Annotated in this window: 52 protein-coding genes and 2 tRNA genes (2 of these 54 cut by a window edge); 27 read left to right on the plus strand and 27 right to left on the minus strand. The window is 50.7% G+C overall.

Going from position 1 to position 57,671, the window contains the following annotated elements:
• Together A0W33_RS18800 and A0W33_RS18805 are read left to right on the plus strand one after the other, a co-directional pair.
• Positions 1-156, plus strand: the 3' portion of a protein-coding gene (locus A0W33_RS18800; protein ID WP_068839626.1) for a TIGR00341 family protein. It extends 1,248 nt beyond the left edge of the window; the window shows 156 of its 1,404 coding nt (coding positions 1,249-1,404); its start codon lies off the left edge, out of view; it ends in the stop codon at positions 154-156.
• A 102-nt stretch (positions 157-258) separates the two neighbouring features.
• Entirely contained in the window at positions 259-1,077 is an 819-nt protein-coding gene (locus A0W33_RS18805) for an ion transporter (protein WP_068839627.1), read from the plus strand.
• A 32-nt stretch (positions 1,078-1,109) separates the two neighbouring features.
• Here A0W33_RS18805 and A0W33_RS18810 read toward each other — a convergent pair whose 3' ends face one another.
• The 4 genes from A0W33_RS18810 to hemF are packed head-to-tail and all read right to left on the minus strand — an operon-like array spanning position 1,110 to position 5,951.
• The gene (locus A0W33_RS18810) at positions 1,110-2,045 is read right to left on the minus strand and encodes a DUF4249 family protein (RefSeq protein WP_068839628.1); all 936 of its coding nucleotides are present in this window, start codon (positions 2,043-2,045) and stop codon (positions 1,110-1,112) included.
• A gap of 3 nt (positions 2,046-2,048) precedes the next feature.
• Positions 2,049-4,424, minus strand: coding sequence for a TonB-dependent receptor (locus tag A0W33_RS18815; RefSeq protein ID WP_082815303.1), 2,376 nt, complete (start codon positions 4,422-4,424; stop codon positions 2,049-2,051).
• Positions 4,425-4,473: 49 nt separating this feature from the next.
• On the minus strand, positions 4,474-5,049 hold the full coding sequence (locus tag A0W33_RS18820; protein ID WP_068839629.1) for a phosphatase PAP2 family protein: 576 nt from the start codon (positions 5,047-5,049) through the stop codon (positions 4,474-4,476).
• Entirely contained in the window at positions 5,049-5,951 is a 903-nt protein-coding gene (gene hemF, locus A0W33_RS18825) for an oxygen-dependent coproporphyrinogen oxidase (RefSeq protein ID WP_068839630.1), read from the minus strand. Before hemF ends, A0W33_RS18820 begins: the two co-directional genes overlap by 1 nt.
• 230 nt (positions 5,952-6,181) lie before the next feature.
• Between hemF and A0W33_RS18830 the strand changes: the two genes are divergently transcribed.
• The gene (locus tag A0W33_RS18830; protein WP_068839631.1) at positions 6,182-8,260 is read left to right on the plus strand and encodes an alpha-ketoacid dehydrogenase subunit alpha/beta; all 2,079 of its coding nucleotides are present in this window, start codon (positions 6,182-6,184) and stop codon (positions 8,258-8,260) included.
• A gap of 157 nt (positions 8,261-8,417) precedes the next feature.
• Here the strand turns inward: A0W33_RS18830 and tamL are convergent, their stop codons facing one another.
• Complete coding sequence (tamL, locus tag A0W33_RS18835) at positions 8,418-10,859, minus strand: translocation and assembly module lipoprotein TamL (RefSeq protein ID WP_068839632.1); 2,442 nt, start codon at positions 10,857-10,859, stop codon at positions 8,418-8,420.
• Between the two features lie 15 nt (positions 10,860-10,874).
• On the opposite strand from tamL, the gene A0W33_RS18840 reads away from it, so the two are divergent.
• Positions 10,875-11,624 carry a TrmH family RNA methyltransferase gene (locus tag A0W33_RS18840; protein WP_068839633.1) on the plus strand — a complete coding sequence of 250 codons (750 nt, stop codon included), beginning with the start codon at positions 10,875-10,877 and terminating at the stop codon, positions 11,622-11,624.
• A 47-nt stretch (positions 11,625-11,671) separates the two neighbouring features.
• Here the strand turns inward: A0W33_RS18840 and A0W33_RS18845 are convergent, their stop codons facing one another.
• From A0W33_RS18845 to A0W33_RS18865, 5 genes are all read right to left on the minus strand, one after another.
• Complete coding sequence (locus A0W33_RS18845; RefSeq protein WP_139237084.1) at positions 11,672-12,322, minus strand: hypothetical protein; 651 nt, start codon at positions 12,320-12,322, stop codon at positions 11,672-11,674.
• Positions 12,323-12,399: 77 nt separating this feature from the next.
• Positions 12,400-13,515: an outer membrane beta-barrel protein gene (locus A0W33_RS18850; RefSeq protein WP_068839635.1), complete on the minus strand. Its 1,116-nt coding sequence runs from the start codon at positions 13,513-13,515 to the stop codon at positions 12,400-12,402.
• 11 nt (positions 13,516-13,526) lie between these two features.
• Positions 13,527-14,474, minus strand: a complete 948-nt coding sequence (locus tag A0W33_RS18855) for a hypothetical protein (protein WP_068839636.1) — start codon at positions 14,472-14,474, stop codon at positions 13,527-13,529.
• 16 nt (positions 14,475-14,490) lie between these two features.
• Positions 14,491-15,024 (minus strand): RNA polymerase sigma factor, encoded by a 534-nt coding sequence (locus A0W33_RS18860; RefSeq protein WP_068839637.1) that lies wholly within the window; start codon positions 15,022-15,024, stop codon positions 14,491-14,493.
• Between the two features lie 502 nt (positions 15,025-15,526).
• Positions 15,527-16,240 (minus strand): arylesterase, encoded by a 714-nt coding sequence (locus A0W33_RS18865; RefSeq protein WP_068839638.1) that lies wholly within the window; start codon positions 16,238-16,240, stop codon positions 15,527-15,529.
• Positions 16,241-16,391: 151 nt separating this feature from the next.
• Between A0W33_RS18865 and A0W33_RS18870 the strand changes: the two genes are divergently transcribed.
• The 3 genes from A0W33_RS18870 (at position 16,392) to A0W33_RS18880 (ending at position 20,822) form a co-directional block, all read left to right on the plus strand.
• Positions 16,392-17,102, plus strand: a complete 711-nt coding sequence (locus tag A0W33_RS18870) for an ABC transporter ATP-binding protein (protein ID WP_068839639.1) — start codon at positions 16,392-16,394, stop codon at positions 17,100-17,102.
• Positions 17,103-17,224: 122 nt separating this feature from the next.
• Complete coding sequence (locus tag A0W33_RS18875) at positions 17,225-19,807, plus strand: ABC transporter permease (RefSeq protein ID WP_068839640.1); 2,583 nt, start codon at positions 17,225-17,227, stop codon at positions 19,805-19,807.
• Positions 19,808-20,000: 193 nt separating this feature from the next.
• The gene (locus A0W33_RS18880) at positions 20,001-20,822 is read left to right on the plus strand and encodes an SDR family NAD(P)-dependent oxidoreductase (protein ID WP_216637166.1); all 822 of its coding nucleotides are present in this window, start codon (positions 20,001-20,003) and stop codon (positions 20,820-20,822) included.
• 210 nt (positions 20,823-21,032) lie between these two features.
• On the opposite strand, the gene A0W33_RS18885 is transcribed toward A0W33_RS18880, so the two are convergent.
• From A0W33_RS18885 to A0W33_RS18895, 3 genes are all read right to left on the minus strand, one after another.
• Positions 21,033-21,395 (minus strand): CoA-binding protein, encoded by a 363-nt coding sequence (locus tag A0W33_RS18885; RefSeq protein ID WP_068839642.1) that lies wholly within the window; start codon positions 21,393-21,395, stop codon positions 21,033-21,035.
• Between the two features lie 169 nt (positions 21,396-21,564).
• Positions 21,565-23,145 carry an NAD(P)/FAD-dependent oxidoreductase gene (locus A0W33_RS18890; protein WP_068839643.1) on the minus strand — a complete coding sequence of 527 codons (1,581 nt, stop codon included), beginning with the start codon at positions 23,143-23,145 and terminating at the stop codon, positions 21,565-21,567.
• Positions 23,146-23,395: 250 nt separating this feature from the next.
• Positions 23,396-24,361 carry a tryptophan 2,3-dioxygenase family protein gene (locus A0W33_RS18895; RefSeq protein WP_068839644.1) on the minus strand — a complete coding sequence of 322 codons (966 nt, stop codon included), beginning with the start codon at positions 24,359-24,361 and terminating at the stop codon, positions 23,396-23,398.
• 280 nt (positions 24,362-24,641) lie between these two features.
• On the opposite strand from A0W33_RS18895, the gene sdaAB reads away from it, so the two are divergent.
• The 4 genes from sdaAB to A0W33_RS18915 are packed head-to-tail and all read left to right on the plus strand — an operon-like array spanning position 24,642 to position 29,196.
• Complete coding sequence (gene sdaAB, locus A0W33_RS18900; protein ID WP_068839645.1) at positions 24,642-25,319, plus strand: L-serine ammonia-lyase, iron-sulfur-dependent subunit beta; 678 nt, start codon at positions 24,642-24,644, stop codon at positions 25,317-25,319.
• Between the two features lie 12 nt (positions 25,320-25,331).
• Positions 25,332-26,795: a TolC family protein gene (locus A0W33_RS18905; protein ID WP_068839646.1), complete on the plus strand. Its 1,464-nt coding sequence runs from the start codon at positions 25,332-25,334 to the stop codon at positions 26,793-26,795.
• Between the two features lie 6 nt (positions 26,796-26,801).
• The gene (locus tag A0W33_RS18910) at positions 26,802-28,202 is read left to right on the plus strand and encodes an efflux RND transporter periplasmic adaptor subunit (protein ID WP_068839647.1); all 1,401 of its coding nucleotides are present in this window, start codon (positions 26,802-26,804) and stop codon (positions 28,200-28,202) included.
• 4 nt (positions 28,203-28,206) lie between these two features.
• Positions 28,207-29,196, plus strand: coding sequence for an NAD(P)H-dependent glycerol-3-phosphate dehydrogenase (locus tag A0W33_RS18915; protein WP_172798139.1), 990 nt, complete (start codon positions 28,207-28,209; stop codon positions 29,194-29,196).
• A gap of 53 nt (positions 29,197-29,249) precedes the next feature.
• Here the strand turns inward: A0W33_RS18915 and A0W33_RS18920 are convergent, their stop codons facing one another.
• A complete protein-coding gene (locus A0W33_RS18920; RefSeq protein ID WP_068839649.1) occupies positions 29,250-29,756 on the minus strand; it encodes a hypothetical protein in 507 nt (168 codons plus the stop codon).
• A gap of 168 nt (positions 29,757-29,924) precedes the next feature.
• Between A0W33_RS18920 and A0W33_RS18925 the strand changes: the two genes are divergently transcribed.
• Genes A0W33_RS18925 through A0W33_RS18935 form a run of 3 tightly spaced genes read left to right on the plus strand, consistent with a single transcriptional unit; the run spans position 29,925 to position 32,811 of the window.
• The gene (locus A0W33_RS18925; protein WP_068839650.1) at positions 29,925-30,941 is read left to right on the plus strand and encodes an acyltransferase family protein; all 1,017 of its coding nucleotides are present in this window, start codon (positions 29,925-29,927) and stop codon (positions 30,939-30,941) included.
• A 36-nt stretch (positions 30,942-30,977) separates the two neighbouring features.
• Positions 30,978-31,373, plus strand: a complete 396-nt coding sequence (locus tag A0W33_RS18930) for a (deoxy)nucleoside triphosphate pyrophosphohydrolase (protein WP_068839651.1) — start codon at positions 30,978-30,980, stop codon at positions 31,371-31,373.
• A 43-nt stretch (positions 31,374-31,416) separates the two neighbouring features.
• Positions 31,417-32,811 (plus strand): methyltransferase RsmF C-terminal domain-like protein, encoded by a 1,395-nt coding sequence (locus A0W33_RS18935; protein ID WP_068839652.1) that lies wholly within the window; start codon positions 31,417-31,419, stop codon positions 32,809-32,811.
• A gap of 180 nt (positions 32,812-32,991) precedes the next feature.
• On the opposite strand, the gene A0W33_RS18940 is transcribed toward A0W33_RS18935, so the two are convergent.
• The 4 genes from A0W33_RS18940 to pdxH all read right to left on the minus strand — a co-directional run bounded on the left by A0W33_RS18940 (position 32,992) and on the right by pdxH (position 36,836).
• Positions 32,992-34,176: a class I SAM-dependent rRNA methyltransferase gene (locus A0W33_RS18940; protein ID WP_068839653.1), complete on the minus strand. Its 1,185-nt coding sequence runs from the start codon at positions 34,174-34,176 to the stop codon at positions 32,992-32,994.
• A gap of 124 nt (positions 34,177-34,300) precedes the next feature.
• Positions 34,301-34,879 carry a Maf family nucleotide pyrophosphatase gene (locus A0W33_RS18945; RefSeq protein WP_082815304.1) on the minus strand — a complete coding sequence of 193 codons (579 nt, stop codon included), beginning with the start codon at positions 34,877-34,879 and terminating at the stop codon, positions 34,301-34,303.
• Positions 34,845-36,137, minus strand: a complete 1,293-nt coding sequence (locus tag A0W33_RS18950; protein WP_068839655.1) for a DUF1015 domain-containing protein — start codon at positions 36,135-36,137, stop codon at positions 34,845-34,847. Before A0W33_RS18950 ends, A0W33_RS18945 begins: the two co-directional genes overlap by 35 nt.
• 48 nt (positions 36,138-36,185) lie before the next feature.
• On the minus strand, positions 36,186-36,836 hold the full coding sequence (gene pdxH / locus A0W33_RS18955) for a pyridoxamine 5'-phosphate oxidase (protein ID WP_068839656.1): 651 nt from the start codon (positions 36,834-36,836) through the stop codon (positions 36,186-36,188).
• A 227-nt stretch (positions 36,837-37,063) separates the two neighbouring features.
• On the opposite strand from pdxH, the gene A0W33_RS18960 reads away from it, so the two are divergent.
• The 5 genes from A0W33_RS18960 (at position 37,064) to A0W33_RS18980 (ending at position 41,603) form a co-directional block, all read left to right on the plus strand.
• Positions 37,064-37,630: a YqgE/AlgH family protein gene (locus A0W33_RS18960; RefSeq protein WP_068839657.1), complete on the plus strand. Its 567-nt coding sequence runs from the start codon at positions 37,064-37,066 to the stop codon at positions 37,628-37,630.
• A gap of 26 nt (positions 37,631-37,656) precedes the next feature.
• On the plus strand, positions 37,657-39,822 hold the full coding sequence (locus A0W33_RS18965; protein ID WP_068839658.1) for a DUF349 domain-containing protein: 2,166 nt from the start codon (positions 37,657-37,659) through the stop codon (positions 39,820-39,822).
• A gap of 128 nt (positions 39,823-39,950) precedes the next feature.
• Positions 39,951-40,026 (plus strand) — tRNA-Thr (locus A0W33_RS18970).
• Between the two features lie 53 nt (positions 40,027-40,079).
• Positions 40,080-40,152 (plus strand) — tRNA-Thr (locus A0W33_RS18975).
• Positions 40,153-40,436: 284 nt separating this feature from the next.
• On the plus strand, positions 40,437-41,603 hold the full coding sequence (locus A0W33_RS18980; protein ID WP_068839659.1) for a hypothetical protein: 1,167 nt from the start codon (positions 40,437-40,439) through the stop codon (positions 41,601-41,603).
• On the opposite strand, the gene A0W33_RS18985 is transcribed toward A0W33_RS18980, so the two are convergent.
• Positions 41,600-42,637 (minus strand): potassium channel family protein, encoded by a 1,038-nt coding sequence (locus A0W33_RS18985; protein WP_068839660.1) that lies wholly within the window; start codon positions 42,635-42,637, stop codon positions 41,600-41,602. The two genes, A0W33_RS18980 and A0W33_RS18985, sit on opposite strands and share 4 nt — an antisense overlap.
• Positions 42,638-42,743: 106 nt before the next feature.
• Between A0W33_RS18985 and A0W33_RS18990 the strand changes: the two genes are divergently transcribed.
• Positions 42,744-43,763, plus strand: coding sequence for a metal-dependent hydrolase (locus A0W33_RS18990; RefSeq protein ID WP_068839661.1), 1,020 nt, complete (start codon positions 42,744-42,746; stop codon positions 43,761-43,763).
• A gap of 44 nt (positions 43,764-43,807) precedes the next feature.
• Here A0W33_RS18990 and A0W33_RS18995 read toward each other — a convergent pair whose 3' ends face one another.
• Entirely contained in the window at positions 43,808-44,548 is a 741-nt protein-coding gene (locus A0W33_RS18995) for a hypothetical protein (protein ID WP_068839662.1), read from the minus strand.
• A gap of 219 nt (positions 44,549-44,767) precedes the next feature.
• On the opposite strand from A0W33_RS18995, the gene A0W33_RS19000 reads away from it, so the two are divergent.
• The 5 genes from A0W33_RS19000 to A0W33_RS19020 all read left to right on the plus strand — a co-directional run bounded on the left by A0W33_RS19000 (position 44,768) and on the right by A0W33_RS19020 (position 50,329).
• Entirely contained in the window at positions 44,768-45,538 is a 771-nt protein-coding gene (locus tag A0W33_RS19000) for an SDR family oxidoreductase (RefSeq protein ID WP_068839663.1), read from the plus strand.
• 131 nt (positions 45,539-45,669) lie between these two features.
• Complete coding sequence (locus tag A0W33_RS19005; protein ID WP_068839664.1) at positions 45,670-45,912, plus strand: hypothetical protein; 243 nt, start codon at positions 45,670-45,672, stop codon at positions 45,910-45,912.
• 80 nt (positions 45,913-45,992) lie between these two features.
• Positions 45,993-48,560 carry a DNA gyrase subunit A gene (gyrA, locus tag A0W33_RS19010; RefSeq protein ID WP_068839665.1) on the plus strand — a complete coding sequence of 856 codons (2,568 nt, stop codon included), beginning with the start codon at positions 45,993-45,995 and terminating at the stop codon, positions 48,558-48,560.
• Positions 48,561-48,627: 67 nt separating this feature from the next.
• Positions 48,628-49,761 carry a tetratricopeptide repeat protein gene (locus A0W33_RS19015; RefSeq protein WP_068839666.1) on the plus strand — a complete coding sequence of 378 codons (1,134 nt, stop codon included), beginning with the start codon at positions 48,628-48,630 and terminating at the stop codon, positions 49,759-49,761.
• A 295-nt stretch (positions 49,762-50,056) separates the two neighbouring features.
• Positions 50,057-50,329 carry a TFIIB-type zinc ribbon-containing protein gene (locus A0W33_RS19020; protein ID WP_068839667.1) on the plus strand — a complete coding sequence of 91 codons (273 nt, stop codon included), beginning with the start codon at positions 50,057-50,059 and terminating at the stop codon, positions 50,327-50,329.
• Between the two features lie 117 nt (positions 50,330-50,446).
• On the opposite strand, the gene A0W33_RS19025 is transcribed toward A0W33_RS19020, so the two are convergent.
• The 3 genes from A0W33_RS19025 to msrA all read right to left on the minus strand — a co-directional run bounded on the left by A0W33_RS19025 (position 50,447) and on the right by msrA (position 52,211).
• On the minus strand, positions 50,447-50,878 hold the full coding sequence (locus A0W33_RS19025) for a BLUF domain-containing protein (protein WP_068839668.1): 432 nt from the start codon (positions 50,876-50,878) through the stop codon (positions 50,447-50,449).
• Between the two features lie 178 nt (positions 50,879-51,056).
• Positions 51,057-51,458, minus strand: a complete 402-nt coding sequence (locus A0W33_RS19030; RefSeq protein WP_068839669.1) for a phage holin family protein — start codon at positions 51,456-51,458, stop codon at positions 51,057-51,059.
• A gap of 78 nt (positions 51,459-51,536) precedes the next feature.
• Entirely contained in the window at positions 51,537-52,211 is a 675-nt protein-coding gene (gene msrA, locus A0W33_RS19035) for a peptide-methionine (S)-S-oxide reductase MsrA (protein WP_068839670.1), read from the minus strand.
• Positions 52,212-52,269: 58 nt separating this feature from the next.
• Here msrA and A0W33_RS19040 point away from each other — a divergent pair, with 58 nt between their 5' ends.
• Positions 52,270-53,148, plus strand: coding sequence for an aminotransferase class IV (locus tag A0W33_RS19040; protein WP_172798140.1), 879 nt, complete (start codon positions 52,270-52,272; stop codon positions 53,146-53,148).
• Here the strand turns inward: A0W33_RS19040 and A0W33_RS19045 are convergent, their stop codons facing one another.
• Positions 53,149-53,673, minus strand: a complete 525-nt coding sequence (locus tag A0W33_RS19045; RefSeq protein ID WP_068840243.1) for a 2'-5' RNA ligase family protein — start codon at positions 53,671-53,673, stop codon at positions 53,149-53,151. It lies immediately after the preceding gene.
• Positions 53,674-53,932: 259 nt separating this feature from the next.
• Here A0W33_RS19045 and A0W33_RS19050 point away from each other — a divergent pair, with 259 nt between their 5' ends.
• Positions 53,933-54,649: a 3-ketoacyl-ACP reductase gene (locus A0W33_RS19050; RefSeq protein WP_068839672.1), complete on the plus strand. Its 717-nt coding sequence runs from the start codon at positions 53,933-53,935 to the stop codon at positions 54,647-54,649.
• A gap of 80 nt (positions 54,650-54,729) precedes the next feature.
• Here the strand turns inward: A0W33_RS19050 and A0W33_RS19055 are convergent, their stop codons facing one another.
• The 3 genes from A0W33_RS19055 to A0W33_RS19065 form a co-directional block, all read right to left on the minus strand.
• Complete coding sequence (locus A0W33_RS19055) at positions 54,730-55,494, minus strand: MBL fold metallo-hydrolase (RefSeq protein WP_068839673.1); 765 nt, start codon at positions 55,492-55,494, stop codon at positions 54,730-54,732.
• 62 nt (positions 55,495-55,556) lie between these two features.
• Positions 55,557-56,993, minus strand: a complete 1,437-nt coding sequence (locus tag A0W33_RS19060; RefSeq protein WP_068839674.1) for an amidohydrolase family protein — start codon at positions 56,991-56,993, stop codon at positions 55,557-55,559.
• A gap of 36 nt (positions 56,994-57,029) precedes the next feature.
• Positions 57,030-57,671, minus strand: the 3' portion of a protein-coding gene (locus A0W33_RS19065) for a thymidylate synthase (protein WP_068839675.1). Its footprint extends 153 nt past the window's final position; only the last 642 of its 795 coding nucleotides appear in the window; its start codon lies off the right edge, out of view; its stop codon occupies positions 57,030-57,032.

Here is a 57,671-nt window from a genome sequence, read left to right on the forward strand (position 1 = left end):
GAAGCACCGGAGGCGACAGCAAAGATGAGCGCCAGAAACAGAGAGACGGCACAAAAACTTCGCGAAGCACAAATAAAGGCTTATGAGCGACGTATAGGCAGCTATTTAAGTGCAAAGCTCAGGCGCGATTCTGTTCAGGTTGTTTCAACTTATTAAAGTTGTAGGCAACGGTACTGTAAACCGGTTGTTTAGGTAGTCGCATTAGATTTAAAGTTTCTGCTTGCGTAAGCCAGTGAAACTAAAGCAATTTTATTCCGAATGACTCCATCCAGCCCGCTTAAACGAAGACTGTACAAAGTGATTTTTGAGGCCCATACGCCATTGGGCAAAGCCTTTGATATCCTGTTGCTGCTTCTGATTATTTCCAGTGTGCTGGTGGTTTCACTGGAGAGCGTAAAGGAACTGAGGCGGCAGTACCTGCAGCAGTTCATTACTTTGGAGTGGATATTCACAATACTGTTTACCATTGAGTACCTCCTCCGGATTTACAGCACACCCAAGCCACTGAAGTATATTTTCTCCTTCTTTGGCATTGTCGATCTGATTTCCATTATCCCAACCTATCTCAGTCTAGTGATTATGGGCTCACAGTACCTGCTGGTAATACGAGTGCTGCGCCTGCTGCGTATTGCCCGCATCTTTAAACTGACGCACTTCATCAACGAAGGGAAGCAGTTATCAAACGCGCTACGAGCCAGTTTTACAAAAATAGCCGTGTTTATAGGCACAGTGCTACTCCTGGTAGTTATCATTGGGTCCATCATGTACATCGTAGAGGGGGAGGCAAGCGGCTTTACCAGTATACCAAAGAGCATTTATTGGGCAATAGTTACCCTCACCACCGTTGGCTACGGAGATATTGCCCCTGCCACCCCACTTGGCCAGATACTGGCAAGCTTTGTCATGATCATGGGCTACGGTATTATCGCCGTGCCGACAGGAATTGTAACAGTGGAGATGTCGCGCACAGCACGGAAAACGGCAGAAACCCGTTTATGCCCCAATTGCCACCAGGAGGGGCACCCGGTAAGCGCTAAATATTGCTTTAACTGCGGCTACCATTTCGCCGCTATGTAGCAATTACCCGCCCAAAGGCGCTACATAAAAATCTATTTGATGATGATCGTGTGATAGGTAACACCATAGCCGCCCCAGATGCCCAGCCCGCCTTTAATGTTGGACCGTGTGATGTTGGGTGAGCCAATGGGACTGCCGTTGCTGTTCTGTTCGTTTTCCAAAGTATACCAGAAGCGGTAATGCGGCAGATCGATGGCTGCCCAGCGCACCGTCACGGTATCGCCTACACCAAAGTAACTGTACAGGTCCTCGTTTATCGCTGCCTGACCCTTGGGTTCTCCCCGGTCCAGGGGGTAATCGATCGTGGACCCGTTGATGAATTCGTCGTTGAAAACGGACGTGAAAAGGCCGGCATAGAAAGGCTCGCTGTTGCGCCTGGTGAAATAGCGCACGCTGTTGCCCAACGTATCCGGGTCATTGTAACGGTAGTATAATATGCGCAGGCTGTCCTGCTCAGGCAGCGGATGCGGTCCTGCCCAGAGCGAGTCGATAGGGTTCAGATGCGGGATGGTTGTAGTCGCACTTAGTCTCGCTTCCTCGTGCGTAATTTCTAGTTGGTAGGACTTCCCGGTTTCCCCTTTCAGCTCATCCGAGGTATAAATGTAAAAAGTGAATCCCCCGCCCAGGGACAGAAGCTCCGGCCGCACACCAAACTGCACCGACAGGGCCTGCTTCAGCTCATTGGAGAACTCTGTGGAGGGCACTTCATCCAACTTATACGATTGACCGCCGGAACTCACCGTCACCTGCGCGTCGTGCACAAAGCTATCCTGCAGGTTCTGTAATGACACCTCGGCAAAAACCGGTGCGGTACGGGTAAGAATGATGATCGGCGGTGCGTCCTGCTCAATGTGCCCTTCCACCACCAGTTCCGGCTTTCCTTCGGGCAAGTCGATGGTGATGTTTTCCTCACAGCTAAAGAGAACGCTGCTGCAAAGAAAGGCAAGTATAACGGTCAGCTTTCCCATAGTTTATTTCCAGCTAAAGTTAAGTGTAACAGAGGGCAGCGGGAACGGCACAATCGATACTTTTTTCGCCTGCAGCTTCACGCTGGAGTCAAAGGCGTCGCCCTCGTTATCAATGTAATAGAGGTAAGGATTTTTGCGCCCGTACACGTTGTAAACGGAGAAGGTCCAGCTGTTCTCAATGTTTTTCCATTTCTTTCCCTCCAACGTCGCCGACAGGTCGAGCCGGTGCGTGGGCTCCATCCGGAAACTGTTGCGGTCGCCGTACCGGTAATTTACCGTGCCCTCCAGGAAATAGCGCCGCTCAGGCATAGTTGTCGCCTCGCCGGTGCCATAGACAAAGCTTCCGCCAAAAGTCCAGCGGTCGTTATACTTGTAGCTGCCCACCAGCGAGAGATCGTGCCGCCTGTCGTAGCGGGCAGGGAAGGTGTTGCCCTCGTTCAGCTGGGGGAAGTTGCGGGTGGTGCGGGAAAGGGTGTAGCCCATCCAACCCTGCAGGCTTCCGTAGTTCTTGCGCAGAAAAAGCTCCACACCATAAGACTTTCCCTTGCCGGATACAAACTCATACTCCAGGTCGCGGTTGCTGGGGCCTGGAGAAAACCCCTCTCGGTACTCCAGCTGGTTCTCCAGGTCTTTGTAATACACCTCCACTGAGCCTTCGTACTGGTTGTCTTTCATACTTCGGAAATACCCTATGGCATACTGGGTGGAAAATTGCGGCTCCACCAGGGCAGAACTTGGCACCCACACATCCAGCGGCAGGGTGGTATAGGCGTTGGAGACCAGGTGCAGGTATTGGGCCGATTTTGTAAAAGCGGCTTTAAGGGCAGCGTTATTGCTCAGCTCATAATTAAGCGACACACGTGGCTCCCATGAACGGTAAGAAGCTACGCTCTCGCCGGAGCCATAGTTGGTGGAGCCGGTTACAACCTGGTTCTCATTAAACTGATACAGCGTGAAGGGACCCGTTTGGCCAAAATAGCTGTGCCGGAGCCCCAGACTTAGCAGCAGTTTGTCTGTCACGTAAAAATCATCCGAAAGGTAGATGGCTGCTTCGTGCCCATACTTGTTTCGGATGCGGTCGGTGCCAAAGGTTTCTCCCGCATCGCCCGCTGCTTCGCCGGTGCGGGGGCGCAGAATGTGGTACGTGTACTGCATCCCATACTGCAGGTGGTGCCTTACGTTCGGCTTGTAGTTGAAATTTACCTGCGTGCTGTAATCGCTTATTCCTGTTTTCAAAATCGTGCTGAAGCCGGCGAAGTTTCCAGTGAACTGGAAATCATAGTTGCTCATAATTGCCGAAACATCCATCTCCAGCTTATCTGAAAAGGCATGGTCCCAGCGGGCAGTGGCGCTGTTGTTTCCCCAAAAAAACTCCGAGGTGAAGCGGCCGTCGGATAGGGTAAACGCTCCTACATCACGCCCGTAGTAGCCGCTCAGCGACAACTTGTCTTTATCTGAAGCCCGGAAGCTAAGTTTGCCGTTCACATCATAGAAGTGGTAGGGGACTCCGCCTTGTTCTGTATTTTGGAGAAAGGGATTCAGCAGCACATCCACGTATGTGCGCCGGCCGGAAAGTATAAACGAGGCTTTGTCTTCCACAATCGGCCCTTGCAGGGAAAGCCGTGACGCAATGAGCCCAATGCCGCCATCAGCCCTGAAATTAGAGTAATCACCTTCCTTCATGCCAATATCCAGTACCGAGGAGAGGCGGCCACCGTAGCGGGCGGGCATGTTGCCTTTAATGAGGGTAGTGTTGCCGATGGCATCGCTGTTAAAGACTGAGAAGAAATTGAAGAGGTGGCCGGGGTTATACACCGTAGCCTGGTCGAGCAGCACCAGGTTTTGGTCTGCCCCGCCACCGCGAACATAAAAACCCGTACTGCCTTCTCCCGCCGATTTTACACCGGGCAGTAGTTGCACCGTCCGCATGATGTCTACTTCCCCAAAAAGAACTGGCAGCGTCTTAATAGTCTCCAGCGGTAATTCCAGTTGCCCCATCACTGCCGTTTCCTTCATCGGGGGCTGGCGCTCAGCTGTAATCTGCACTTCCTGCACGTCGTAAGCTGTAGGGCTCAGGGTGATGTCGAGAAACGTATTTTTTGTCAGCTGCAGCGGCTGCTCCTTTGCATCGTAGCCAATGGAGCGGGAGACAAGGGTGTACCTTCCAGTCGGGGCCACAAAGCTATACCTGCCGGCTGCATCCGTTACCGCACCGGCGCTGGGGCTTTCCTTAAGAGAGACAGCGGCACCCGCCAGCGTTTCGCCGGAGTTGGCATCCAGCACGCGCCCCGAGAGGGTGTGGAGTTGCTGCGCCACCGCAGGAGGCACCACAAAGAGCAGCCCCAGAAGAAGTATAAAAAAGTAATTAGATTTAGGCAAACCTGTGTGCTGTTGAGTTGTGATTGAAACAACAGTTTCGTGTAAAGGTTTAACGCCGGAAGTAAGGGTATTTGTTCACCAGAACCGGGTAGGCCAGCGCGCAGATATAAGCCATGCAAGAACCCAATAGCGCCCCCAGCAGCACATCGCCCGGAAAATGCACCCCTAGGTAAATACGGCTATAGGTCACAACAACAGCCCATACTATAAGTATAACCTTGAAGATAAAATACCGGTCGGAGAGGATAAGGTTGAAGAAAACAGCCAGTGCAAACGTATTGGCAGCATGCGAGGAAATAAACCCGAAACGGCCGCCGCATCCCTCTACAATATTTATAAATTCTGAAAGGGAGGCATCGTGGCAGGGGCGAAGCCGCATGAAGTAGGGCTTCATAATACCAGATGCTATAAAGTCAGACAAGCCAATGGCAATAACCACCAGTAGGAGCATCGGGATACTTTGCCGGCGGTAGCGCCAGACTAAATAACCGATCAAGGCCAGGTAAAAAGGAATCCACACCAGCTTTTCAGACATGAAAATCATCACCGTGTCCCAGAAGGGGCTGTGCATGTCGTTCAGGTACAGGAATGCTTCCCTATCGAGCTGCTCCAGTTTCTCCAGCATTACTTTCCAGCGTTAAGCCAGTCAATCTCTTTTTTAAGGTGCAGCTGAGTTTGCTCCTCCAGGCTGCCTGCCTCCGGCGTAAAGTTATAAAGCCAGGAGGCGTGCGTTGGCAAACTCATCAGAATGGATTCAATGCGCCCTTTCGTCAGCAACCCGAACTTGGTGCCGCGGTCATATACCAGGTTAAACTCCACGTAGCGACCCCGGCGCATGAGCTGCCACTGCTTCTCGCGCTCTCCGTAAGACAGGTCACGGTTCTGGTTCATGATGCGTGTGTAAAATGGTGCAAAGGCATAGGCCACATCATGCACGAAGGCCAAACGGTCCTCCATAGTAATCTCATCCGTTGCCGAGAGTCTGTCGAAGAAAATACCGCCTACGCCGCGCGTTTCTTCACGGTGCTCGTTGTAAAAGTACTCATCCGCCCATTTCTTAAACTCAGGATAGTAGCTGGGGTGGTGCTTGTCGCACACGGCCTTCATCTGCTCATGAAATTCGCGCGCCTGCTTTACATCCAGGTAAATAGGTGTAAGGTCGATGCCACCACCAAACCAGGCTTGTCCGTTTCCTGCCTCAAAGTAGCGCACGTTCATGTGGGTGATGGGTACCATTGGGCTGTGCGGGTGCATCACCACCGATACGCCCGTCGCGAAGTAGGCCGGGTCCGGCATCTGCAGCATCTTTAGAAAAGCCGGGGAAAGCTCGCCCTGCACCGCCGAAAAGTTTACGCCGCCCTTTTCCAGCACATTACCGCCCTGTATCACACGGGAGTTGCCGCCGCCGCCTGTTTCGTGCTGCCACACATCTGTGCTGAAGGTAGCGCCGCCGTCGCAGGTTTCAAGGGCATGGCAAAGGTCAGCCTGGAACTGGCGCATAAACGCCTCCACTTTTTCTCTAAACATTTGTTATAAACGTTAGCTTTTAAACGATAGACACAAGACGGACTTCTACCCGAAACAGTAGCACAACAGTACAGAAGAGGTAAGCTTGCAGAAATTTTTATTGTGTCTGAAATTATTGATTTCTGAACATTGCATCAAAATTACCAATTATACCTCGCTTTGCCGAACCCATTCTGTATTTTACTTAAAAGCTGAAAATTCGTAAATTCGGCCAAACCTTAGAAAATCATATGCCACAAGATATGCTGGAAGCCGTGAAGCTGGATCTGGACCTGCTTAAAAAGGCTTACCGACTAATGATTACGGCCAAAACCATGGCCGACACCTACGAAGAAAACAAAGCCATCTGCAGCAAGTATGTGCACAGTACCTCCCGGGGCCATGAAGCCATACAACTCGCTGCCGCCCTACAACTAAAGCCATACGATTTCGCCTCGCTCTACTACCGTGACGACTCCATGCTGCTGGGCATGGGCTTGCAGCCGTACGAACTGATGCTGCAGCTGATGGCTAAAGCCGATGATCCGTTCAGCGGCGGCCGCACGTACTATGGGCACCCGTCCCTGAAGCGCGAGGGCTTTCCCACCATCCCGCACCAAAGTTCTGCCACCGGCATGCAAGCAATCCCGGCCACAGGCATGGCCCACGGATTGGCTTACCTGGAAGGGCAGGGACTCTTGGAGGGCGATGAGAAACCAATTGTCATTTGCTCGCTGGGAGACGGCTCTGTAACCGAAGGAGAGGTGTCGGAGGCGTTCCAAATGGCGGTGCTGAAAGGCCTGCCAATCATCTACCTGATTCAGGATAACGACTGGGGTATTTCGGCGACAGGCAAAGAAATGCGGGCCATGGATGCCTTCGAGTTTGCTGCCGGCTTTAAGGGAATGGAGCGCCTGCGCGTAAACGGTTCTGACTTTGAAGAATCGTACGAGGGGGTGCGCGTGGCTATTGACTATGTGCGTAAAGTGCGCCGCCCTATTCTGGTGCACGCGAAGGTGCCACTGCTGGGTCACCATACCTCCGGTGTACGCCGTGAGTGGTACCGGGGGGATAACCTGCAGCAGCACAGCGTGGACGACCCAATTCCAAAATTGCGCGAAGTTCTGCAAGAGGCGGGGCTTTCAGTTGAAGAAGTGAAGCTGTTGGAGCAGGAGGCGATGAATACCGTTGCCGCCGATTACGAGCGAGCCCTTAACGCCCCAAACCCGGACCCGGCTACCTTTGACCAGCATGAGTTTGCACCGACACCCGTAACAGCGGAAAAAGGCGAACGCAGCCCGGCTGGCGCAGAAAAAACAACCATGGTTGATTCTGCCCTGCATGCCGTTGACGAAATTTTGAAAAGTTACCCAGAGGCACTCTTTTACGGACAGGACGTTGGGGGCGAGTTGGGCGGTGTTTTTCGCGAAGCAGCGCTATTGGCTAAGAAGTATGGCGATGCCCGTGTTTTCAACACACCGATTCAGGAAGCCTACATTGTGGGATCAACAGCCGGTATGTCGGCGGTAGGAACCAAGGCCATCGTGGAGATACAATTTGCCGATTACATCTGGCCGGGCATCAACCAACTGGTGGAGGAGCTTTCCAAAAGTTGCTATTTGTCGAAGGGACAGTTCCCGATACAGTCGGTTATCCGTGTACCCATTGGCGCCTACGGCGGCGGCGGGCCCTACCATTCCGGAAGTATTGAATCGACGCTGCTGAACATCCGGGGCATCAAAGTGGTGTTCCCAAGCAATGGAGCTGACATGAAAGGATTGATGAAAGCCGCTTTTCTGGACCCGAACCCGGTGGTGATGCTGGAGCACAAAGGCATTTACTGGTCTAAAGTAGCGGGCACCGAAGACGCTAAAACGGTGGAGCCGGATGAAGAATATATCCTGCCACTGGGAAAGGCGAACATTGTGCAGCAGGCCAGCGAGGAGGAAATCCGCATGGGTAACAGCATGACGGTGATCACCTACGGCATGGGCGTGTATTGGTCCAAAACGGCATCGAAACAGTTCCCGGGCAGCGTTGAAATTGTGGACCTGCGTACGCTGAACCCGCTTGATTATGAAACGGTGAGAGCATCAGTGGAGCGCCACGGCAAAGCGCTGGTACTGACAGAGGAACCACTGATGAATTCTTTTGCCGAGTCTCTGGCAGGACGTTTGTCGAAAGACTGCTTCCAGAAGCTAGATGCACCGATCTATACGTTGGGGGCAGCCAACCTGCCTGCCATTCCGCTGAATGTGGAGCTTGAAAAAATGATGCTGCCGAACGCTGATAAAGTAGCGGCAAGTATGGAGGAACTGCTGAACTACTAAAGCAAAGTAGCTGCAAGTATAAATTCAGAAATTCATAAATAAAGGCCCTGCTGATTTACCGGTAGGGCCTTTTTATTTTAGCTGGTTTAGTTCTGGTTGGCTGTAATTGTCTACATATTGATATAAATCAGTAGTTTTTCCTGGTCTGAAAGATTGTTTAGAAAGGATAGCCAATGCCGATCTGAAGTGTGCTTTGGTTGTTGCGGTTAAGGAAATCGGCAAGTTTGAAATTAGGCAGCACAAATTTATCCTCTTTGTAATTGGCCGGGTCGTACACCTTGGTGGCAAAGTCGAACCGAAGTATGAGTACAGCCAGGTCAAAGCGAATACCGAAGCCGGTTCCCACGGCTAATTCCCTGTAAAACCGGTCAAATTCAAAATTTGCGCCTGGTTTCGTTACATCCGGGCGCAGCAGCCACACATTGCCCGCATCCACAAACACAGCCCCGTTAATAAAGCTGAACATGTTAAAGCGGTACTCGACGTTTGCCTCCACCAGCACTTCGCCCGGCTGCTCCACACTGTAATCGCGCACGATCACCTGGTTTCCCTCCGCATCCAGTTCCACACCCAGCGGGGCATAAGAGCCCAGGCCTAAGCGACGCGATTGCCAGGCCCGAACACTGGAGGCGCCGCCGCCGAAGAAGAATTTCTCATAGGGAATGATGTTGCCGCCCAGGATAGGAGAGACGACACCCGTATTCACGCGGTACACAAAGTAGCGCTGCCCCCCCAATGGAATGTAGCGGCGGTAGTCGGGGTTGAAGCGGGCATACTGGTAGGTGCGGAGGTCGTTGACATTCAGCTCCAGCCCCAGTTCCTTTGTCAATCCCCCGAGCTCCACCAGCGCCCGAAAATAACGGGCATTGCGTGTCTGGGTAAAATCGTTGGTGTTGTAGATAAAGTTAAAGCCAACAAAGGAGATGATACCATCGTCAAAACTTTCGAGTAACGAGCGGCTTCCCGTACTGTTGTTCTCCAGCGCATTTCTGAAATCATCATCCAAAATGTCGCCCTGCACAATGTTTAGGTTTACCGGAGAAAAAATGAACTGCATCACCGGCGGCTGCAACGGATTACGCGCACGCTGCCAGATATAATCCAGACCCGACTCGTAGATGGAGCGCGTGTACTCCTGGCGGTTTTCGCTTGTGTAACCAGCGTAAATGCGGGTGCGGGGGCTGTTTTCGGCCAGCAGGTTTTTGTTGGTAAAGGGCAGCAGGATCACCGGAAAGGAGAGAGCTGCATTGGCGCCAAACTCTTTTATCAGCACCGTCTCGTTTTGATCTGCCAGGCTTACCTGGTATTCAAGGCCACCCCGTATTCCCAGATCCAGGTTCTCGGCACCTCCAAACACGTTCCGAATCCGGAGGCTTAGGCTGGAGAATGGTCCTGGTTTCCGCTCGGTGAAGTTGATGCCCAACTCCGCCGTTTCCTGAAATTTCTTGGCGGGCAAAGCGTTTATAAAAGCGTTCAGCTCATAGGTGGAGTCGTTGGGTGTGTCTAGCTTTGTGTACAGCACGTTGTTGAACTGGAATACATCCAGGTCCGCCAGTTTGCGCTGAGTGGTGGAGGTGCGGCGCTGGCTATAACGCTGACCCGGGTAAATGTCTATTTTCTTATCCAGAATAGCGATGGCATACTTGTGGTCGTAGGCCACATATTCCACGCCGTTATAAAGCAGCGTATCCCGCGGAATGCCAAATCGGTCCGGGTCTGTTTTAAAGTACACGTTGTTGATAGTGTATACTTTGTGCGCCGAGTCCTGCTCCGGACTCTGTATGATTGTAGTGATGCGCGCCGTGTTTTCAGCAAAGCTGGTGTCTACCTCAAACTCAATGTAGGCGCGCGCAAAATCATAATAGCCCCGGTTCTTAAGCAGTTGGTAGAGCCTGTCGCGCTCCTTGGTGAGTTCCTCCTCATCATACTTCTCGCCTAGCTGCAACTCAGAGCGTTCACGGGTGCTCTCCACGATGCGGCGGATGCGCTCATCCTCAATGTTGAGGTTTAATTCGGAATAAAGGTATGGCGCCTTCTCCTCAATGTTGATGTCGATGTAGACGAGCTTGTCGTTTTTAACTGTTTTGTTGTAGCTGGTTCGGTGATTAAAGTAGCCTTTGGAATTCAGGAAAATATCGATCTGGTCCATCGTCCGCTCCATCTGGGTAGAGTCGTAGATGGCAGGCGGCTCCCCGAGCTGCATCACAAAGTTGCCGTTCTTCTTTTTCTCCCTTAGGCTTTCGATGCGATTGTTGTAGCGTTCGCGCAGGCGCTGTATTTTAAGGGAGTCGGCACCTGCCTCAGCAATTCTGCGTTTTGCCTTTGCCTGCTGCTTTTCGATTTTCGCCTGAATTTTGAGGGGGTCGTAAAACTTCTTTCCAAAGTTATAGAGGGCCAGGTACGGCGTGGAACCGAACACCATCCGGTTGGGCTCCTGCTGGTAAAGTGCCTCAATGGCAGCCGGTTCAATGGTTTCCAGCCCCTGGGGTTCAATACTCACCAGCAGCTTCTCGTCCTGAGCCAGGTACCGGGTAGGCACGCAGGCGTTCGAACCCAACATTGCAATAATCAGGGCAGATATGTATAATCGTGATCTCAAACGTGAAATACAGCTATGTTGTCGAAAGCAGTCGTAAAGTATATTAAATCCCTGCAAGTAAAAAAATACCGCAGCCAACACCAAGCCTTTGTGGTGGAGGGCGGCAAAAGTGTGCTGGAGCTGCTGCAATCTAACAGCTTTGAATTGGAATACCTGTATGTCACCCAGTCTTTTAAAGAGGCGCACACCCCCTTACTTGCCAAAGCATCCCTCTGCGAGGTGGTAAAGGAAGAGGACCTGGTGCGGGCCGGTTCCTTTGCCAGTAACAACGCCGCGCTTGCGGTGGCACGCATGCGCCCGCTGCCAGCTCTGCAATTACTCCCAGCGGATTTTGTAATTGCCCTCGATGATATACGCGACCCCGGCAATCTGGGTACCATCATCCGCATCGCCGACTGGTACGGCATTGATAAAATAATATGCTCCGAAGCCTGTGCCGATTTTTACAACCCCAAAGTGATTGCAGCCACTATGGGCTCTTTCACGCGCACAAAGGTTTACTACCTCGACCTGCCGCAGTGGCTGCAGCAGCACACAGACAATTATAAAATTTACGGCGCAGCCCTCAACGGCGAAAACCTGCACCAACTGCAGCTGGTGCCCGAAGGCATTGTGGTACTGGGAAACGAGGCGAATGGCATTCGCTCTGAAGTAGCGGCACAGGTTAATCAGCTTATCAAGATACCAGCTTTTGGGCAGGCCGAGTCGCTGAATGTGGCTACGGCAACCGCCATCATCATCGATAACTTTAAGCGGAACGCATAGAAAGGGTAGCTTTTGAAGCCCTTTCTATGGTAGCATTATCAACTCTATTATTCATTTATACTTACACTAAACTTGTCCTGCGTGGCATACCGCTGAGGTTTGCCCAAAGACACCATCCACCGGTCGTACGAAGCTTTGGCTAACCATTGTGCTTGGTAATGATCCTTCAGTACATCCGCTGCAGCTGCCGAGCTGGCTAAATCAGCCGCTATTTCATACAAATCACTTTGCCTGTCGGGGTTGTGGTGAAGTATGAATGCCGCGTGGAATTTATCAATCGGACTAATTATCTGGTTGCTCCGGTATAGCCGCTTTACCAGCTCAAGCCTGCTGTTGTCCCGCCTCCTTACCTCGTTGTTAAAGCCCACGTATGTTTTCAGCCTCATCCGGTCGTCCTGATCTGTTTTATAAGCATGCGCTAACATTTCGCTTACTTCGGTTGAACTGCTTAAAGCTGGTTCATACGGGCGTGTCATGCCTGTTATGATTCCTATGACACAGACCGCACTGATGATGGAAGGGAGCATTATTCGTTTGTTGTTTCGCACCTTCCTGAAGAACCTGATGCAGGAGACAAGTAGCAGCCAAACAAGGCTCAAAGCAAAGCCGGCAACCAGCAGAAAGCCCATCCAAGTATAACTGTAGCTAAAGTAGCAAACGGCAAAGAAGCCAAGTATAGTAAGTACGGTAGTTTTCATTAGGATATCCTTTTGATGAAAAGAACAAATAAAAAGGGAGCTCCTAAAGCTCCCTTTTTTTACTCACCTTTAATTTCTTACATAAACAGGCGGAGGCCGAAGCTTACCACACTAGTCTTTGGACCTTTGTTTTCCTCGAACAACTCGTTTATGTTATACTTGCCAAAGATGTTCAGGCTGCCGTAACCAATCACGCCTTCCACTCCATATTGCATGTCAGTTAAGTTAAAGCTATCGCGGTCTTTTTCTTTGTCACCGTTCAACTTGAGCTTTGAGTGGCTGCCCAGGCGATAGCCTACAAATGGACCCGCTCCCAGTGTAAATCCGTCTTTCCCGTTTTCGCGGTTGAACTGCAGCATGGCCATTAGCGGAACATTAACAGAGGAGTGTGTCAACTTGGATTTTTCGTAATTAACTTCACTTACTGTGAAGGTAGTTTGACCATCCTCGTCACCTACTACAATGTCATCTTCAAACATGTAATTGTTAAAGGCGAACTCAAGTCCCGACACGATGTGGAAAGGGCTTTTGCGGCCGCCAATCTGGGAATTTACCCTCCAGTTCAGGCTCACGTAGCGGGAGCCCCATGGCTTCAGATCCGGTAACGAAGCGCTTTCAGTGAAGGTGTTGAAGCCCAGGTCCATGTCAAAGCCAAAGCGCACAGGCTTGTAACTTTCTTCTTTGTCGGCTATGCGAATGCTGTCGCGCTCCTGTTTAGTGGGCACATCCACGTTCACCTTGGTGTTGCCGCCATCTTCCTCCACGTCCACCTTTATCTTGAAGTTCTTGTTCAAAATAACCTCGTGGGTCTCCTTCGTCACCACGCCGGTTTTAGGGTCCTGTTCCTGCACGGTTATCGTTACCTGCTCCGACTTACCGTCTTGCGCGGCAGATGTGTTAAAGGTCACGGTCATCTCCTGGGAGTCTTTGTTGGAGTTCTCCATCTTGTCCACGCGCTCCACATACTTGTTAAGTTCGCGCATCAGGGAGTCAAGGCTGTAGTTCTGAAAGGCCTGCAGTTGCTGTATATTTTCGAGGTATAAAACCATTTTGGCGCCGTTTGCCATTTTCACTACAATGGTGTCCTGATCTGCTGATTGAAGGCGTTGCTTAAGGGTGGTACCGTTGTTGGCAGACGCACCGGTAGCGGCGGCCATGCAAATGGCCATTACGAGTAGTAGTATCCGTTTCATGATATTGAGTGTTAGAGATTGATCACTTTTGAAATTTTCTGTTTCCCGATCTGTGTTTCCAGGGCTAACCGGTCGGCGCGGATGCCCAGAGCTGATAATTCCACCTCTTCGCCGGAAGCCAGGTTACGCACCTGCTTAAAGATGTTCTTGGCCAGCTTCACCTTGGTGTTTGGCGCATCAGGTGTGGTGGTTTCCTCGGCCATGGCAGTTTGAGGAGCTACCGCACGCTTAATGATAATCTCAACAGGTTCCGCATTCAGGTTAGCACTGGACTTGGCAACGGATGTTGCGATTGGCGTGCCTGGCTTTGGTTCCGGCGCCGAAACCGCGGACACTGCTGTAGCTGGTTCTACCGGGGTGGAGTTGGCGGCAATGGCCTGCTGCGCTGTTGCCTTCTTCGAAACCTTGTTAACCGGAGCGCTGGCCATTTTGGGTTGCTGTACAGCTTTTGGCGATGCTTTGGCAAGCGACTCTTTTATAACAGGTGCCTTTGTAATGTTAGATGCTGAAGTGTGACTGGCGGTTGCCTGGGCGGCAAGATTTTTTTCAGTTTCTTTTGAAGCTTCTGCAGTGCGCTCTACCTCAGCTTTTTGCTGTGCCAGCAGTTCTGCGTTCGGCAGTGCATCAGGCTTCACCACCGGCTGCTGCTCCTCCACCAGTTGCGGATCGTGCTGGGTAAGGGCGGCATTGATTTCGGGTGTTCCGGTGTTGATGTTATAGAACACCACACTTACTGCCAGCAGCAGCGACAGGGTAGCCGCCACAGAGGAGTACAGCCACATAAAGCGGCGGCTGCTGTTTTTCTGCGGTTGCGATTCCTGGTGCTCCCTTACTACACCCATGGCAGGCGTTTCCTCTTCCATGCGCTCCTGCAGGCGGGCCCACATATCGGCTGGAGGAGTGGGCGTGCTGTTGCCCAGGCGCTCCTTAAAAATTTTGTCTATGTCTTCTGGTTTCATGTCTTTATCCTCTTTATTAGTTTGCAACAGCCACGCTATCGGTTAGCCTGCGCTGCAGCATGGCTCTCGCCTTGCTCAACTGCGATTTAGATGTTCCCTCGGTTATCCCGAGCATATCGGCTATTTCCTTGTGCCCATAACCTTCTATTGCATAAAGGTTAAAAACGGCCCTGTAACCGGCAGGCAGGGTTCTTAGCAGTTCAAGCAGTTCTCCCTCGGCCAGGTCCTGATCGGCGGCACCGGAGCCGGCCACTTGTATGTGGCTGTCGTCGATGCCCATGTGCAGGGGCTCCTTTTTGCGGAGAAAAGCCAGCGACTCGTTTACCATAATGCGTCGAACCCAGCCTTCAAAGCTTCCTTTTGCCTCAAAACGATCAATGTTTTTGTAGATTTTCATAAACCCGTTCAGCAGCGCGTCTTCCGCATCCATCTCGTTTTTCAGATAACGCATGCAAACGCCATACATCTGCGATGCGAACCGCTCATACAAGAGCTTTTGCGCCTTCGCGTCTGCCTGCTGGCATCCTGTTATCAATTCTGCTTCTGTCACGCTGGTAAAAGTTTATTCTATAGCTTCGTTCTAAAGTCAAAGGGAGCCGTTTGGTAGCTCTTTACCCCTTAGATGCAGGGGAGCACAGCCGGGTTGCCTGAGGATTTATAAATTTTAATATATTTTTTGGAATAGCCAATTATTCAACTATAAATACCTGAACATCAACTATAAAATATAAGTGATATCATGTTCCCGGGATGACCTGAGAATGATTTAGAAGATTACTAGGAGAAGGGAGAAGTGCGAAGTATACTTGCTGCGATATGCTTGCGGTGAGGGGAGCAGGGCTTAAGGTATGATCGCGTCATCCGAAGCAATGAATGACACTTGAATAGGATGTAAAACAAAAACGGCTCCCCGTCCGGGAGCCGCCTTTATTTTTATTTGAAAATCAAATTTTCAACTTTTAGCCATACACAATTACGCCACGGCCAAAAGAAGGTTACCCTTACCCCGAAAAAAAGTAAAAAATTTTGTGGACATTAATAAAGGCATAAGCTTATGCCTCTTTCTCCAGCACGGGTTGCAGCACTTCCCATACATTGCTCGCCAATATTTTCTGCCCTTCCACCGTTGGGTGTATTCCGTCTTCCTGGTTTAGCTCCCGCTGGCCGGCCACGCCCTCCAGCAGAAAAGGAATCAGCGCCACATCTTCCTCCTCAGCAATACGGGTATACATTTCCCTGAACTGTGCGGCATACTTCTGTCCCATACTTGGCGGAATCTGCATGCCTGCCAGCACAATCCTGACATCCGGGTTCTTGGCCCGCACTTTCTCGATAATCGCTTTGAGGTTGCTGTACGATTGCTCCGTCGGAATTCCGCGCAACCCGTCGTTGGCACCCAACTCCAGTACAAACACATCAACAGGCTGTTTCAGGAGCCAATCGATGCGGCTTTTGCCACCGGCTGTGGTCTCGCCGCTCACCCCCGCATTGATCACTTTGTAAGGCAGTCCCAGCGAGTCGATGCGTTCCTGTATTAGTGCCGGAAAAGCTTGGTCAGGCTCCAAACCATAGCCGGCTGTCAGGCTGTTTCCGAAAAAAAGGATTGTTTGGGTTCCTGTTTCTTCTCCCGCGTTTGGCTGAGCAGATTTTGTGGTGGCTTTGCTGGGTGCTTCCTCAGCCACGCGTGTAGTGTCAGCCTCATTGCAGCCATAAATGACTCCCAGGGCAGCTATACTATAGGCTATAATTCGTTTTTCTATCGTCATAACATCACTTTTTTATCTACATTTATACTTAGTCAACCCAAAAACTATAACGTGGCGTACTAGTTATTTGGTTTAATGTGGAATAGCTGCATGTTTCTTGCTTTGCTTTTCTGCACTAGTCTTGTTTCATCTCCTAATATATACTTTACCCGTGCCAACCATACTAGATATACAGAACCTACAGAAAACGTATAATAGCGGCGACCGACACCTTACCGTGTTACAAGGTATAAATTTTTCACTACAGGCCGGTGATGTCTGTGCCATCGTGGGCCCTTCGGGCAGCGGTAAAACCACGCTGCTGGGCCTTTGTGCCGGCCTCGACCGCGCTTCATCAGGCTCGGTTATACTTAACGGCATCAAGCTTGACAACCTTTCTGAGGACGAGCGGGCGCAGGTGCGCAACCAGTATGTGGGGTTTATCTTTCAGAACTTTCAGTTGATTCCCACACTGACGGCACTGGAGAATGTGATGGTGCCGATGGAGCTGCGCGGTGAGAAGAACGTGCAGAAGCAGGCCCTGGAGCTGCTCGGGCGCGTGGGGCTGGCAGAGCGCCACGACCATTACCCCACACAACTCTCGGGCGGCGAGCAGCAGCGTGTGTCGCTTGCCAGGGCCTTCTCTAACAAGCCAGCCATACTTTTTGCGGATGAGCCAACCGGTAACCTGGACGAGGAAACGGGCGAGCGCGTGGAGAAACTGCTGTTCGACCTGAACCGCGAATCCGGCACCACACTAGTGCTGGTAACGCACGATCTGGAATTAGCCGAGAAAACAGACCGCATCATCCGCATTAAAGGCGGCACGCTGGTATCAGACCAGGTCACCTCATCTGTTATAAACAGTGATTACAATGAATAAATAGTAGTGACTAATGAATTATCAAGAGGAATTGAGAAAATGATCATAACAATTTGCAGATAATCATTAGCTCGTTGCCTTCAACCAGTATGCACTCCTCATTACCCATTCCTAATTAATCTATGTCTGACGTCATCATCCACCCGGAAAAGAAAAACGCTCTTAACCTGCCCTGGTTGCTGAAGATGGCCTGGCGCGACAGTCGCCGCAACCGCGGGAGGCTGGCCCTTTTCATTTCTTCTATTGTGCTGGGTATTGCCGCCCTGGTGGCCATCAACTCTTTTGCAGATAACCTGCGCTCTGACATCAACAGCCAGGCAAAGTCGCTTATTGGCGCTGATTTGGTGATAGCATCCAACAAGGAGATCGAGACAGACATGCAGCTGCTGCTGGATTCCATCGCCATTGGCGGTGATCGCTCGGATGAGGTGCGGTTTGTGTCGATGGTGCTGTTCAAGGCTTCAGGCGGTACGCGGCTGGTGCAGGTACGCGCGCTGGAGCGTGGCGGCTTTCCATACTATGGCGCGATAGAATCTGAGCCCGAAGATGCGAGCACAAGCTTCCGAAGCGGCGGCAGGCAAGCCCTCGTGGACCAGACGCTGCTGCTGCAGTTCAACACCAAGCCCGGCGACTCTATTAAGATTGGCAACCAGACTTTCGAGATTGCCGGTGCCCTGAAAAAAATACCCGGCCAAACGGCCATGACGGCTACGGTGGCACCTGCGGTTTACATCCCGCGCCGCTACCTGGAGGAAACCGGCCTGCTGCAGAAGGGAAGCCGCATCAGCTACTACCATTACTATAAACTACCCGCCAAAACAGATGCGGACAAATTGGTGGAGAAGCTGGAGCCACGCCTTGAGGAAGCGGGCTTTGGCTACGATACCATTGAGAGCCGAAAGGAAAGCACCGGCAAATCTTACGAGGACCTGGCGCGTTTCCTTGCCCTGGTGGGATTTGTGGCGTTGCTGCTGGGCTGTGTTGGTGTTGCCAGCGCGGTGCACGTGTATATCAAGGAGAAGCTGCCTTCCATAGGTGTGCTGCGCTGCCTGGGCATGAGCGGCAAACAGGCTTTCCTGGTTTTCCTTTTCCAGGTGATGGCCATGGGCCTGATCGGTTCTGTGGTTGGCGCCATACTTGGTAGCCTGATACAGTTATACCTGCCCGAGCTTTTCAAGGCCTTCTTACCTGTTGAGGTGAACGTGTCCATTTCCTGGTCTGCCATACTTCAGGGCATTGCCATTGGCATTGTGGTGGCCGTGCTGTTTGCCCTGCTACCGCTCCTGAACATCCGGAATGTGTCGCCGCTCATCACGCTGCGCGGCAACATGGAGGAAACAAGTCCTTATAAAGACAAGCTTCGGATCGGTGTGTACGTGCTGATTGTGGCCTTTATATTCATATTCTCTTACTTTCAGCTGGGTACCTGGCTGCAGGCGCTTTCTTTTACGGGCGGCGTTTTTGCGGCTTTCGTAGTGCTGGCCTTGCTAGCCTGGGGCATGATGTGGCTCGTGAAGCGCTTCTTCCCGGTAAACTGGGGCTACGTGTGGCGCCAGAGCCTCGCCAACCTGTACCGCCCGAACAACCAGACGCTGCTGCTTACTGTATCCATCGGATTGGGTACAGCCCTGATTGCCACGCTCTTCCTGATGCAGCGCCTGTTGCTAAGCGAAGTGGCCTTTGCCGGAAGCGAAAACCAGCCCAACATGGTGCTGTTCGACATACAGAACGTGCAGAAAGATGAAGTGGCCGAACTGACACGGGAGCAGGGGCTGCCCGTGTTGCAGTACGTGCCGGTGGTAACCATGCGGTTGGAGGAGATGAACGGTTTGGTAGCCGCCGATGTACGCAAAGACACCACACTGGAAATACCCGACTGGGCCTTCACCCGCGAGTACCGCGTCACCTACCGCGATTCCCTCATCTCCTCCGAAACAAGTATAGCAGGAAAGTGGCAGGGAGAAGCAGCTAATCCTGGTAAACCCATCCCTATCTCACTGGAAGACCGTTATGCTGAACGGCTTAAAGTAGAACTGGGAGACACGATGATCTTTAATGTACAGGGAGCGCTGGTGCCAACAGTTGTCGCGAACCTGAGGGAAATTGAATGGAACAGGGTGCAAACAAACTTTTTGGTGGTGTTTCCGAAAGGGGTGCTGGAGGAGGCTCCGCAGTTCCATGTGCTGATGACGCGCACCAAATCAGAAGAACAATCGGCCCTATTTCAGCAAACCCTAGTGCGCCAGTTTCCGAACGTGTCGGCCATCGACCTGGGGCTTATCCTGGAGACGCTGGATGATATCCTGGGCAAGATTTCCTTTGTGATCCGGTTCATGGCGCTGTTCAGCATCACCACCGGTTTGCTGGTGCTGATAGGCTCTATCAACAACAGCAAATACCAGCGCATACAGGAAAGTGTGCTTCTCCGTACCTTGGGAGCAAGTCGAAAGCAAATTCTAAGTATAAATGCCTTCGAATACCTGCTGCTGGGTGCATTGGCCGCCGGTACGGGCGTGATCATTGCCGTAGGAGCCAGTTGGGCACTGGCTGTGTTCAGCTTTGAGGTGCCTTTTGTGCCCGACTTTACACCGCTGCTGCCCGTGTTCCTGGGCATAACCGTATTGACGGTTTTTATAGGCATGCTCAACAGCCGCGGCATTCTGAACCGGCCACCCCTGGAAGTGCTGCGGCGCGAAGCCGCTTGATAGCCAAGTATGATTTTGAGTATAGGAGAGCCTTTGGAAGTAATTCCGGAGGCTTTCTTTCTACCTTTAACTCTGCCCCCATCTAGTAAACGTGGCACTTCTGAAAGGAGGCACAGGCAACTAAAACCCGCCGGCACTGGTACATAAATGCATGGACTGCAGGAATGCAGCGGCAACTTTAACTATGAGAACAATGAAAGAAGAGAACAAAGGGAAGACAGTACTGATAACAGGTGCCTCGAATGGATTCGGGATGGAATTTGCAAAATTATTCGCCCGTGATGGCTATAACCTGATTCTGGTGGCACGAAGCACTGAACGACTGAAAAATCTTGGTTACCAATTGCAGGATGAGCACGAGCTGGAGCATGTCTGTATTATCACCGCTGACCTGACAAGGCCAGAGGCCGCCCGCGAAGTGTACGACGAAGTGCGGAAGAGCGGCATCCGGGTGGATGTACTGGTGAACAACGCGGGTGCCGGCGTGCATGGTTTGTTTTATGAGACGGACCTGGAGCGCGAGAAAGCAATCATGCAGCTTAATAACTTCACACCGGTAGAACTAACCAAGCTGTTCCTGCAGGACATGATGCTGCGCGACTCTGGAAAAATACTCAATGTGGCATCCGTTGTTTCCTTTATGCCTTCGCCGCTAATGGCTATATATGGCGCCACCAAGGCGTTTATGATGTCCTTTTCCGAGGCCCTTTCTGACGAGTTGAAAGATACAAACATTACAGTGACCGTACTCTGCCCTGGTGCCAGCAACACCATGTTCTTCCGAAGAGCGGGAGCCGCCCACACGCGTGCCGCCAACGGAAAGTTGTCTGAACCGGAAGAAGTAGCCCGTGACGGCTACGAAGCATTGATGAAAGGGGAGACGAGGATAGTTTCTGGGTTAATCAACAAAGCACAAACAGTTGTGTCTGCTATTGTTCCGGATAGTGCGATGGCCTCCACCATGCGCCACATGATGGAAGAAGAACCGGACGAGCCGGCGGAAAGCAAATTATAAAACCATCATATCAATGCATAAAGCCATCAGCCAGAGGAAAGCTTGAGCTGATGGCTTTTTTTAAGTGCAATGCCTGCTTCTAAAACAAATAAGGGACCCCTTTAGAGGTCCCTTATTTAGTTGTGCATAGACAACAATGCCATCTGCACTACATTTTTCTATACGATGGAGGTTAACAGAAGTTAAGCTCCTTTCATAATTTATTTTTGCTTAATAACTGTCTGAAGCGAGCATTACCAGCGTGCAGTGGTGCAGTGTTTCAATGTTTGCGTCCTCAGCCAGCTGCTCCAGTTCCCGGTTCTCTGTACCCGGGTTGAAAATAATGCGCTTGGGCTTCAGGTTCAGAATATAATCATACCATACCGGCTGGTTTTGCGGCCCCACGTACAGCGTGAGCGTATCTACGTCTTCAATGGGCTGATTCTTATCAGTGATAATTTTTTTTCCGCCCACCACGGCGTTTTTAATTCCTACAGGCACCACCTCATGCCCATTGGCCTGCAGCCGGTGCACGGCCTTGTAGGCATAACGGGTTGGGTTATCGGAAGCACCCAATACAACGGTCTTTTTCATATCTATCGTTTGTCTTTCAGTTCAACATCATTCCCTTTGTTTTACTTCCGCACCACGCAAAAAGTTGGATGCCTATACTTGCCGCAGCACCCAAAGCTTATAAGAAAGCCCCACAGGGCTACTTCCTGTGGGGTTTTGGATATTTAAAGTTGCACAACTTCAGCAGCAGTTATTTCGCCGCTACGCCAGCTTTCAAGGCCGCCATTTCGGCACAGCGCTCTCCATCCATAGCCGCCGAAACGATGCCGCCTGCATAGCCCGCTCCTTCGCCGCAAGGGAAGAATCGCTTTACCTGCACATGCTCCAGCGTCTCACGGTCGCGGGGGATACGGACAGGGGAGGAGGTGCGGCTTTCCACGCCCACAATTTGTGCCTCGTTGGTGAGATAGCCGCGCATTTTGTTGCCGAAAGCTTTGAAACCCTCGCGCAGGCGGTACGCTACCTCCTCCGGAAAAAGCTCGTTCATGTCCACCGAAACCAAGCCGGGTTGATATGATGTTTCGAGCAGGGCATTGCTCTTCCTGCGGCTGGTAAAATCCTGCAGCAACTGGGCAGGGGCTTTCTGGGTACCGCCCGCCATTTCACAGGCCTTCCGCTCCAGTTCCTGCTGCATCCGTAAGCCAGCCAGTGGACCATACTTGTCCAGTTCCATATCCTCCAGCTCAATGGCCACCACTATCCCTGAATTGGAGAAGCGCGAGTCGCGGCGGCTCGGTGACATGCCGTTTACCACCACCTCGCCGGGCGCTGTGGCAGAAGGCACAATAAAGCCGCCGGGGCACATGCAGAACGAGAAGATACCGCGCTGCTTGTTGTTGTAATGCGTCTGGTGCACCAGGGCGTAAGATGATGCGGGCAAGTAGGGTCCGCGGTCCTCGCACTTATACTGGATGCTGTCGATGAGGCGCTGCTGGTGCTCCACGCGCACTCCCATGGCGAAAGGCTTTGCCTCAATGGTAATATCCTTCGCATGCAGCAGCTCGAATATATCGCGGGCACTGTGGCCGGTAGCCAGAATCACAGATTCGCCGGTGTAAGTTTGCCCGTCGCGCGTTACTACACCGCGCATTTCACCGGCTTCCAGTATAAAATCAGAAACACGTTTATCAAACAACACCTCACCGCCTGCCTTACGCACTGTTTCGCGAATGGCCTCGATGATCTTTGGCAGTTTGTTTGTACCGATGTGCGGGTGCGCGTCAAACAGAATATCGGGTGTAGCCCCGTGCTGCACGAATATCTCCAGGATGCGCTGCAAATCACCACGCTTTTTAGAGCGGGTATAGAGCTTTCCATCCGAATAGGTACCTGCGCCTCCCTCGCCAAAGCAGTAGTTGGAATCAGGGTTTACCGTGTGCTCCTTGTTGATAGCTGCCAGATCCCTGCGGCGGCTGCGCACATCTTTGCCTCGCTCCAGCACCACCGGCTTTAGCCCAAGCTCAATGCAGCGCAAGGCAGCAAAAAGGCCCGCCGGCCCGGCGCCCACAATTACTACCTGTTTGGCCTTGGTAACATCCGAGTAGGTATAAGTAGGGGAAACAATATCGGAAGGAGGAGAGTCGAGGTACACATCAGCCCGCACGCGCACCTGCGGCTGTCGGCCACGGGCATCGATGGAACGCTTCACACGGTGTAGAAACTTCACTTCCGATGGCTGCACCTTTGCGCTTTTCAAAATTTCTTGGTCCAGTTGCTGCGCATCAAACGCCACTTCCGGAGGGAGCAACAGCTCCAGTTCTTTCTTTCTCATTTACAACAGGTAAGGTAGTTAACCTTAAACTTTTTAATTAATCTTTATTAAATGATCGCTAAGCGACACTTGCTACCAGCTAATTATAACAAAGCAGAGGGGCAGGGAATTCAATCAGGCAAGTATAAAATCAGCACTGGATGCACCAAGTATGGCAGGTTCAAAGGATGATGAATCAGAAAGTACTTAAACTAGCCCTTCACTCCAACCATTAAATAAAGCAACGAATAATGACCAACGGTTAATGAAACTATATCTCGTCGTTCAGCACCTTGTCTACCCAACCTTTGCCCCATTCCTCTAGCTCCTGCTCATTCCACAGCTCCGGGTAGAAAATTCGCTTCTGGAAACGCGGCGGCAGGTATTTCTGCCAGTTCGTTCCGCCGGTGGCGGCAATTATCTCCGGGTCGCGCTGCAGGTAACGCACAGCTGACTTGTAGTGCATCAAAGGCCAGTTCACGTTGACATTGCTGTCCAGGTCGCGCAGGGCCTCTTTCAATTTTGGGTTCTGCTGTGCCTCCTCCGGCAGGCGCTTGTACACGTGCCACACATTTTTATCAGCGTATTCGCGTGCGAATTCGATGAGCTGAGCAGTATACTTCTGCTCAAACTGAAGCAGGGTGAGTGTTTTGGTACCGGAGGCTACCTCGGTGGCACCTTCTTTCCAGTAAATGCAGCCAATCATCTCCTCGTGCGTGCTCTCCAGGCCCAAGACCGCCCGCTTGGCTTTATCCACCAGGTTGCGCAGGTCCGTGGAGGCAATCTCGATCATGCGGTACTGCACCGACTGAAAACCAGAAGCCGGCATCAGCGCCATCCTGAAATTCAGGAACTGCTTGGGATCCATACCGTCCACCATCACATCAAACGAGTTAATCAGGTTATCGAAGTAGCGGTTAATTCGCTTCAAGCGGCGCATGAACCATTCCGGCGTAATGTCCTTGTCTTCACCTATTTGCTTATACTCTTCCAGGCAAAGCTTAAAGTACAATTCAGTTATCTGGTGGTACATGATGAAGATCTTCTCATCCGGAATATTGGTGCGCGGGTTTTGCAGGCTTAGGAGCGTATCGAGGTGAATATAATCCCAATAGGAGAGAAAGCTGGTATGGTACAGCCCCTCCAGGTAAGCCGCCAGGTCCTGGCCCAAAGGCACGTATTTTTCCTCCAGCCGCTTCAGCTGTTCCAGCACTTCCGGTTTAAATGAATGCTCCATGAGGTAAGGTTTTGCGTTAGGTGACACGGCAAAATTACTAAAACATTTAAAGCTGGCAGCATGCGCCTACTTTTATACTTCCCGATTGTCTGCTAAAGGTTTACGGCAAATACAAGTATAAATTAACTGGCTGCTCCCATTTTGGCCATAGCTTAATGGAGGCAAGGGGCTGTTTAGTAGACAGATTCATAGTGTTAGTAGAAATAAAGCTTATTTAACCCCGGAATAGCGCAAAACTGCTAGTTTATTCCTAAATTTGGTTTTTACGATATTGGAGAGTATGGCTGAGAAAAGCAGCGTTTTTGATATGATTGGGCCGGTAATGATAGGGCCATCCAGTTCACATACAGCAGGAGTAGTACGCATTGCCCGGGCAGCTATTCGCATACTTGGGGCTGCGCCGGAAGAAGCAATCATCACCTTCTATAATTCCTTTGCCCGCACCTACGAAGGCCACGGCAGTGACCGCGCCATTGTAGCCGGCCTTTTGGATTTTAAAACAGATGACAAGCGCATCAAAGATGCCTTTGACCATGCCGCCGAGCGGGGCATGAAGTATACCTTCAAGTCAGTTGGCAACGCCTCTACCATGCACCCGAACACCATTAAGGTGAATCTGAAGGCAGGGGAAAGAGCAGTGGAGGTAATCGGGCAGAGCCGTGGCGGCGGCGTGATCAGCATAGTGGAGGTAGACGGTTTTACGGCCAGTTTCTCCGCCACGCTCCATACGCTGATCATAGATGCTAAAGATACCAAAGGAAGTATAGCCTTCATCGCCTCTGTGCTGGCGCACGACGACTGTAATATCGCCACGATGAGTGTGTCGCGCAAAGGCAAGAACGACCGCGCCAGGCAGTTTATCGAGATGGACTCTGGAATAAAGCCTATTACGCTGGAGTACCTGAAGCAACTGCCTTGGGTGCAACATGTGATCTACATCCCAAATATTGACCTGTAATAGAATAGCACTATGAAAAAATTACCTAAAAGTCTCTTACTGGCAGCCTTGGGGCTTTCGCTGGCTGGGGCGCCTGACGCTTTTGCGCAGAAAGAACCAAGCGGCGACAATATCTGGACCCTACAGGAAGCCGTTGCGTATGCCAGTGCCAATAACCTGCAGGTGAGACGCAACCTGCTAAGCAAGGGCCTGGCTCAGACAGACCTGAACCAGGCAAGATTTGGAAGATTACCCTCCATTAACGGCGGCTCTTCTTACAACTTCAACTACGGTACCTACGTCGATCCAACTACCTCGGAGCTTCGTTCAGAGCAAAGCCGTACAAATAACTTTCAGTTGAGCGCCTCTGTTCCGTTGTTCATGGGTTTTCAGCAGGTGAACGCCATCAAACAGAACGAACTGGAGTTACAGGCAGTGGAGCAGGAGGTGCAATCCGCCCAGAACGACATCACCATTCAGATAGTAACTGCTTACCTGAACATATTATTCGCCGACGAACTGATCAAGATCTCCCAGCAAACACGCGATCTTACCCAGCAGCAACTCAAACGCACGACCATACTTTTTGACGCGGGCAGTGTGGCAGAAAATGCGGTACTGGACCTGGAGTCGCAGTTGGCGGCAGATGACCTGGAACTTATCAATGCAGAGAACCAGCGCGATATCTCGCGTCTTGGGCTGATGCAGCTGCTGAACATTCCTACCTCACAGGAGTTTCAGATAGAAGTACCCGAAATTCCTGAACCGGACGAAAATCCCGTAGTGCTGACAGGCGAGGAGGTGTATGGCGTGGCCGTGGAAACGCTTCCGGCTATCAAAGCGGCTGACCTGCGCGTGCTAAGCGCTGAAAAAGCGTTGGACGTTGCCCGGGGTGGCTATTATCCGCGGCTGTCCATGTTCGGGGGCTTAAACACCTTTTATTCCAGTGCCCGTGATTTCCGCTTTCCGGAGCAGGGAGCGCTGCAGGCAACTCCAATCGGCTTTACAGACTCAGAAGGTAAAAACCCATTTATCGTTTACACGCCCACTACCACCTTTAGAAGAGAAACCTACGGTTACATCGATCAGCTAAAGGATGGCGTGGGTAAAAACTTCGGCTTTTCGCTGCAGGTGCCTATCCTGAACGGACTGCAGGTACGCAGCAATGTGCAGCGTGCCAAACTGCAGCAGCAGGACGCCCAGATCACAGCCGATATTGCCCGCAACAACCTGCGCCAGACAATTGAGCAGGCATACGTGGATGCCATTGCCGCCCAGCGCCGCTACGTTGCCGCTAAAGAGCAACTGCGTGCTGCTGAAAAAAACTATGGCAATGCCCGCCTGCGCTTAGATGCTGGCGTGATCAATACAGTAGATTTCAACATCATCGCCAACAGCTACCGTGCTGCGCAGTCGAACCTGCTACAGGCGAAGTATGAGTACACTTTCAAACAAAAGGTTCTGGACTTCTACCAGGGCGAAGACATCTCTTTCTAAGAAACTATGGCTAAGAAAAAATCAAGACTGATTCCCATCCTGATCGGCGTACTTGTACTGGTAATTGTTGGTGTAATCGTAGCCAAAAAAGCTGGCTGGATAGGCCAGGAAGAAGGAACAGAAGTGGTGCTGGCAGAGGCTAAACTGACAGATATTGTAGAGAAAGTAAGCGCATCGGGTAAAATACAGCCGGAGACGGAAGTAAAGATAAGCCCGGACGTATCGGGTGAGATCATTGAGCTGAACGTAGAGGAAGGTGACTCTGTAGTTCAGGGCCAACTGCTGCTCCGCATTCGCCCCGACAATTACCAGTCGATGGTGGATGCACAGCAAGCATCGGTGAACACCATGCGTGCCAACCAGGCGCAGGCGCGTGCGCGACTGACGCAGGCACAGGCGAACTTCTCGCAGTCGGAGCAGAACTACAACCGCAACAAGGAGCTGTTTGAGAAAAAAGTGATTTCGCAGGCAGAGTGGCAGCAGATACAGGCCGACTACCTTGCCGCCAAATCAGAGGTGGAATCGGCTCGCCAGAGTGTAAGAGCGTCAGAGTTCAATGTTCAAAATGCACAGGCCTCTTTGAAGGATGCCCGCGAAAACCTGAACAAAACAACCATCTATGCTCCTGTCAGCGGTATAGTTTCCAAATTAAACGTGGAGCAGGGCGAGCGCGTAGTAGGAACTTCGCAGATGGCCGGTACTGAGATCATGAGCATCGCCAACCTGAACAAAATGGAGGTGCGCGTGAATGTAAATGAGAACGACATCATCCGCGTAGGCCTCGGCGATTCAGTTATCGTAGAGGTAGACTCCTATGCCAGCCGCGACGAAAAGTTTAAAGGCGTGGTCACCTCTATTGCCAACACAGCAAAAGACGCTACCACCTTAGAGGCTGTAACGGAATTTGAAGTGCGCATCCGCCTGCTAAACGATTCGTACAGCCATCTGCGTGAGAAAACAAGCCGCCCTTTCCGTCCTGGTATGACAGCTTCTGTGGATATTCTGACTGAGCGAAAGTCAAATGTTTTATCTGTACCTTTGTCGGCCGTAACAACACGTTCTGCTAACAAGGCCGGTGGTGAAAAGCCGGAGGAGGGTGAGCAGGAGGAGGAAAACCAGAACCAGGCAACGAGCCAGAACCAGGAGGCAGCTCAGGTGAAGGTGGAGGAAGTGGTGTTTACCTATGATGAAGCTACCAACACGGTTAAAAGCGTAAAAGTAAAAACAGGCATCAGTGATTTTGACAACATCGAGATTATCAGCGGCCTGAACAAAGGACAGAAAATAGTGGCAGGACCGTTTAGGGCAGTGTCCAAGACATTGGAAGACGGAGCCAAGGTAGCTGTAAAAGACGAGAAATCGTTGAACAAGCAGGCCATTGCCGCAGACACTCAAGAAGAAGATTAGCGTATTGGAAAAAGTAGCCGTATTGGGAGGGGGAAGCTGGGCGACAGCCCTTGTAAAGATCCTCTCTGAAAATAAAGCAGAAGTAAATTGGTGGATGCGCAATAGAAACGATGTGCAGCACCTGAAAGAATACAGGCATAACCCCCGTTACCTAAGCCAGGTATCGTTTGATTTAAAGTATGTGCTTCCCTCCGATGATATCAAGGCTGTAGTGGCCGCTTCGGATTGGGTAATTCTAGCAGTGCCAGCCGCATTTGTGCAGCTGGCACTTGCCGATTTACCGGAGGACGCTTTCCACGGCAAGGTGCTGATCTCGGCCATCAAAGGTATGATTCCCAAGGAGAACATACTGATTACTGATTTCATGGAGCGCAAGTACCATGTACCGAATTCGCATCAGCTTATTATTGCCGGTCCTTGCCATGCTGAGGAAGTAGCCTTAGAAAAGCAGTCGTACCTCACCATCGGCTCTCACGACATGCCTACGGCCGAACGCTTCTGTGAACTGCTGCGCAACCGCTATGTGAAAGCGAACCCGCTCGACGACCTGGATGGCATAGAATATTGCGCGGTGATAAAGAACGTGATCGCCCTGGCCTGCGGCATTGCCCGTGGCCTGAACTATGGCGATAACTTTCAGGCGGTGCTGGTATCAAACGCCATGTTTGAGATCGAGCGCTTCCTGGATGGCATTATGCCCATTCACCGCGATCTGAGCGGCTCCGCCTACCTGGGTGACCTTCTGGTAACAGCCTATTCACAGTTTAGCCGCAACCGTACTTTTGGCAACATGATAGGCCGTGGCTATACCGTAAAATCTGCCCAGGTGGAAATGAACATGGTGGCCGAAGGGTATTATGCCGTTCAAAGCATCCACCAGCTCAATCAGAAACTACAGGTGGATATGCCCATTACCAAGGCCGTTTACCACGTTTTATATGAGCGAATTTCGCCAACCATGGAGTTTGAGATTCTTAAAGATAAATTAAGATAAAGAAGCCTTAATCATTAATCTAAAAAAGCATACTCACTTCAGGTATGCTTTTTTTATAGTTCCGATTTTTTCAACACTTTGTCGCCGAGTGCGCGGTAAAAAGCCATGATGGTGATGGCTATCGACAAAAGCATGCCGTAGGTTACGAAAAGCAATTTATACTCTGCTAGCGGAACAAAATAAGAGCCGCTGAGCTCTAGTAGCAGTATCAGGATAAAGGAGGTGCTAACGCCTGTAAGTGAAAGGATAAAGGCACGAAACAGCGAAAGGGACGGCAACCTGTCAATCAGTGTCTGGCTTTTAAGGTGCCAGTGCAGCGGAAGCACCTTGTTTTCATCCAGCGCTTTGCGCGTACTGCGCGTTACAAGGTAGCTGGTGAAGAACCCGGAAACGATGCTGTAAGACACAAGGTCTGTCGAGATGCTGCGTTGCCCCCAGAGTGGCACCTCTACCGCATCGCCCCAGATCAGCTGCACCAACAGAAAACACACAACAGCGGAGGCGAGCACCAGTTTTACCGCCAGACCAATTAAAAACTTATAGTTAAGGCTTATTTTCATGAGTTCCTTCGCTGCCTATGTAAAGTATACTGCTATTCAACCGTTGAGGTCTGAAACATCCTTTCAAAGGCGAATGGTTGTTTGGCAGGAATAAGTCAAATCTATACTTTTACCATCTGCCTGGCTGGCGACTTGAGCACCAGGCGTAGGCATGTTTTCCCTTTATACATGAAGCACTTTCAGCAGATAGACGTGATAAAAGGTCTGGCCATCCTGATGGTGTTGCTGCTGCATTCCCTTAGCCGGCAGGAGTTGCTTCAAAGCTACGCGGTGTACCACATCTGGCAGGCTGTGCCTTTGTTCATGGTGGTGATGGGGCTGAACGCGGGACTATCCATCCAACGCAAAGAACAGCACCTGAACCTGCTGTACACCCGGGAATATTTCACCAAAAAAGCCACCCGCATCCTAACGCCATTCATGCTCATCTTTGCTTTGTCCATACTTGTGGGCTTCTTGTGGCAATGGCTTACAAATGAAGCGGTGCTGGCGTTTAGCTGGTATACTTTGGTAGGGGTATTGCCTGTAACCGGAAAGGGAAACTATTTCATTACGCTGTTGCTGCAGTCCATTTTCCTGCTTCCCATCATTGGCTATGCCTTCAGGAAAAAACCAGTGCTAACAAGTATAACCTTGGTCGTGCTGGAGGTGCTCTTTCAGCTTTTGGCAACGCAGGTAGCATACTTTGATAAGGAGAACTATTTGTATGATGCCGCTTTTCCGCGTTATTTCTCTGCTATTGCGTTTGGCCTGTGGCTGGCCTATTCGCCTGGAGCCAAAAAACAGTGGCCGTTTGCGCTGCCGCTGGTTATTTTGGGTGTGATAGCTGCCGGCTTTCTGTGGCTCGTGGTGTATCAAGGCTTGAAGGTAGATTTTCTGCGCCCGGAATGGTTTACGCAACACCTGCTCACGTTTGGCTATGCCGCCTTTTGGGTTTGGCTGGGGCTGCGGTTACTGCCTTCATCCTCCAATGTTATTTTCCTGAAACTGCTGGCCACTCTGGGGAAAGCATCTTACCATATTTTCCTGGTGCAAGTGCTGTACTTCGGTTTACTAGAGGAATCACCAGTATGGCAAAATCTGGGAATTTGCCTGCTGCTTGGTTACCTCTTTTATATGCTGGAGAGCAACAGGAAAATTTTCACAAGTAGGGCAGCGGCTGTCTTTAGAAATAAAGACGTGTAAGCGGTTTGATCTCTCACCTCTCATTCCTTTATCTACATGATAAAAGTAATCTGTGCTATTTTAGAGAAACAAGGCCATGTGTTGATCGCACAGCGAAGTAAGCACATGCCCGAGCCCTTGCAGTGGGAGTTTCCAGGTGGCAAACTGGAGCCGAATGAGCAGGAGCAGGAGTGTTTGATCCGGGAGATGCAGGAGGAATTGGCCCTGGCTATTCTACCTGTGACGCGGCTAGAGCCCGTTGTTTATACTTACCCCACAAAAACAATCCTCTTAATTCCGTACATCTGCCGCTATGTGGGCGGTAATGTTAAACTAGCAGAGCACCAGGAATACGCTTGGGTGCTGCCGCAGGACCTGCCTTCCTACGATTGGTGCCCGGCTGATGTGCCCGTTGTGGCGCAATATCTGCAGCTGAAGCAAACTGCTTCCTAAGCCATACTTTCAGAAGCCCGTTTTTTCGCCGTACCTTTGCAGCATGCAACTTCCCGATTCCTTTTCCGAACGGATGCAGCACCTGCTGCACAGTGAGTTCCCTGCCTTTCAGGAGGCACTGCAGCAGGCGCCTCTAACCAGCATTCGTGTGAACACGGCCAAAGCCGAAGTAGCTATTGCTTTAAATCCCGTTCCCTGGGCTGAGGCGGGTTTTTATCTGCCCGAGCGCCCCAGTTTCACCCTAGACCCTCTCATACACGCCGGGGCTTATTATGTGCAGGAGGCAAGCTCCATGTTTCTGGAGCAGGCACTAAAGCAGGTGCTGGACCTGGAGGAGCCGCTGCAGGTACTGGATCTTTGCGGCGCACCGGGAGGCAAATCTACGCACCTGGCCAGCCTGATCTCGAGGGACAGTCTGCTGGTTTCGAATGAAGTTATCCGCAGCAGGGCCTCCATACTTGCCGAAAATGTAGCTAAGTGGGGTAGCGGCAACGTGCTCGTCACCAGCAACGACCCACGTGACTTTGGCAGGTTACCACATTTCTTTGATGTAATGGTAGTGGATGCGCCCTGCAGCGGCGAAGGCATGTTTCGGAAAGACCCTGGGGCCATAGGGGAGTGGTCGGAGGAGAACGTGAACTTGTGTGCCCAGCGGCAGCAGCGGATTCTGATGGACGTGTGGGGAGCGCTGAAGCCCGGGGGAATACTCGTATACAGCACCTGCACCTGGAACGAACAGGAAAACGAGGCAAATATGAGTTGGCTATCGGAACAGGAGGGAGCCGCAAGTATAAAACTGGCACTGCAGCCGGAGTGGGGCGTGGTGCCAACACAACTGAATGGCGTCGAAGGCTACCGCTTTTACCCGCACCGCGTGCAGGGAGAGGGATTTTTTATGGCAGTGATGCGAAAAGCCGGCGAAGCTGAACCGATCAGCCATAGCAAAAACAAAAAGAAGAAGTATAAATTGACGGTGGCAGGCAAGAAGGAGAAAGCACTGGTAGAGCACTGGCTGCAGGAACCGGGCAGTTATACTTGGGTGCAGCATAATGAGATCATCTCCGCCATACCCGAAGCATTGTTTGAGGCGGCTGATGAAGTATACCAGCAACTGTACGTGCTCTATGCGGGCACAGAAGTAGCGGAAGTGAATGGGAAAAAGCTTAAGCCGCTGCAGGGCCTCGCACTCTCACAGCACCTGCACAAAAATGCTTTCAAAACGGCTGAACTAGACCTGGAGCAGGCACTTCGCTTCCTGCGAAGAGACGAAATTACCCTCGGCACCAGCGGCACCGATTGGCTGCTCCTGCAGTATAAAGGCCGCCCGCTGGGCTGGGCTAAGCAGATTGGAAACCGTCTAAATAACTACTACCCAAAAGAGTGGCGCATACGGATGGAACTGCCGCAGGTGTTGACTGAGACAGCTGTAGTATCTTAAATTGGACACAAGTAGCAGGACATAAGACTGATCCTATTGTGGTGCTAGTTCTCCTTTAGTGAATTAGCATTTCCAAACATATAAAAAAGCCGAAGCTAGTAAATACAGCTTCGGCTTTTTTATTGAAGCAGCGCTAAATTCATTTTATGCTGCTTTATGTCGTTTTTTTCAGAAGGAACACTATTCCACAAATAGCACAAGCCCTTTCAGGTATTCGCCCTCCGGATGAAAAATAGAAATAGGGTGATCCGCTGGCTGGGAAAGGTGGTGCATAATCTTGATCTTGCGGCCCGCGTCTATGGCGGCAGCCATTACGGTGTTGTTGAACAGGTATTTGTCTACCACCTGTGAGCAGGAGAAGGTAAAGAGAATGCCTCCCGGCTTTATTTTTTTCAGCGCTTCCGCATTCAGACGCTTGTAGCCCATCAGAGCGTTGTGGCGCACATTCTTGCTCTTGGCAAATGCTGGCGGGTCCAATATAATCACGTCATACTTGTCTTCCTTGCCCTTCATAAACTCAAAGGTATCCATGGCATAGGCAGCGTGTTTCTCCGGTGCCTGGCTAAGCTCAGCATTCTTGTCGGTCAGCTCAATAGCCTTCTTCGACACGTCCACCGAGTGCACCTCTTTTGCTCCCGCATTCAAGGAATATACAGAGAAGCCCCCAGTGTAGCAGAAGGTGTTTAGCACCGACTTGTCCTTTACGTAGCGGGAAAGCAAATCACGGTTTTCGCGCTGGTCGATGAAGAAGCCTGTTTTCTGGCCGCTCTCCCAATCCACGAAAAACTTATTGCCATTTTCCGTTACTACCACACCACCTTCAGACTTGCCGAAAAGGTAGCCGTTCTCCGCCTGAACCGGCGATTTCGGCGGCAGCGATTCTGCACTCTTATCATAGACTGCGCGCAGCCTGCCGCCATAGATTTCCTGCAACGCCTTCGAAATATGTTCGCGGATGCCGTACATTCCCAAAGAGTGGGTTTGCACCACGGCCGTGTCTTTGTAGAAGTCCACGATCAATCCGGGTACACCGTCTCCTTCGGCATACACCAGGCGATACACGTCCGTCTCAGGGTTATCTGTGAGGCCGAGGCGCTGGCGGTAATCGTAGGCTTTCTGCACTTTCTGTTTCCAGAAAGCATAATCCGGCTCCACCTGCTCAAAAGAGAAAATTCGCACGGCAATTGAGCCCAAGGCATAATGGCCCATGGCCAGAAACTCGCGTTTGCTGGAGTATACTTCCACCACGTCGCCCTCAGCTGGTTCGCCGTCTGCTTTACGAATCGCGCCCGAGAAAACCCAGGGGTGCTGGCGCTGCAGGGAATGCTCCTTGCCCGGAGCCAGGTATAGTTTTATAAATGACATGTTGCTTGCTCGTTGTTGATTGCTTTTTGTTTATACTTTAGATAACATGAAGTACAAATGTTTGCAAAGGTAGCTAATTCAGGGTTATTCATAAGTGTTGTGTAACAGAACAGCTTAGAATGCATCACATTATGATTCCCAACTCCACCAGTTTTGTGTAAAGTTTTTGCACTGGCAAGCCCACCACGTTGAAATAGGAGCCTTCGATGCGCTCAATTCCAATCATCCCGATCCACTCCTGTATACCGTAGGCACCAGCTTTATCGAAAGGCCTGTACTGCGTGATGTAGTAGTCTATCTCTGCTTCGCTTAGCCGTTTGAAGTACACACTGGTGCTGTCGTGGAAGACGTTTTTCTGCCCTTGCTTCAGGATGCAAACGCCTGTGATCACCTCATGTTGCTTACCGGATAAAGCCTGAAGCATTTCCTTTGCTTCGGCAAAATCGGCTGGCTTGTTCAACACCCGGTCGCCCAGGCAAACAATGGTATCAGCGGTTATCAGCACCTGATCTGTGATGTCCGAAGTATAGGCATCGGCTTTATGGGAGGCCAGGTATTCGGCCACCTGCTCCCGCTTCAGGTGCTCCGGAAAATCCTCGTGCACCTCTTTTACCAGCACTTCAAAAGAAAGGCCAAGGCTGGCGAGCAGTTCTTTTCTACGGGGGGAGTTAGAGGCAAGCAGCAGCGGCCGTTGTAAATTCATCTTCTTTAATTGAACCAAACAAGAATCCGCAAATTACTTTGGGATAGAAAAAAGTAGATTTCTGGGGCATCACCGAGCCGCTGTTGCACACCCGCTTCACCTGTTCCATCGACACATCATTTGTGATCAAGGCCAGATAAGCCTCGCCTTTATCGACTTTGCGAATGCAGGCCGTGAAGTTGCGTTCATAGCTTAAGCCCTCGTAGTCGCGCTGCTCCTGGCGGTAAATTCCCAGCACCTTCTCAAAAACAAAGTAATGCAGTACGGTCAGGTCCAGTTCCTTCACTTCAGACGGGAAATTCCACTCAATGGAGGGGTGCACCTCTGTCTTTAGCCTCAGCTTGTATGCTGCGCCATTCAAGTATAATCCGAAAGCCCACGGCTTGCCCACTATCACCTCATTCAGCTCATAAGGGTCCTCTTTCAGCGTAACGGTGAAATACTTCGAAAGGCGCTGCAGAAACTCCTCGTCAGATAGTGGCAACTTCCTGAGCAGGCGGTGCGTCGGAAGTATGCGCAGGTCATCGTGCTCAGAGTTTGTCAGGTACATGAGGTGGTAGTTGTAAGGCTCTGTTCCCGTATGGGCAGGATTCTCAGCCATGCATTTGCGCCGGTAAGCAAGCGAGCCGCCGTAACGGTGGTGCCCGTCAGCCAGCAGCACTTTTTTATCAGCTAGCGTATCCAGAAAAAGCTTGATAATGGCATGGTCATGGATAACCGCCAGCACATCCCGAACGCCCTGGTAGTCCTCGGTTTCATAGAGCGGCATGCGGATGCTTTCGTCCATGTAGGGCTCAAGTATAAAATCCGGGTCCGTGTACAGGCCATGGGTGGGGCTGCTGTTGAGTTCCGTGTGCTCCAGCAATTCAATACGGTCGTTTACTGCGCTCGGAATGGTGTTCTCGTGGCGCAGCAGCACTTTTTCGTGCCAGTCATAGGCTTTGATATTGCAGATAAAACCTTTACGTACATAGTCCTTGTCGCTGTTGGGCAGGCGGAAATATTGGTAATACACGTAAATGCCCGGTAGTTGATCCTGCAGCAGCACCCCTTTATCCTTCCATTGCTGCAAAAGCTGCGCTGCATTGGCTGCCGGTTCATCGCCGAGTGGCACCGAAAGATGAATACTGCTGATGGGGTTGCGGTACAAAGCCTCCCGTTGCTTGTCCGATACCACATCGAAAAGGGGGGAGGTGAGTTCTTCTATATTCAGGGTGTTGTTGTAGCGCCAGGCGCGCAGGGGTAGTATTTCAGCCATTCGTTCAGGTTTCTAAGTTTAAATCAGCCCAGTCTTTTGTGCCGGGTTTCAGGGAGCAAGGCGCTTCAGCTGCCACTTACCGTCCTCCTGTTCATAGAGAATGCGGTCGTGGAGCCGGTTCGGGCGTCCCTGCCAAAACTCCACAGCCTCTGGCTGCAGTTGAAAGCCCCCCCAGTGCGACGGCCTCGGAATAACATCAACCTCTGAAAATTGCTGCTTATACTTCTCATCCAGTTCCTCCAGTTCTTCGCGCGTTTGTATTACCTGGCTTTGGGGAGAGGCCCAGGCACCAATTTGGCTTCCTTGCGGGCGGCTGTGAAAGTATTCATCCGATACCTCGGGAGCCACTTTCACCACTTTGCCCTCCACGCGCACCTGCCGCTCCAAAGAGGGCCAGAAAAACGTGATGGCGGCGTAAGGAAACGCTTCCAGTTCCTGCCCCTTTCGGCTGTTGTAATTGGTGAAAAAGGTAAACCCGGCATCGTCGACTCCTTTTAAAAGCACCACGCGGGCGGAGGGCTTGCCTGCGGCACTCACCGTGGAAAGTACGAGTGCTGTGGGCTCGGGTGCCTCCGAGGTGATGGCCTCGTCGAGCCACACTTTAAATTGCTGCACCGGGTTCTCTGCCACCGAATCTTCGTTCAGCGCCTGCTGTGAGTAGTTGTTCCGGATATCGGCAATATTTTGTGATGAGGCCATAGCGATGTGATTTTGTCAAATTTAAAAAATAATCCGCTCCTGCTAAACATTTCTTCCCCTACCTGCTGCTAACATCCCAACTGAACAGAAGTTATAGCCACCAGGCAGCATTTAGACCTACGCGACTCCTACTATATCGAATGCTTTGCGTAAGAAGTATAAAATAGGTAAATTAAGGCAGTAGCACCCTTCTGCCCATGTTTTACGAGTGTAGACACGACAGATTGATGGAAGATAAAAAGCTGACGAAGCCGCAAAGCGGCAGCATACTTATATCGGAACCCTATATGGGGGATCCCAATTTTGAGCGCAGCGTGGTACTGCTGTGCAGCCATGAGGAAGAAGGCTCTTTTGGCCTCGTTTTAAACCGAGCCTCCACCTTAATGCTCTCTGATGTGCTGGACGTGTTCAGCGATGACTTTGACATGCTGCTTGGCATTGGAGGGCCGGTGCAGTACAACACCCTGCATTACATACACCGCATCCCGGACCTGCCTCAGGCGGTGAAACTGGCTGAAGACATTTACTGGGGCGGCGACTTTGAACTGCTGCGCACTATGATCGAAACAGGGTTAGTGGATAAGGATGATATCCGCTTCTTTTTGGGCTACTCTGGCTGGACGCCGGGGCAACTGCAGGAGGAAATCGACAAAAATGTTTGGATTGTAAATAACAATGCTGCAAATAAATTATTTAATTTGGAGACAGAAACCCTTTGGCGGAGCATTCTTCGCCAGATGGGGGGCAAGTTCAAGATGCTGAGCAACTACCCGGACGACCCGCGCCTGAACTAGCATTCCTTGTACTTAATAAAGTAGACATGACAACTGATAAAGACCCAATGGACACTACCGGAGCTGACATGAACAAACCTGTTGACCAGGAGAATTCTGCAGCGCAGCCAAATAGCGCGGAAAACGAGCCGCAGCCAGTACCAGCGCGTGCCGAGAGCACTCCTGAAGCCACCCCACAGGCACACGAAGCTGTGCCAAAGGAAGAGCAGCCTGAAATTTCCCCGGATTTGTCTACGCCGGAAGATGAGGCCAGATCAGAGAGTATTATCCAGGCAGAACTGGAGGCAACCGCCGTCATGACGGAAGAGGCTCCTGCCACGCCAGAAGCACAGGCCCTTGCCGAACCGGTAGCGGCGGGAACACCAACAGGCATAACAGAAACGGAAACCCCTGCTCAGCCAGTTGCCGCGGATCCCACGCAGCCAAACGCAACGGAAGCAACGCAACCGGATGATGAGCACGATGACGAAGAGGAGGACCATACGGATTACAGCCAGCTAAGCCTGGAGGAGCTGCGTCAACAGTTGCAGACGGTTCTGAAAGGACCTGATTCTATGCGCCGCCACCGTACTATAAACGAAATTCACCGGCAGTACGACCTCAAGTTTCAGGCTGAACGCCACCAGGCATTAGATAAATTTAAGGAAGAAGGCGGCACCGAAGAAGACTTCGACTATCATACTTCCAATGAGCACCAGGACCTGGAGAAACTGCTTGTCTCTTACCGTGACGCGCGGCACCAGCAGCGGCAGTCGCAGGAGGTGCAACGCAAAACCAACCTGGAGCGCAAAAAGCAAATACTGGCTCAGCTCCGCCAATTAGTAGAGTCTGCCGAGACAAAGAACAGCAACGACGAGCTGAAGCGGCTGCAGGAAGAGTGGAAGTCCATTGGCCAAGTGCCGGGTGGGGAGGCGCAGGAGCTGTGGGATTCGTATCATGCCCTGCTCGACATCTTCTACAACAACCGCAGCATGTTCTTCGAGATGAAGGAGCTGGACCGCAGACGTAACCTGGAAGCGAAAACGCAACTGGTGGAGCGGGCCGAGGCACTGCAGGAAGAGCAAAGTATAAACAAGGCCCTGGCTGAGCTTCGGCACCTGCACGAGGAGTGGAAAAACATTGGACCAGTGCCAAACGAGCAGCGCGATCCTATCTGGGAGCGATTTATCAAGGCCTCGGAAAAGGTGCACGAAAAGCGCCGCTCTTACAACGAGGAGCGCAACCAGCGCGAAACGCAGAACATGGCCGTAAAGCGTGGGCTGCTGGAGCGCCTGCAGCCCTATGCCACCTTCACCACGGACCGCATCAACGAGTGGCGCGACAAGACAGATGAGATACAGAAACTGAAAGAAGAATGGGATAAGGCCGGACTTGTACCGAAGGAGTATGCCGAGGAAGTGAACAAGACTTTCTGGAGCAACTACAAAGCCTTTTTCCTGCACAAAAACCAGTTTTTCAAAGCACTGGATGAGCAGAAGCTGCAAAACCTCCGCCTAAAAACGGAAATGTGCGAGGAAGCCGAAGCGCTAAAAGACAGCACCGATTGGAATGAGACAAAGGAAAAGCTGATACAGCTGCAGAAGCGCTGGAAAACCGTTGGCCGCGTACCTGATAAATACTCTGATAAAATATGGCAGCGTTTCCGCACTGCCTGCAACGAATTCTTCGACCGGAAGCAAACCCAGGAGCAGAGCCGTTCGGCTGAGCTGGAGAAATTATCAGCCGAGAAAATGGCTATCTGTGACAGAGTGGCAGAAAAGCTTGCGCAGCCAAATGCCACTGGCTCCATGGCGGAGTATGATGAAGTACTGCAGCAGTGGCGCGAAACAGACCAGAGCAGCAAGCGCAACAGCCCGAAAGTGGAGGATAAGTTTATCTCCCTGATGGGCAAGTACCTGGAGCGCGTGCCCGAGTTAAGTCTGGAGCAGCGCACGGAGATGTTGGTGAAGCTGCAGGTGGAGCGCCTGAAGCACAGCCCGGATGCAGGCCAAAAGCTGCAGCAGCGCGAGAACCACATCCGTCGGGAGATCACGCATTTGCAGAACGATATTCAGACGCTGCAAACAAACATCGACTTCTTTGCCCGCTCAAAGAATGCCGATAAGCTGCGCGCAGAGTATGAAGGCCGCATTGCAGACGCACAAAAACGCATTGATTTACTGCAGCAGCAGCTGAATGCCTTCAGAGGCTGATTTTTTTCGCCTGACTTTCAAAATCTTAACGAAAGTCAGGCGAAAAATTCTCCTTCACTATTTGCATAATAAAATCTTACGCCTACCTTTGCATCGCTTTAAAACAATAAAGCAGCATAAAATTTAAAGCCTCCTTAGCTCAGCTGGTAGAGCAACTGACTTGTAATCAGTAGGTCGCTGGTTCGATCCCGGCAGGGGGCTCCATCCCAAAAGCAATTGTCTGTACTGCAGTTGCTTTTCAGAATAAAACAGTACAAGCCTCCTTAGCTCAGCTGGTAGAGCAACTGACTTGTAATCAGTAGGTCGCTGGTTCGATCCCGGCAGGGGGCTCATTAACATAAAAGCCTTCAGAGAAATCTGGAGGCTTTTTGCTTTTTATATTTCCTAAGGCAGCACCTCCTGCTGCCTTTTATCACTTCTACTTTTGATAGCCCGCCGTTTCCTGATAGATATCGGAAATAAGTAGGCAGGAAGAAACAAGCTTAAGGCACCATGATTCCCTGGCTGCTTCCGCAAATTTCTGCCTTACCCTTCAAAGTTCCGGCTCTCTTAGACCCATACTTCCTTTTCTTGCAGATAATAGCTTATTTAGCAGTTCTGATACGACACACGCTATGCAACTGATAGAGGTAAACTCCCCGGAACTGGCACAGGAATTCCTGATGGTGCAGGTTCGGCTATACAAAAACGACCCGAATTATATCCGCCCCCTTGATAAGGACATCAACAATGTTTTCGACCCCAAGAAAAACAAACTGTTGCGCAACGGCGATGCCATCCGCTGGATTTTGCAGGATGGGTATGGCAAATCAATTGGGAGGGTTGCCGCTTTCATCAACCGTAAAACAGCTAAAACCGGCAAGCAGCCCACGGGTGGTATGGGCTTTTTTGACTGCATTAATGATCAGGCCGCAGCCAACATGCTGCTGGATGCCTGCCGGGACTGGTTACAGGCACGTGACATGGAGGCCATGGATGGCCCTATTAACCTTGGTGAACGCGACAGGTGGTGGGGGGTGCTGCTCGATGGCTTTTACAAGCCTACCTACTGCATGCCCTACAATTTCCCCTATTACCAGGCACTCCTGGAGAACTATGGTTTCCAGCTATACTTTAAGCAGTTTACATACTACCGAACGGTACACGATGAACTGCCGACGGAGTACCACGAGAAGGCAAAGCGCATTCACCAGGATCCCCGTTATCATTTTAAGCATATCCAGAAGAAGGAGCTAAAAAAGTTTACCGAGGATTTCCGTATCGTATACAACAAAGGCTGGGCAAAGCATGAGGGCGTAAAGGAAATGAGCGAGGCGCAGGCTGCCTCTATCATGAACTCGCTGAAGCCAATTCTGGACGAGCGCATCATGTGGTTCAGTTACTATGATGAGGAGCCGGTGGGTTTCTTTATTGCCATTCCTGAGTTAAACCAGTTATTCCAGTACGTGAATGGAAAACTGGATGCATGGGGAAAGGTAAAGCTGCTGTTCCACCGCTGGCGCGGCGCCTGTACCACCATGTATGGCATCGTGTTCGGTATTGCGCCCGAACACCAGGGAAAAGGCGTGGAGGCCGCCATGGTGGTAGCGGCAGGCGAGAAGATCATTTACAACAAAAGCATTCCTTACCAGGATCTGCAAATGAACTGGATCGGCGATTTTAACCCTAAAATGATGAAGGTGGTAGAACAGGTGGGCGGCCGTATTTATAAAACCCATGCCACCTACCGCTACCTTTTCGATCGTACAAAGGAGTTTGAGCGCATGCCGATCATCCGCTAAAGCATTTCGGGCAAGTCCATGTTAGAGTCAAGTATGGGGGCGCAGATCTCCTCCCATTCCCAGCCATCGTAAAGGAGCATGGCCTGGAGCGTACGGCGGCGCTGGCTAAGCTTACTGATGCGGTACAGATCGGGTTTTTGAATAGGAATACCTGCCGCCTGCAGTTTGCTGATATCATAGCTTGGTTCCGTTACCGTTTCGGGCTCGAGGAACAGCGCGGTCAGGGAGCCTAGAAAGGTGGTAATCGCCTGGCGCAGGGGAATCAGCGCCTGATCACTGGGGCGCTTGTCTTCAGGCACGAAAAGCAGCAGGAGCGTTATCGCCTCGTCCAGAGCGGCCACATTGGGCAGTATGGCCGCCACTTTATCTGTGTGATGAAAGAAGTGGAGCACCGGGTAGGCTAAGTGCATTTGTCCCTGTTCCGCCAACGGTTGCGCCAGATTATTGAAATGCAGATTCAGCATCTTGAAATCTTTTCCATCCCAGTTGTTCAGCAGCATCTCCTGCGGGCTGTGTCCAATACTGGCAATGCGTATGCTAATGGCACGACGTGCTGTTACGGCAGAGAGCACCGGCACCATGTAAGATATTCCAATGGTGATCATAATCAGGCCGGAAAATGAAATGAAGGATGAATAAATGCGCCAGCCATCGGAGCCCGCCGCAAAGTCTCCGTTGCCCAGTGTAGAGAGGGTATAGCCTGTAAAATAAACGCGTTGGGCAAGATCGGCCGGAACCTTGGTAGTGGTGTTAACCACAGCCTCTGTGTCGGATAGATAAATCAGCACATTGCCTGCCCACAGCAACAGCACCCAGCCTACCAGCACCGACATAACAATAATGACGCCTGCTACTGTTAGGATTTTCTTGTAATTAAAATAACGGCTTGTCCAGAAAATTGAGCGCCAGATCAAGGTGGCAATCGTACTGCTAATCAAGCCAGCCCCGCGCGGCGAGAAGGTAGTATAGACAAGGTCGATGCTGACGGAGAGAATTAAAATGATGCCGATTACGAGGAGTATGGTTTCATTCATAAAGTGCCGTGGGCGTAGGGTGCAAAACAGTTTGTGTATACTTTTGCGGTGCCGCCTTAGTTACAAAAGCTGCTGCGCGCACAAGAGCATGTAAATTGAATTTAATATGGATTCGTTGACGCAGATAGTATTGGGGGCCGCGGTAGGAGATGCGGTGGCAGGCAGGAAACTGGGAAACAAAGCTATGGTTTGGGGAGCCATAGCGGGCACCATTCCTGATTTGGATGTGCTGCTAAACCCGTGGTTGGATACCGTGCAGCAGCTGACGTTTCACCGCTCCCTGACCCATTCACTTCTCTTTGCGGTGCTTGTTTCTCCCGTTCTCGGCTGGCTCCTCAAAAGGTGGTACAGGGCAAAACCGGCAACCCTCGCGGACTGGACGCTCCTGTTTTTCCTCGGCTTTACCACCCACGCCCTCTTAGACAGTTGTACCACCTGGGGCACACAGCTCTTCTGGCCCTTCAGCACTTATGGGGTTGCTTTTTACAACATCTTTGTAGTGGACCCGCTGTATACGGTGCCTTTCCTAGGCTTTTCGCTGGCGGCTGCTTTTCACAGCAGGTACAACCCAAAACGCCGGTACCTGAACTACGCTGGCCTTGCCATCAGCACGGCTTACCTGTTTTGGTCTTTCGTTGCCAAAAGCATTGCGGATGAGGTTTTTACAGATGCAATGGAGCGGCAGGGGATTGTCTACACTTCCTACATCAGCAAGCCTACCCCCATGAATACCTTGTTCTGGTCTGTCACAGCGAAAGATTCCCTTGGCTTTCACAACGGCTTTTATTCGCTGCTGGATAAGGATGAACAAGTTGATTATACTTACGAGCAACAGCATAAGGAGCTGCTTACAGCCTATCGGGGACACCCGAAGTTGGAGCGCCTTATGGAACTTACAAAGGGCTATTATACTGTTGAGAAAGCTGCAGATAAGGGAATTTTAATTAATGACCTGCGCTTTGGTAAATTCGATAACTGGCGTGACGGTGGCGGGAGCTATGTGTTTGTGTACAAAGTATGGCAGAACCCACAGGGTGAACTGGAGTTTGAGGAGATCAACAACCGTCCTAAAATCGATAAGGCATACCTGCTGGCATACTGGCGCCGCATTACAGGTCATAAATAGCGAAAGGCCCTAGGTAGGTGCCTTTCGCTATTTATTTAATATTTTTAAAGCGTTTCAAAGATGGCAAGGGCTTTTACCCAACCTGATTCTGTATTTAAATCGATGTTGTTCACCTTAACGAAGTCCTCTACTTGAGCCTGGTTGGCGGGTAGGGCTTTCAGGAAACTGCGCTTGTTCAGTTTTATCTTCTGCACGTTTCTCTCTCCGAAAAGCAGGAAGTAGTCAGCGACATCAATTATCTGATCAAATTCGCGTCCGGCACTGTAAGGGCCTTTATAATCAGCTTTAAGCAGCTTCTTCTGAGGGGCCAGCACCAACTGGCTTCTTGGCCCCTCGTGCAATACAGCCAGTAATTTATTGGCCAGGGCTGGCTCGAGCTGCCCTACGCGGGGCAGCCTCTTGAAAGATATTGTTCGAAGCCCCAGAGTGTCGGTTAGGGCAAAGGAGGTGAGTTGTGTGGCAGGAAGTATGAATGCATTCCCCTTCGCATCCTGGTACCATACTTCATCCTCCTGCACATTATACTTCGCGGTTATGTTTTCAAATTCCTTATCCCCAATCTGCAGGTTTCCTTTGCCCCAGTTGTTCCAGAAAAAAGGGCTCCCCTTGATGCCTTTGTAGCGGTTGTCATATGTCTGCACAGTACCTGTTGTGGTGGTGAGCTTTTTCAGATCCTGAAAATTTCGTTCTGCTGCTGCTCCCTCCAGAAATGTGTTCTTATTTGCCTGTGCCGACACCTGCTGTACAGTAGCGGCTAACAGAAGAACAAGTATAACCTTTTTCATAGCTTAATTTAAAACTTGGAAAAACTGATCTAAACCAAGTTCAATATAAACAAAATACCGCTCTTTTTCAGGAGCTGTTTCAGCTTGGCCAGCCATACTTTTTGCAGGTTCCTTGTATGCTGTTCCTGCTTATGCGTAATCCAAAAATGTGGTAGGTTTAAATAAATATTATATTTAGCCACCTTCAACTTAAATAAACATACAACAGCAACAGACAAGATGACAAATAACAGATGGATGCTCACGGGCAAAAAAGCAGTGGTAACGGGAGGCTCCAAAGGAATTGGCGCCGCAATTGTAAAAGAGTTCATAGACCTGGGCGCTGAGGTGCTGGCCGTGGCGCGCAAGCAGGAGGACTTGCAGCAGTTGGCAGCACAATACCCCGAACGACTGCAAACACTTTCGGCTGACGTGAGCAAGGCGGAAGGCCGGACAGCCCTGGCAGATTGGGTGAAGCAGGAGTGGGGCCCGCTGGACATCCTCATCAACAACGCAGGCACGAACATCCGCAAACCCACTGCCGAATACGCTTCAGATGAGTATGATTTCATCATGCAAACCAACCTGCGATCCGCTTTTGAGTTGAATAGGCTGCTGTACCCACTGTTGCAGCAGGCCGAGCAGGCAAATATTGTGCACGTAACTTCTGTGGCCGGCTTGGTGCATGTGCGCACCGGCAGCATTTACGGCATGACGAAGGCGGCGCTGACTCAGTTAACCCGAAACCTGGCAGTGGAGTGGGCGAAAGACGGCATTCGGGTAAATGCCGTGGCGCCGTGGTACATCAGCACACCACTGGCACAGACGGTGCTGCAGAATGAGGAATTCTACAACAACGTGATAAGCCGCACGCCCATGCAACAGGTGGGAAAACCGGAGGATGTGGCCGGTGCAGTCGCCTTTTTCTGCCTGCCGGCAGCGGCCTATATCACCGGGCAAACCGTGGCGGTGGACGGCGGGTTTACCATCAACGGATTTCACCCGCTCTAGCACCGGGACACATCGGTAAAAGGTGGAATAATAGCGCCGGAATATAGGGTATATCAGTATAAATGCTTATTTTTGTAAGATGTGGATTTGAGAACCTTACAATTTATCGGGGCTCTTTTAAACCGAACTTCATGGCAAAAAAACGGCAGCTATTCATACTTAGCATTGCGCTTATTTCCGCTTCTCTCTTCTCCTGTAAACCTGCCTGTCCGATAGGTGCTTGCCAGGTGCGCATGGTGCACCCACACGGCGAGGGTGAGTATAGGGGAAGACCTTTCTGGAAAAAACAAAACCCGAAGATGGGGCAGGACCTGGACAAAACATCCAAGGAAAAAGCCAACCGCAAGAGCGATAAGAGCAGAAATAAGAATTAAGCTATATAGGCAAAAGCCTTTTTTGGCTAACTTGCCTTTTCAAACACAACCACCTTTTAAATTAATTTTGACCTTTTAACATGAGAGAAGGCGAACGAATAATACCGATCAACATTGAAGACGAAATGCGCGGTGCGTATATCGACTACTCAATGTCTGTTATCATTTCAAGAGCCTTGCCCGATGTTCGGGATGGATTGAAACCCGTGCACCGCCGCGTGCTCTACGGCATGTCCGAACTGGGGGTATCCTACAACAAGGCCTACAAAAAATCTGCCCGTATCGTGGGGGAAGTGCTGGGTAAATACCACCCGCACGGCGACTCCTCGGTGTACGAGACGATGGTGCGTATGGCCCAGGAATGGTCGCTGCGCTACCCGCTTGTAGACGGGCAGGGTAACTACGGCTCTATAGACGGTGACTCGCCGGCGGCCATGCGTTATACAGAGGCGCGCCTGAAGCGCATTGCCGATGAGCTGTTGGCTGATCTGGAAAAGAATACGGTTGACTTTGTACCCAACTTCGACGACTCGTTGAAGGAGCCAAGCGTAATGCCTGCCAAGATCCCGAACCTGCTGATTAACGGCACCTCGGGCATTGCAGTAGGCATGGCCACCAACATGGCCCCGCATAACCTGACTGAGGTGGTGAACGGTATTGTGGCTTACATTGATGACAACGACATCACCATCGCGGACCTGATGCAACATATCACGGCGCCCGACTTCCCGACAGGGGGTATCATCCATGGGTATGATGGCGTGAAATCTGCGTTTGAAACAGGACGGGGACGTGTGCTGATGAGAGGCCGCGCCATCTTCGAGACCACTCCAAGTGGCAAAGAGCAGATTATCGTGACGGAGATTCCGTACATGGTAAACAAAGCTACGCTGATTGAGAAAACGGCGGCGCTCGTAAATGAGAAAAAAATAGAAGGCATTGCGGATTTGCGAGATGAGTCGGACCGCGACGGTTTGCGTATTGTGTACGACCTGAAGCGTGACGCCATCCCGAACGTGGTGCTGAACAACCTGTACAAGTATACGGCGCTGCAGTCTTCGTTTGGTGTAAATAACGTGGCTCTGGTAAAGGGTCGCCCCATGACGCTGAACCTGAAGGACATGATCAAGTACTTTGTGGAGCATCGCCACGAGGTAGTTATCCGCAGAACACAGTACGAACTGGACGAGGCGAAAAAGCGTGCGCACATCCTCGAGGGCTTGCTTATTGCCCTGGATAATCTTGATGAGGTAATCAACCTGATTCGCTCTTCCCGTGACCCTGAGATTGCCCGCAACGGCTTAATCGAGCGGTTCCAGTTATCCGAGATCCAGGCACGTGCCATACTTGATATGCGTCTGCAGCGACTGACAGGTCTGGAGCGCGACAAGATTCAGCAGGAGTACCAGGATCTAATGAACACCATAGATGATCTCAATGACATTCTGGCAAATGAAAGCCGCAGAATGCAGATCATCAAAGATGAGCTAACTGAAATAAAAGACCGCTACGGCGACGCACGCCGCACAGGTATTGAGGCCAGCACAGGCGATATCTCTTACGAGGACATGATTCCGGAGGAGAACATGGTGATCACCATCTCGCACGAAGGCTATATCAAGCGTACTTCGCTGAACGAATACCGCAGCCAGAGCCGCGGTGGTTTCGGCTCGAGGGGAGTGGCCGCATCCAAGGAAAGTGATTTCACGGAGCACCTTTTTGTGGCCAATACGCACCACCACATGCTGTTCTTTACAGAGTTTGGCCGCGTGTTCTGGCTAAAGGTGTATGAGATTCCGGAAGGAGGGAAGACCACCAAAGGCCGCGCTATCCAGAACCTGATGCAGATAGAAAAAGACGACAATGTGCGCGCTGTGATGAACGTGCATGACCTGAAAAACCAGGATTATGTGCTTAACCACAACCTGGTTTTCATTACAGAGCAGGGTACGATCAAGAAAACTGTGCTGGAGGCGTACTCCCGCCCAAGAACCAACGGTATCAACGCCATTTCCATCAACGACGGCGACAGATTGCTGGACGTGCAGCTGACGAATACCAGCAGCGAAATCATCATTGCGCTGAAGTCGGGCAGGGCTATTCGTTTCAACGAAACTCAGGTGCGCCCAATGGGCAGAACAGCCGCCGGTGTGCGGGCCGTAACACTTGCCGGACCAGACGATAAGGTTATTGGTATGGTTTGTGTAGAAAACGAGAACACAGACCTGCTGGTAGTTTCAGAAAATGGCTTCGGTAAACGTTCGCTTCTGGAGGAATACCGTATTACCAACCGGGGCGGAAAGGGTGTAAAAACCATGAACGTAACAGAGAAAACAGGCAGCCTGGTAGCCATCAAAGGCGTTACGGACACAGATGACTTGATGATCATTAATCGTTCGGGCATTACTATCCGTTTGCGTGTAGGGGATTTACGTGTAATCGGTCGTGCAACGCAGGGCGTAAGGCTGATCAAGCTGAACGATGGCGACCAGATTTCATCTGTGGCGCAGGTGGATGCCGAGGAAGAGGTGGAGCAGGAGGCAGCAGAAATGGTGCTGGAGCAATCAGAGCCGTTGCCGGAAGATACACTGAACCCGGATGCTATGATTGATCCTGAAAAAGCAGAAGAGGATTCGGAAGAGGCCTAAATTTATCAAAACGAATTATTTTAAGGCTTTATACGTTAAGAACAACCACAAACAATTAAACTAAAGTATGAAAAAAGTACTTTTTACAGCCTTGGCAGCCGCCACAATATCGGTTGCAAGTGCACAGAATTCAGCTGTCAACAGTGCCATTCTAAACCACAAGAACGGTACACTGGATAAAGCGCTGACAGATATAGAAAAAGCAACGACACACAAAAAGACACAGGACAAGCCAAAAACCTGGTTTTACCGTGGCGTTATACTTCAGGACATGATCGGCAATCCGATCTATGGCAAAATGACAGACGAAAAAACCCCGCTTGTTGTACTGGAGTCTTTTGACAAAACGCTTGAACTGGACGGCAAAGACGGTGAATTTGGCAAGCAGGTGCCGGAGCGCAAGGAAATGCTGTACGGCCAGGTACTGAACCAAGCCGTGGAGTTTCATAACAACCAGGACTGGCCGAATGCCATCTCCAAGTATGAATTGGCACATAAGATCAGCCCTACAGACACCACAGCCGTTTTGTACGCTGCGTATGCCTCTACAGCTGATAACAACTACAAGCAGGCAATCTCTTTTTACGATGAGCTGCTGAAAATGGGCCACAAGACAGAGGATGTTCACAAAGCCAAAGTTCAGTTGCTGCAGGCGTCAGAAGCAACTGACGACGTAGTGATGACAGCGTTGGCCAGCGGTTTGAAAGATCATCCGAACAGCGTGTACCTGATGCAGGAGGAACTGAAATATTATCTTAAGAACGACCGTGCGGATGAGGCCATGTCTAAGTTAGACAAAGCCATTGCCGCTGATCCGCAGAACGCCAGCTTGTACGCCGTGAAAGGAAACCTGTTGGAGCGTAAGAAGGACTTTAAAGGTGCAAGAGAGGTTTATCAGAAAGCCATTCAGGCTGATCCAAACAACTTCGATGCTTACTACAACCTGGGCGTGCTTGAGTTCAATGCCGGTGCTGAAGTAAATAACAGAGCTGCTAAGATGGACTATGCTACTTACCAGAAGAAAGGCAAAGCCCTTGAAGCTGAAGCGAAGAAGTTTTACCAGGCTGCAGTGCCATACTTTGAAAAAGCACACGAGATTAAGCCAGACGATAAGGCAACGATTCAGAACCTGATGAATGCGTACACGCGTTTAGGCCGCAAGGCTGAAGCAGAGAAGATGTCCGCTAAATTAAACAGCTAAATCTGAAAAGATTTTTTAAAAAAAGGAGAAGCCGAAAAGCTTCTCCTTTTTTTTGTTGTAGCGGAATGTGGAAGAGGTACTGGATCTAAATAGCATACTTAAGAAGCATAAGCTGGTGCAGAGAAACGTTACTTAACATAATATAAATTATAAGACTTATAATGTACGATGAATTTCATCTATTTAAAGTGTCACTCATAATGTACTTTATGTTAAGTAAGAGAATGAAATACATTAATCGTCGCCTTTCAATCAGATATTAGGTATCTTGAAGTATACATCAAAAGATAAAATTATGAAGTGCCCGAACTGCAATGAAACGTTGCTCATGAGCGACAAGAACGGAGTTGAGATTGATTACTGCCCTAATTGCCGTGGCATCTGGCTGGATCGCGGTGAACTGGAAAAAATTATGGAGCGTTCTGCGGATCATTATTCCAAAAAGGAAAACTATGACTCAGACTCCAAACGCTACGGCTATGGCGACCGCAGTCATAGCCATGAGCAACACAAAAAGCACCCTCACAAGAAAAAAGAATCTTTCTTAAGCGACTTTTTTGACTTCTGATAAATGCCATTTTTAAAGCTCGGCTAAGATCTTATCTGCACCTGGTTTAACAGAAAAACCTGCACTGTTGATTTGGTGCAGGTCTTTTGCGTTTATGACATTTATACTTCAAAAGATCTACCTGTAACCAGGAATATTAGTTTCAGCGAAAATTTTGAGCAGTGTAAAAGCCTCTCTTTCGTTATTAGTTTCTTTAGCCGATAATGAACTGGTATTAGCTAGGTCCAAGTAACCGAGGGCCTCGTTGTATTCGCGGGCCGATAAAGATTTGTACCCCATAGACCAATCAGGAAAATCGCGTTGGCTTATATGCGAACTGAAAAGCTTAATAATGCCTCGGTGGCGGCTATCCTGCTCAATTCTATAGTATAGATTCATCACCTGCACTTCCTCCCCTTCCAGCACCTGAATAAAATTACCGTCGTGGTAAAGCAGTATACCCGTAATACCTGACCGCTCGTTGTTGCTTCTCGATTGTGCCAACAAGGAGTGCAATTCCTCATCAGGCATGATTTTAATGGCAGCGCTTAAATAAACTAATTGTAACATCTACAGCATTTTTTCTGCTCTAAAATACTCGAAAAACAGCTAAATAATGAAGTATAACTACATTTATTTATTCCGAATCGTCCAAAACGATTCTCCCCCGACAACTTCTTATAACTTATAAATTAAAAGCCTGTGCTCTCGAAGACAGCACAGGCTTTTATCAACTATTCAAGGCTACTCAAGCCATTACTTGCTCTATTCTGTTTTGATGGTCCTGCTGCAAAGCATACTCTTCCGTATTATCGCCACGTAAGTAGCCAACTATGGCTAAAGCAACGGCAACTGCAATTGCAATCAAAAAAGCTGGTAGAAAACCATCTATTTTAAAATTCCCAACCAATTTGTCGACTAGCTTTAACATAAGCGCTGTTACGATTAAGCCAACGATAGCCTCTAGAAGGAAGAAAGTAACCAGGTTAAGCAAACCACCCAGCAGCCACCCGATGGTAGCTGTGAAAATTGCAGTAAGAAATGCAACCCATAGAGCTGTCCAGAAACTTTTAACGTGTACTGACGACAACGCATAAGCCATTAGTAAGATAATGACTGCTGTAACTAATAAGTTAATAATAAAGTCCATAGTTTTATTTTGTGTTTGATGTCAAAAAATACTTAGGTCCTTATTACGGGTAAGACAGCCAAAATGATAACCAAACGTTTATTTCACGTACGCTGGCTTTAAAAGATCCTTATAGCGGGCCTCAAACTTCTTTACCTTCGGCTGTGCCACCGACACCACATATGGGTCGTTCGGGTTGATGCGGTAGTAGTCCTGGTGATAGGCCTCGGCGGGCCAAAACTTCTTGAATGGCTCTACATAGGTCACAATTTTATTGGCGTATATTTTAGCGTTCTGTAGTTGCTGTATCTCCTTTTCGATAATCTTCTTTTCTTCGGGTGTTCTGTAAAAAGCCACAGAGCGGTACTGCTCCCCGACATCTGGGCCCTGTCTGTTAAGTGTGGTGGGGTCGTGGGTGGCAAAAAACACCTCTACCAGCTTCTCATAGCTTATTTGATCCGGGTGATAGTATACTTGTACCGCCTCTGCGTAGTCTGTTCTGCCGTAGCTTACCTCCTCGTAAGTCGGGTTCGGTTGTGTGCCGCCGGAATAGCCTGATAGGACAGCCTCCACGCCATTCAGCCTTTCAAAATAAGCCTCGGTGCACCAGAAACAGCCGCCGGCAAAAGTAGCTTTAGCCAGGCCTGCGGTATCAATATTCATGGTTTGGAGCTCCTCTCCTGCCGCCTGCGAGCGGTCGGTGTTGGTAGCCTCTGAGCAGGAAGTAAAAAGAAAGAAGGTAGACAAGAGCAGCAGTAGGGTTCGGTTTATCATGAGTAGTTAATTTTAAAGATTGATCTCTTAAGGGCTCTGGTAACTGTGCGTTGGAGGGTTGAGCAAATATGAATCCATACGCTTACCTTTATACTTTAACTCAAAAACCGGCACCTTGTTTATACTTTACAACGGGCAACAGCAGCAGTCGGAAGAATTGCGCCTGCCCCACTCCGACCGCGCCTTCCAGTACAACGACGGTTTTTTTGAAACTGCCATCGTGCAGAATGGCCGAATCAGGTTCTGGCTTGATCACCAGCAACGTATGCTTGAGGCTGCGAATGCTTTACAACTTGAGCTGCCAGACTTTTTCTTTGCGGCTGATTTTCAACATAAGCTGCTGCAACTGGCGCAGCAGGAAAACGCTGCAGCCTATGGACGCCTGAAACTGAAAGTATGGCGGGCAGGTGGGGGTTTGTACACCCCAACCACAACTGCGGTAAACTGGCTGGCCACTGTAGCGCCTGCTTCACCTTTTTCCACTAAAGCGTTGCACATAGGAATTTGCCAGCAAGTGCGTACAGCCTATTCGTCGGTTTCGCACTTTAAAGGTCCGAATGCCCCGCTGTACGTGTTGGCGGGTCTGGAAAAACAAGCCACCATAAAGGAAGACATGCTGCTCCTATCTACGGAGGGCTATGTGGCGGAACTTCAGTCCTCAACAATATTCTGGCTGCTAGATGAGGTGCTTTATACTCCTGATTTGCTCAGTGGCTGCGTGAACGGCATTGTGCGTAGGAACATTTTGCGCTGGTGTGCTGCCCAGCAGCAGCCGGTGCGTGAGGTGCTGCAGGGGCCGGAAACATTGCTACAAGCCGATGTTGTTTTCGCGGCGAATGTAACGGGTATCAGAGGCATCGCAAGTATAAACGGAGAACCTGTGCAGCAAAACGAAGCCTACCTGCAGCAACTGCGGCATGCTCTGACGTTGGTTTAGCTAAAGGCTCTCTACTCCTATAAATGAAATCTCTTGCAGCAGTTCCCACGGCCCCCCTTTGTACGCCCACACCTGGAATCCGATACCGGTTGCAGTGAAGGTCGAGAACTGTTCCTGCAACTGTGCCTGTAGCGCCTTTGCCTGTTGTGGGAGCACCTTGTTCTGCACGGTTACGTGCGGCCATAGTTTCTGCTTGTCCTGTGCCGTGAGCCACGGCTGCCAGCGCTGCTGCAAGCGCAGGTGCAACTGTTGCAATGCATGACTTTCTAATGTATAAGCGACTCCTTTCCCCATAGATTTAACTGCTGTCACCTTTAGCGGAAGTGGTTGCAGCTCTTGAGCTGCTTGCTCCAATACCTGCTGTACCTGGGGGAAATGCTCGGATGGCAGATGGTGAAACAAAGTTAGGTGCGCCTTCAGGAAGTTGCGCTCCGGCGGAAAGTATAGCTGCCGCTGATTGTTGAAATATTGGAAGCTAACTTCATCCAGCTGCAGTGTCAGTACAATGGGGTCTTCATGATTCATGGCACACAGTCGATAGTCCTTTCTAGTACCATTAGCGCTGCCTACTTGTTCAATCCTTTTATACTTGTTAATCCAGTTAAGCATTACCTGCACGGCAGACCCTGCTTCAGCTGCCTTTGTTTTGAATTTTGTATGGGGTTGGCACTCCTGATTTATTGTAAATGTAGCTATTCCCGCACATCCAAAACCAAACTTCAAATGAACAAAAGGAAAGAAATCAAGTATATTTGTAGCTACAAACATTGAAAAGATAAAACCTATGGAATCATTAAAAGGAAAAAACGCCTTGGTTACCGGCGCCGGAAAAGGTATCGGGCGTGCTATTGCCCTGGCATTGGCTGCTGAAGGCGTGAATGTAGGCCTGCTGGCCCGCACTACCAGCCAATTGGAAGCAGTTGCCAAAGAAGTACAGGATAAAGGCGTACATGCAGCCGTTATAACGGCTGACGTGACAGACATTAACGCTGTGAACCAGGCTGTAGCGCAAGCACGCGAACAACTGGGAGCAGTCGATATACTCATCAATAACGCCGGTGTGGGTGCCTTTGGGAAGTTTCTGGAGCTGGAGCCGGATAAATGGGAAAGCATCATCAAAATTAACTTAATGGGCCCCTACTATGTTACCCGTGCGGTGCTTCCGGAAATGATTGAGCGGCAGACGGGCGATATTATTAATGTTTCCTCTACTGCCGGCCAGAAAGGTGCCGCCGTGACCAGTGCCTACAGCGCCTCCAAATTTGGCTTGATTGGTATGTCCGAATCGCTGATGCAGGAAGTACGCAAGCACAACATCCGCGTGAGCACCCTCACTCCCAGCACCGTCGCCACGGACATGGCCATCGACCTGAACCTGACGGACGGCAATCCGGAGCGCGTGATGCAAGCAGATGATTTTGCCGAAATGATAATATCCCAGCTAAAGCTAAATCGCCGTGTTTTTGTGAAAGAGGCCAGCATCTGGTCTACCAATCCGTAAAGCACGCAGCCATTATACAGCAGGAAAGCCCGGAGAATATACTCCGGGCTTTCCTGCTTATACTTGTTATTGAAAGGCTATTATTGCGCCGGGTACCAGTCTTTTAATCGCACATCGATCTGCTTGTTCTTGGCATTCACCTGGGTTTTAAACGAATCAACATCGCTTAGCCCGTTCTGGCCCCGGTAGTGATATGGGTAAATTACCTTTGGCTTGAAATCAAGCACCGCATCGGCCGCCTGATCCACATCCATCGTGTAGGGCAGGTTCATACTTACAAAGGCCACATCAATGTTCTTCAGCTTGCGCATTTCCGGGGTTCCCTCGGTATCGCCGGAGATGTACACGCGCTTGCCGCCCATTTCAAGTATATAACCGTTGCCGCGCCCTTTAACGTGCTTGGCATCTGCACTCTCAGGAAGGTTATACATGGGGACAGCCATGACCTTTATGCCTTGCTGGGTGCTGCTCTCTCCATTCTTCAGCACAACCAACTGCTGCTTGTACTGCTCCGGCAGCTGGTCGGCAACGGCCTGTGGCACCACCATTTTCACACCCGAAGTTTGCAAAGCGCCCAGTGTTTTAGGGTCCATGTGGTCGCCGTGAATGTCGGTGATCAGGATCAGGTCAGGCTTGGCAAGCCCAGCATACAGTTCGGCTCCTCCGTAGGGATCCACATACACGTTTTTGCCCTGGTAGTTCAGCACCAGCGACCCATGGGTTACGGGCTGCACCACCAAAGGCCCTTGCTTTGTCGGAATGGTATCTGCTGTAGCGGCAAGTTGGGCCTGAGCCTGGAACAGCCCCAGGCTGAGGGCAAAGGCAAGTATAGTCTTAAGCTTCATAGTTTTTAAGTTTTAGTAGCAACATCAAAAATAAAATAATGTTTGGGCTACCTGCTTATACGTTAATTCAGCCCCACCTTACCCTTCACCGAATCAAAAATCTTCTGCGAGTCAAAGCCTACGCCGTTCTTGAACACTGTCTCCATCTTCCGGATCTGTTTGATGTCCTTCTCCAGGTCGCCATTGATGAGCACCAGGTCCGCCTGCTTTCCTTTTTCAATGGTGCCAATAGTATTAGCTCTGTCTAAGTACGTAGCGCCGTTCAACGTGCAGATTTTAATCGCCTCGGCCAGCGAAAAACCACCTTCTACCAATAACTCTACCTGCCGCTGGTTTGAATAACCGGCAATGGTTCTACCGGCTCCGGTTGGGTCTGTGCCCGCCACAAGCAATCCGCCGGCGTCATAGAACTGCTTTTCCCAGGCAAGTTCTTTGTTGAAGAGTGCGATACTAAGGGAGTCCTTGCCCTGCGCAGCTTTCCATCGGTTGATGATTGTTTCCCGTACTTCCGGCAGCAGGGCCGCTTCGCCGCCACCCAGCACCGCTTCACGTCCCGAGTAAGGCTCAAACACAGGCAAGGTAGAGGTTACGGCTACGCCTTTGCTGATCAGGAACTGCTGCAGGCTCCGCATCTTTGGACTGTTCACCTCCAGGTCCAGCAGCGACTGACGCGCGGCATCCGGGCATTCATTCTCTTTTTTATTTGCTACAAAATCGGTGCTGGCCATAAATCCGTGCTCCAGGTTGTCTATTCCCAACTCGGCGGCCTCGCGGTACGTGATGGAGCACAAGTGTCCCGTCACTTTTAGGTTGCGCTGATGAGCTTCACGCACCACTGCTTTAAGGTCATCCTTCGTGGCGTGCATGTACATCTTGAAAGACGTGCAGCCCCGGTCAGCCCAGAAGTTCACTGTTTCAGCCGCATCATTGGAATCCTTCACAGTGTTCAAGGCCGGAATGTCAAATACCTTGCGCTCAATGTAGGGCGCCGTCACGTCCATGTCCGGACCAACGAGTTTTCCTTCGGCAATCAGCTGCTTCAGCGCAAGGTCCGTCTGCGGTTCTATACTTCCGGCCGTGCGAATGGTGGTGGCGCCACCTGCCAGGTAAAGCTTTGGGAAGGTGCCCGGCATTTCAGCAATGTTAAAAAAACCTTCCATGGGCATGGTGTAGTACAAGTGCTCGTGCACCATCACCAGGCCCGGAATAAGTGTTTTTCCGGAGCAGTTGATCACTTCGGCATCCTTTGGCACCTTCACTTTTTTGGTGTCCCCCACCTGCTCAATCTTTCCATCCCGAAGTATAACTGTCTGGTGCGCTTTTGCTGGTTTTCCCGTCCCATCTATTACCTTGGCATCGGTGAGCGCAATAACGTTTGCTTTGGTCTTGATATAGGAGTTCACCTGCGGCGTAAAGTTCTGCGCCTGGGCCGTGGCTGTGGCACAACAAAAGGCAAGTCCTGCAAGTAAGACGCGAAGGGTGCCGGTTAGTTTCAGCATGATGTTAGTAATTATAAGTACTTCAAACTTATGGACCTACACCGCTACGGGTGCTTTGATACCGGGGTGCGGCTCATAGTTCACCAGTTCGAAATCCTCAAAGGTAAAAGCAAAGATATCCTTCACCTCCGGGTTAAGCTTCATGGTGGGCAATTCGCGCGGCTCACGCGTTAACTGGCGCTGCGCCTGCTCCAGGTGGTTCATGTATAAATGCGTGTCACCGCCCGTCCAGATAAACTCTCCCGGCTCCAGGCCCGTTACCTGCGCCATCATCAGCACCAGCAGTGCATACGAGGCAATGTTGAAGGGAACGCCCAGAAACACATCGGCAGAGCGCTGGTAAAGCTGGCACGACAGCTTGCCCTCGGCCACGTAGAACTGGTAGAAGGCGTGGCACGGCGGCAGTTTCATGTTTTCAATCTCCGCCACGTTCCAGGCGCTCACGATAATGCGACGCGAGTCCGGGTTGTTCTTGAGCTGGTTCACCACCTGCGAAATCTGGTCGATGTGACGGCCATCCGGCGTTGGCCAGCTGCGCCACTGCGATCCGTAAACCGGGCCTAATTCGCCGTTCGCATCAGCCCACTCATCCCAGATGGAAACGCCATTCTCCTTCAGGTAAGCAATGTTGGTATCGCCTTTCAAAAACCAAAGCAGCTCGTGAATAATCGATTTCAG

The sequence above is a fragment of the Pontibacter akesuensis genome, assembly GCF_001611675.1.
Classification (GTDB): Bacteria; Bacteroidota; Bacteroidia; order Cytophagales; family Hymenobacteraceae; genus Pontibacter; species Pontibacter akesuensis.

Coding starts and splice junctions, on each gene's coding strand:
- A0W33_RS19045 (WP_068840243.1), bottom strand. CDS start 53,673: ATGAATCATGAAGACCCCATTGTACTGACACTGCAGCTGGATGAAGTT.
- A0W33_RS18845 (WP_139237084.1), bottom strand. CDS start 12,322: ATGAAAACTACCGTACTTACTATACTTGGCTTCTTTGCCGTTTGCTAC.
- A0W33_RS18965 (WP_068839658.1), top strand. CDS start 37,657: ATGACAACTGATAAAGACCCAATGGACACTACCGGAGCTGACATGAAC.
- A0W33_RS18910 (WP_068839647.1), top strand. CDS start 26,802: ATGGCTAAGAAAAAATCAAGACTGATTCCCATCCTGATCGGCGTACTT.
- gyrA (WP_068839665.1), top strand. CDS start 45,993: ATGAGAGAAGGCGAACGAATAATACCGATCAACATTGAAGACGAAATG.
- A0W33_RS18930 (WP_068839651.1), top strand. CDS start 30,978: ATGATAAAAGTAATCTGTGCTATTTTAGAGAAACAAGGCCATGTGTTG.
- A0W33_RS18820 (WP_068839629.1), bottom strand. CDS start 5,049: ATGCTGGAGAAACTGGAGCAGCTCGATAGGGAAGCATTCCTGTACCTG.
- A0W33_RS19025 (WP_068839668.1), bottom strand. CDS start 50,878: ATGTTACAATTAGTTTATTTAAGCGCTGCCATTAAAATCATGCCTGAT.
- A0W33_RS18810 (WP_068839628.1), bottom strand. CDS start 2,045: ATGGGAAAGCTGACCGTTATACTTGCCTTTCTTTGCAGCAGCGTTCTC.
- A0W33_RS18935 (WP_068839652.1), top strand. CDS start 31,417: ATGCAACTTCCCGATTCCTTTTCCGAACGGATGCAGCACCTGCTGCAC.
- sdaAB (WP_068839645.1), top strand. CDS start 24,642: ATGGCTGAGAAAAGCAGCGTTTTTGATATGATTGGGCCGGTAATGATA.
- A0W33_RS18830 (WP_068839631.1), top strand. CDS start 6,182: ATGCCACAAGATATGCTGGAAGCCGTGAAGCTGGATCTGGACCTGCTT.
- A0W33_RS18840 (WP_068839633.1), top strand. CDS start 10,875: ATGTTGTCGAAAGCAGTCGTAAAGTATATTAAATCCCTGCAAGTAAAA.
- A0W33_RS18920 (WP_068839649.1), bottom strand. CDS start 29,756: ATGAAAATAAGCCTTAACTATAAGTTTTTAATTGGTCTGGCGGTAAAA.
- A0W33_RS18890 (WP_068839643.1), bottom strand. CDS start 23,145: ATGAGAAAGAAAGAACTGGAGCTGTTGCTCCCTCCGGAAGTGGCGTTT.
- pdxH (WP_068839656.1), bottom strand. CDS start 36,836: ATGGCCTCATCACAAAATATTGCCGATATCCGGAACAACTACTCACAG.
- A0W33_RS18805 (WP_068839627.1), top strand. CDS start 259: ATGACTCCATCCAGCCCGCTTAAACGAAGACTGTACAAAGTGATTTTT.
- A0W33_RS18940 (WP_068839653.1), bottom strand. CDS start 34,176: ATGTCATTTATAAAACTATACCTGGCTCCGGGCAAGGAGCATTCCCTG.
- A0W33_RS18855 (WP_068839636.1), bottom strand. CDS start 14,474: ATGAAACCAGAAGACATAGACAAAATTTTTAAGGAGCGCCTGGGCAAC.
- A0W33_RS19000 (WP_068839663.1), top strand. CDS start 44,768: ATGACAAATAACAGATGGATGCTCACGGGCAAAAAAGCAGTGGTAACG.
- A0W33_RS19050 (WP_068839672.1), top strand. CDS start 53,933: ATGGAATCATTAAAAGGAAAAAACGCCTTGGTTACCGGCGCCGGAAAA.
- A0W33_RS18865 (WP_068839638.1), bottom strand. CDS start 16,240: ATGACGATAGAAAAACGAATTATAGCCTATAGTATAGCTGCCCTGGGA.
- A0W33_RS18980 (WP_068839659.1), top strand. CDS start 40,437: ATGCAACTGATAGAGGTAAACTCCCCGGAACTGGCACAGGAATTCCTG.
- A0W33_RS18985 (WP_068839660.1), bottom strand. CDS start 42,637: ATGAATGAAACCATACTCCTCGTAATCGGCATCATTTTAATTCTCTCC.
- A0W33_RS19060 (WP_068839674.1), bottom strand. CDS start 56,993: ATGCTGAAACTAACCGGCACCCTTCGCGTCTTACTTGCAGGACTTGCC.
- msrA (WP_068839670.1), bottom strand. CDS start 52,211: ATGATAAACCGAACCCTACTGCTGCTCTTGTCTACCTTCTTTCTTTTT.
- A0W33_RS18990 (WP_068839661.1), top strand. CDS start 42,744: ATGGATTCGTTGACGCAGATAGTATTGGGGGCCGCGGTAGGAGATGCG.
- A0W33_RS18880 (WP_216637166.1), top strand. CDS start 20,001: ATGAAAGAAGAGAACAAAGGGAAGACAGTACTGATAACAGGTGCCTCG.
- A0W33_RS19005 (WP_068839664.1), top strand. CDS start 45,670: ATGGCAAAAAAACGGCAGCTATTCATACTTAGCATTGCGCTTATTTCC.
- A0W33_RS18875 (WP_068839640.1), top strand. CDS start 17,225: ATGTCTGACGTCATCATCCACCCGGAAAAGAAAAACGCTCTTAACCTG.
- A0W33_RS19015 (WP_068839666.1), top strand. CDS start 48,628: ATGAAAAAAGTACTTTTTACAGCCTTGGCAGCCGCCACAATATCGGTT.
- A0W33_RS19055 (WP_068839673.1), bottom strand. CDS start 55,494: ATGAAGCTTAAGACTATACTTGCCTTTGCCCTCAGCCTGGGGCTGTTC.
- A0W33_RS18950 (WP_068839655.1), bottom strand. CDS start 36,137: ATGGCTGAAATACTACCCCTGCGCGCCTGGCGCTACAACAACACCCTG.
- A0W33_RS18960 (WP_068839657.1), top strand. CDS start 37,064: ATGGAAGATAAAAAGCTGACGAAGCCGCAAAGCGGCAGCATACTTATA.
- A0W33_RS18885 (WP_068839642.1), bottom strand. CDS start 21,395: ATGAAAAAGACCGTTGTATTGGGTGCTTCCGATAACCCAACCCGTTAT.
- A0W33_RS18945 (WP_082815304.1), bottom strand. CDS start 34,879: ATGAATTTACAACGGCCGCTGCTGCTTGCCTCTAACTCCCCCCGTAGA.
- hemF (WP_068839630.1), bottom strand. CDS start 5,951: ATGTTTAGAGAAAAAGTGGAGGCGTTTATGCGCCAGTTCCAGGCTGAC.
- A0W33_RS18925 (WP_068839650.1), top strand. CDS start 29,925: ATGAAGCACTTTCAGCAGATAGACGTGATAAAAGGTCTGGCCATCCTG.
- A0W33_RS19030 (WP_068839669.1), bottom strand. CDS start 51,458: ATGGACTTTATTATTAACTTATTAGTTACAGCAGTCATTATCTTACTA.
- A0W33_RS18905 (WP_068839646.1), top strand. CDS start 25,332: ATGAAAAAATTACCTAAAAGTCTCTTACTGGCAGCCTTGGGGCTTTCG.
- A0W33_RS18895 (WP_068839644.1), bottom strand. CDS start 24,361: ATGGAGCATTCATTTAAACCGGAAGTGCTGGAACAGCTGAAGCGGCTG.
- A0W33_RS18995 (WP_068839662.1), bottom strand. CDS start 44,548: ATGAAAAAGGTTATACTTGTTCTTCTGTTAGCCGCTACTGTACAGCAG.
- A0W33_RS19020 (WP_068839667.1), top strand. CDS start 50,057: ATGAAGTGCCCGAACTGCAATGAAACGTTGCTCATGAGCGACAAGAAC.
- A0W33_RS18850 (WP_068839635.1), bottom strand. CDS start 13,515: ATGAAACGGATACTACTACTCGTAATGGCCATTTGCATGGCCGCCGCT.